The organism is Cellulophaga baltica, assembly GCF_018861125.1.
Taxonomy (GTDB): domain Bacteria; phylum Bacteroidota; class Bacteroidia; order Flavobacteriales; family Flavobacteriaceae; genus Cellulophaga; species Cellulophaga baltica_A.
This window is the reverse complement of sequence record NZ_JAHKQN010000005.1, coordinates 271,216-328,886: the sequence shown is the minus strand read 5'-3', so window position 1 is coordinate 328,886 and position 57,671 is coordinate 271,216. Positions and strand designations below refer to the sequence as shown.

Genomic DNA, 57,671 nt, shown 5'->3' with positions numbered 1-57,671 from the left:
CAGGATTTCTAATATACATGTATTCCACACCAATAGCATCACAATAAATATTTTTTAAATGTGTGATGATGTCAGTTAATGAGCTAGGGCCAATGCCTAATATTTCTCCGGCAGTAAAAATAGTACTTAAGTCACTGTTGTTAAGTCCGAAATTTTCTATTTCTAGTGATGGCGTGTATTGCCTACGTTGCCGAACAGGGTTGGTTTCTGTGAACAAATGCCCACGAGACCTGTAACCATCAATTAATCTAATAACTTGAAACTCTTTCTGTAATGACTGTGGCATTTCAGTGCTAGGAGTAGCTCCTGTTATTGAGTTCTGTGTTGGTAGATCAAGTTCGTCAAGTAAACTATCTTGTCCAAAATCAAATCCTTGAAAAAATGCTCGCCAACTTGGCTCAACACTATCAGGATTAACTAAATACTTGTCATATAAATCGGCAAGAAATGAGGTGTGTGCCGCGTTTAAAAAGGAATAATTATCCATAAAATTTTTTGTCTTCCTTGTGAATAAAGTTTAATCAAAAATACAACTTTTCAAAAATCTAGTCATATATTAACAGCGAATATTAAGGAAAAATAACAATTATGGTCAAAATATGTGGTTTATACTTAAAAAGATGTTGTGTAGTTACAATTTTTGTGGTTTTTGGTCAAACTTTAATGGCGCAAAATAGTACGAGTTCAAATAACTATTGGGACAATGTTCGTTTTGGAGGAGGATTTGGTTTAGGTTTTGGGAATAACTCATTTAATATTGCTGTTGCACCAAGTGCAATTTGTCAAGTAAATCAATATTTTGCTTACGGGGCAAGTTTAAGTTTTAATTATTCGAAATATGAAGATTATAAATTTACTGCCTATGGTGCTAGTGCTCAAACTTTTTTTAATCCAATTCCAGAAATTCAACTTTCAGTAGAATATGAGCAATTAAGGGTTAATAGGAATGTGGTATGTGTTGAGGAAAATTATTGGAGTCCTGCTTTGTATTTAGGTGCGGGTTATGGTACTAAAAATTATACTATTGGTATTAGGTACGATGTTTTGTACGATGATTACAAAAGTATTTATTCCAACTCTTGGATGCCTTTCGTACGTGTTTATTTTTAACCGTATTGTTCTTTAAATAAAACCTTTTGAAATTCTCTTTTTAGAATTAGAAATGACACTTGATCTGAAATTTCAAGTGGTTCTGTTGCTTTTATTTTTTTAATAGCGTGTTCAGGAACATCAATTATGTATAAAAGGTTTAGGTACTCAGAAAAATCTTCCAATATTAAATTGTATATTTTTTGATGCAAAATTGTTTTTAAATTAGTTGGAGATATTTCAAATGGAAGTTCTATTGAAATATTTGACAACGTAAAATCTTTTGCTAGTTGAGAAACTAGCTTTTCAAAAAGCTTTTCTGTAATGGAAGCTTCTAATAATGCTTTAGTATTTACGTAATTTGTAACCATAATTTATTTACGTAGAACTTATTTAAATTAGTCTTTTACTTAGCTAATAATTAAATGTTAAAGAGCGCAAAAAAATAATTTGGCGCTCTTTAGCTTAATTAATAATATAGGGTATTATTTATTTTCTAATTTTCACTTCCCAATCCCAAGCAGATTTCATGGCTTCATCTAAAGTTGAAGCTGCTTTCCAACCTAAAATATTGTTAGCTTTATCCGTACTTGCGTAAGCAGCAGTAATATCACCCGCTCTTCTATCTACTATTTTATAATTTAATTTTTTTTCTGAAACTTTTTCAAAACTTTTAATAGCTTCTAAAACAGAACTACCTGTACCAGTTCCTAAATTAAATACTTCATAGTTGTCATCATTTTTACCTTCTAGTAATCTTTGTAAAGCAATTACGTGTGCTTTTGCTAAATCAACAACATGAATGTAATCTCTAATGCAAGTACCGTCTTCAGTAGGGTAATCGCCACCAAAAACAGATAACTGTTCGCGCATACCTATACCAGTTTGTGTAATGTAAGGTACTAAGTTTTGAGGAACCCCAATTGGTAACTCTCCAATTTCAGTACTAGGGTGAGCACCCATAGGATTAAAATAGCGCAATGCAATAGCATTTAGTGAAGGAGTAACTTTGCAAGTATCTGAGATTATTTCTTCGCCAATTTGTTTGGTGTTGCCATATGGAGATTCCGCTGTTTTCACTGGTGCATCCTCAGTAATCGGCATCTTATCAGCTTGACCGTAAACAGTACAAGAAGAACTAAAGATAAAGCTTGCTTTATCTTTTTTAGATAACTCTTTAAGAATATACACTAGTGTACCTATGTTGTTCTCGTAGTACAACAGCGGGTTTTCCACACTTTCTCCTACAGCTTTTGAAGCTGCAAAATGAATAACTCCTGATATATCAGTATGTTTTTTGAAAAAATCTTCAACTTCAGACTTTTCTTTTAAATCTAATTTTTCAAAAATTGGTTTTTTACCTGTTATAGCAAAAATACCATCTAATACTTTTTCCGATGAATTTGAAAGGTCATCAATAATGATTACTTCTAAACCTTTGTTTTGTAATTCAACTACAGTGTGAGAACCTATAAAGCCTAGTCCACCTGTTACAAGTACTTTCATTTATTTTATTTTAACGGTTAGTATATTTAGCTTAAGTCAAAGCTATAGTATTTATAAAGTTAACCAGTAATAAATCCGATAATTGTCTTTGTAATAAAGTTAATCTGCTCATCATCGAGCTCAGTATGCATTGGTAATGAGATAACTTCGTTAGATAATTGATTCGTTATTTTAAAATCATCATCGTTATATCTATCATCAACATAAGCTTTTTGTTTATGCAATGGTATAGGGTAATATACGCCACACGGAATATCATTGTCATTTAAATGTTTAACTAATGCGTCACGTTTGTCGTTTGTAATCCTTAATGTATATTGATGAAATACATGACATGTACATTTATCACAAATTATTCCGTAACCTTTTCTTGTTGTAGGTAAAATAATATCATTAATATTTTCAAGAGCCTTATTGTACTTACGGGCAGTGTTTCTTCTTTTTATATTGTAAGAATCCAATAATGGAAGCTTAGCTCTAAGTACGGCAGCTTGTAAACTATCCAATCTTGAATTTACGCCAACAACATCATGGTGGTAGCGTTCGTACATACCATGATTAACTATGCCTCGAAGTGTATGAGCAAGTTCATCATCATTTGTAAATATAGCACCACCATCACCATAAGCTCCTAAGTTTTTAGAAGGGAAAAAAGATGTAGCGGCTACATGTCCCATTGTTCCAGCTTTATGTTTATTACCATCCTTATCATAGTAATCAGCGCCAATGGCTTGCGCGTTATCTTCAATTACAAAAAGATTATGTTTTTTAGCAATTTCTAAAATTGCATCCATATCAGCACATTGTCCGAATAAATGAACAGGAACAATTGCTTTAGTTTTAGGTGTAATTGCTTTTTCAATTGCTTCAGGTGTAATATTGAATGTATCAGGGTCAACATCAACTAAAACAGGAGTTAAGTTTAAAAGTGCTATTACTTCAACAGTAGCAGCAAAAGTAAAATCGGCAGTTATAACTTCGTCACCTGGTTGTAGTCCAAGTCCCATCATAGCAATTTGTAACGCATCGGTTCCGTTTGCACAAGGTATTACATGTTTTACATTTAAGTAATCTTCTAATTCTTTTTGAAAACCATGTACTTCTGGTCCGTTAATAAAAGCTGAAGTTTCTAAAATTGTAGAAAATGTTGTGTTTATTTGCTCTTTAATGGCTTCGTATTGACCTTTAAGGTCAACCATTTGAATTTTTCGCATCTTATGAAATTAGGGTTGTAAATTTACAAAAACTAGAGTAAGAACGCAATGTATTTATGTAAAGAAGCGTAATTTAGCAACAAACAAAATCAAGGTGAGTTTTATATATAATTGTTCTGTTTATATAGTATGTTTTTTTTTGAAAATAGTGGCGCTGTTTAATAAAAAGCTAAGCTTATTTGTTAACGGTAGAAAAAATGTGTTTTCATTCTTACAGCAAAATAAATTAACTGATGCTAATGTGATTTGGGTACATACGGCTAGTTTAGGTGAGTATGAACAAGGTTTACCTGTAATTGAAAAACTGAAAAAGGAATATCCGACCTACAAAATTTTAGTTACTTTTTTCTCGCCATCGGGTTATGAGGTTAAAAAAGATTCAAAAATAGCAGATTATATTACTTACCTTCCTTTGGATACTAAAAGCAATGCAAAGAAATTTTTGGCATTAGTAAATCCTAAATTGGTGATTTTTGTAAAGTATGAGATTTGGCCAAACTATTTAAATGAATTACATGAGCTTAAAATTCCTACCTTATTAATAGCATCACTTTTTAAAGAACGACAACTATTTTTTAAAAGTTATGGTGGCTTTATGAAAAAGAGCTTAGAAGCTTTTTCTTATTTTTTTGTTCAAAATGAAAATTCTAAAAAATTATTAGCATCTATAGGTTTTACAAATGTCAGCGTAGGTGGTGATACCCGATTTGATCGTGTTCTTGAAATATTAGAACGTGATAATCAAATAGAATTTATGGATGATTTTAAAGGCCGGCATTCCTGTTTTGTGGCAGGAAGTACTTGGCCTGAAGATGAGGCGATAATTGTAGATTTTATCAATTCATCAAATGTTGAGCTAAAATATGTATTAGCGCCACATACCATTAAAAAAGAAGCAATGTTGAAACTTAAAACTTCAATATCAAAAAAAACAATATTGTATTCTGAATTAAATAAACAAAATATATCAGATTTTGATGTTCTGATATTAGATACTATTGGTATTTTAACTAAAGTATATAGCTATGCTGCAATTGGTTATGTTGGTGGTGCATTTGCTACTGGATTACATAATACTTTAGAGCCTGCGGTATTTGAAATTCCGGTTATAATAGGTCCTGATTATTCTGGTTTTAAAGAAGCTGAAGATTTAGTTGCTAAAAAAGGAGTTATTTCAATAAGTAATAAGCAAGAATTTACTTTAGAGGTATTAAAATTATTAGAAAACCCTTCACATTATAAAACAACTTCTTTGATTAATAAAAATTATATTTCTCAAAATTCAGGAGCTACAAAGAAAGTTATAGATTATATTTCTTTAGAAATTTTAAATTGAAAATATCTAAAAATATAGTGCAATATATTTGTTTTATGTTAAAAATTAAGTTGGTTATTTTTAAAATCACTAAATTTAAGTATAAATAATATAATTATGGAAAATGTTTCAGTCGGTACAAAAGTGCTAAACGGTTTCCTGGTTCTTGTAGTTGGTTTGTTAATCTGTATACTTGCAACAATAGTTGTTTGCTCAATTTTGAAGCTAGTAGGTATTCTGTAGCAAGTGAGATTAATACGAAGCTAATTTGAATTTATTACCTACTTATACTTTTTAGTTATTTAATATTCAAGAAAAAGTCCTTCGCAAAAGGACTTTTTCCTTTTAATAACATTATATAATGTTGTTCTTATAAAGAATACACTTAAATTTGTTTTTTAATTTATTAGAGTTATGAGTAAAGAGTCTAAACGAAGAGAGGCATTAGTTTATCACGCGAAACCACAACCAGGTAAAATTAAAATTGTACCTACTAAACCGTATGCAACACAAAGAGATTTGGCACTTGCTTATTCTCCTGGTGTAGCAGAACCATGTTTAGAGATTGCAAAAGATAAAGACAATGCTTATAAATATACTTCTAAAGGGAATTTAGTAGCAGTAATATCTAACGGAACTGCAGTGTTAGGTTTGGGTAATATTGGACCTGAAGCTTCAAAACCAGTAATGGAAGGTAAAGGTTTGTTGTTTAAAATTTTTGCTGATATTGATGGAATTGATATTGAAGTTGATACTGAAGATGTTGATAAATTTATTGAAACTGTAAAAATGATAGCTCCTACTTTTGGAGGTATTAATTTAGAGGATATTAAAGCACCTGAAGCTTTTGAAATAGAAAGAAGATTAAAAGAAGAATTGGATATTCCGGTAATGCATGATGATCAGCACGGAACAGCAATCATATCTGCGGCAGCTCTTTTAAACGCTTTAGATATTACCAATAAAAAAATTGAAGACGTACGTATTGTAATTAGTGGGGCAGGGGCAGCGGCTGTTTCTTGTACGCGATTATATAAAGCTTTTGGAGCAGTAGATAAAAATATCGTAATGCTTGATAGTAAAGGTGTTATTCGAAAAGATCGTGACACTTTATCGGCAGAAAAAGCTGAGTTTGCTACGGAGAGAAACATTGATACGCTTGATGAAGCAATGCAGGATGCAGATGTGTTTATCGGGCTTTCAATGGCAAATATCGTGTCTCCAGAAATGTTATTATCTATGGCTAAAGATCCTATTGTTTTTGCTATGGCAAATCCAGATCCAGAAATCGATTATCAATTAGCGATTGATACTCGAGATGATATAATAATGGCAACTGGTCGTTCTGACCATTCAAACCAAGTCAATAATGTTTTAGGTTTTCCTTTTATATTTAGAGGTGCTTTAGATGTTAGAGCTACCAAAATTAACGAAGCGATGAAAATGGCGGCAGTTAAAGCTTTGGCTGAATTAGCAAAAGAACCAGTGCCAGAGCAGGTTAATATTGCTTATGGTGAAACACGTTTAGCATTTGGTAAAGAATATATTATTCCAAAACCTTTTGATCCAAGATTAATTGCCGAAATACCACCTGCAGTTGCAAAAGCAGCAATGGATAGTGGTGTTGCTAAAAGTCCTATTGAAGATTGGGGTAAATATAAAGAAGAATTATTGCAACGTTTAGGTAGCGATAACAAACTAGTTCGTTTATTGCACAATAGAGCTAAAATGGACTGTAAGAAAATTGTTTTTGCTGAGGCAGACCATTTAGATGTTTTAAAAGCTGCGCAAATTGCATATGAAGAAGGTATTGCAACTCCTATTTTATTAGGTAAGAAAGAAATAATAGAAGAGCTTAAAAAAGAGTTAGATTTTGATGCTGATTTGGAAATTATTGATCCTAAGGATGAAGAATTTTTAGAGAAAAAAGATTACTATGCAACAAAATATTGGGAAGCTCGTAAAAGAAGTGGTGTTACTTTATATAGTGCAAAAACCAAAATGCGTGAGCGTAATTACTTTGCAGCAATGATGGTTGTTGAAGGTGATGCAGATAGTATGATTTCTGGTTATTCAAGGGCGTATCCAACAGTTGTAAAACCAATTTTTGAAGTTATTGGTCGTGCATCAAATGTTGAAAAGGTTGCAACGGTAAATATAATGAATACTGATCGTGGACCTTTATTTTTAGCAGATACATCTATTAATATTGACCCGTCAGCAGTTGAAATAGCTGAGATTGCAAAAATGACAGCAAATGTAGCTTCTACTTTTGGATTTGATCCGGTTATGGCATTAGTTTCTTATGCAAACTTTGGTTCGTCAACACACCCAAATGCTACAAAGGTTAGAGAGGCTGCTAAATTGTTACATGAATCAAGACCTGATTTAGTGGTTGATGGTGAAGTTCAAATGGATTTTGCTCTAAATAAAGAATTACATGAGAGTAAATTCCCTTTTTCAAAATTAGCAGGTAAAAAAGTAAACACTTTAATCTTTCCTAATTTAGAAGCGGCGAATATTACGTATAAAATGTTGAAAGAATTAAATAATGCAGATAGTATTGGTCCTATTTTATTAGGATTGAAAAAATCTGTTCATATTCTTCAATTAGGTGCTAGTGTTGATGAGATGGTTAATATGGCGGCTATTGCAACTATTGATGTTCAAGAAAGAGAGAAGCGTAAAAAATCAAAATAATAACAAATAATTTAATTCTTAAAAGTCTAACCTTTAAAAACTAACTATTTTTAAAGGTTAGGCTTTTATTTTATAATCAATTAACAATTCAAATTTTAAAATTATGATACACCACCTGAAAGGTAAATTAGCAGAGAAAAACCCAACACACGTGGTAATTGATTGTAATGGCGTGGGTTATTTTGTGAATATCTCATTGCATACATTTTCAAATATTACAGATTCTGAGAGTATACAATTGTTTACGCATCTTCAAATAAAAGAAGATTCTCATAGCTTATTTGGTTTCTTTGAAAAATCAGAAAGAGAAATTTTTAGATTATTATTATCAGTGTCTGGTATAGGGTCGAGTACAGCTAGAACAATGTTATCATCAATGTCTCCATTGCAGGTAAGAGATGCAATTGCAACGGGTAATGTTGCGGCAATACAATCTGTGAAAGGTATTGGGGCAAAAACAGCACAAAGGGTGATTCTTGATTTAAAGGATAAAGTTTTAAAAATATACGATATTGATGAAGTTTCGGCAATTTCAAACAATACAAATAAAGATGAAGCGTTATCTGCTTTAGAGGTTCTTGGTTTTATGCGTAAACAATCTGAAAAGATTGTCGACAAAGTTTTAAGCCAAGATGCTTCACTAAGTGTGGAAGACATCATTAAGCTTTCGCTTAAAAATTTGTAATAAGTTTGAAAAATAGGGCAAAAATTTCACTTAAATACAAAGGGTTTAAGCTACTCGTTGTATTTAGTATTTTATTGGGTTTTACGCAAGTAACAAATGCGCAAGATACTAATGAGCAAGAAACGGATTCTGTGAAAACAGGGTATACTCTTGGTCGTTTGAGAATGAATAACCCAAATAGTATTGTTTCAAAATATACATACGATCCTGCTTTGGATAGTTATGTTTATACAGAAACAGTTGGAGATTTTGATATTAGTTATCCTGTAATTTTAACTCCTGAACAATATCAAGAATTAGTCCGTAAAGAAAATATGAAGTCTTATTTTAAAGATAAGATGGATGCCTACACAGGTAAAAAAGAAGGAAGTGAAGAGGCTAGAAAAAATTTACTTCCTAACTTTTATGTAAATAATAGTTTTTTTGAGTCTATTTTTGGCGGGAACACTATTGAAGTTATTCCACAGGGTTCTGTAGCAATGGATTTAGGTGTTATTTGGCAAAAAAATGACAACCCTTCATTATCACCAAGAAACAGAACTAATTTATCTTTTGATTTTGATCAACGTATTAGTTTGAGTTTGTTAGGTAAAATAGGAGAAAAACTCGAGGTTAATGCCAATTATGATACTGAGGCTACTTTTGATTTTCAGAATATAGTAAAATTAGAATACACGCCTAATGAAGATGATATCCTTCAAAAAATTGAAATAGGTAATGTGAGTATGCCATTGAATAGTTCATTAATTCAAGGTTCACAAAGTTTATTTGGTGTCAAAACAGAATTGCAATTTGGCAAAACTACGGTTACTGCAGTTTATTCAAACCAGCAATCGCAAACTACATCAGTAGTTGCGGAAGGTGGTAGTACTGTAAGTGAATTTTCTTTATCTGCTTTAGATTATGATGATGATAAGCACTTTTTCTTATCACAGTATTTTAGAGATAATTATGATGATGCACTTGAGAATTATCCTTATATAAATAGTAATGTTCAAATTACAGCTATTGAAGTTTGGGTAACTAACAAAATTCAAGAAACAGATAATGTTAGAAATATTGTTGCAATTCAAGATTTAGGTGAAGCAGAGTCTGAAAACACTAGAATTGGGCAAATGAATGGTAATCCGGCGGGTTTTTTCAACACCTCTTCCTCAGGTGATTTACCTGATAATGATGCTAATGATTATTCTCCAGATTTAATTAATAGTGGTGGTGTTTTAACATCTTCAATTAGAGATGTTTCAACGGTTGAAGCTGGTTTTAGTATTTCTTCGGGGTATCAAGTAAATCAAGGTTTTGATTATTCAATTCTTGAAAACGCTAGAAAACTTACTAGTGGTACAGATTATGAATATGACGAGCAATTAGGTTATATATCTTTGAGTCAGCAGTTAGGCAGCGATGAAGTTTTAGCTGTCGCATTTCAATATACATATAGGGGGCAAGTATACCAAGTGGGTGAATTTGCAAATCAAGTAGAAGCAACGTCAACATCTTCAACGAGTAATGCGTTAGTATTAAAGTTGTTAAAAAGTAGTGTTACTACAGTTTCAGATCCTATCTGGGATTTGATGATGAAAAACATATACTCTACTGGAGCATATTCAATGAGTGAAGATGATTTTACATTTAATATTTTATATTCTGATCCTACATCAAGAAACTATATAACTAAAGTAAATGATGTTGGTTGGCCAACAGGGTTAGAAGAACGTATATTATTAGAGGCATTTCATTTTGATAGGTTAAATACTTATGGTGATGTGCAAACTGGTGGTGATGGTTTTTTTGATTTTTATGAAGGCATTACAGTTGATGCTACAAGGGGACGTATAATTTTTACGAAAGTAGAGCCTTTTGGTGAGTATTTATTTGATTTGCTTGGTGGTGGTGTTTATGATTTAGATAATGACCAAGGGTATAATGATAATCAAAAAAAGTATGTGTTTAGAAATATGTATGCTTCTACCCAGGCAGATGCACTTGAAGATACAGAAAAAGATAAATTTGAATTAAGTGGTAGCTATAAATCTGATAGTAGTAGTGGTATATCCATTGGTGCGTTTAATGTTGCTCAAGGTTCTGTTACGGTGTCAACAAATGGTAGAGTTTTAACCGAAGGTATTGATTATACTGTAAATTACACGGCAGGAACGGTGCAGATAATTGACCCTTCATTACAAGCTTCTGATACACCAATTACAATATCTGTAGAAGATTCAGCAACTTTCGGACAACAAACACAGACGTTTGCAGGTGTAAATGTTGAGCACCAAGTGAGTAAAGATTTTTTAATTGGAGCAACATTATTAAACTTTAGCCAAAAACCACAAACACAAAAAACAAATTACGGGTCAGAATCGGTAAATAATACCATGTTTGGTTTAAATACAAACTATTCAACTGAGTTGCCATTTTTAACGCGTTTAGTAAATAAATTACCAAATATTGATACTGATGTTCCTTCTAACTTATCGGTAAGAGGTGAAATTGCTTTCTTGTTGCCAGGTACACCAAGTAGTGATGATTTTGATGGTGAAACTACTACATATATTGATGATTTTGAAGGTTCAGAATCTTCAATAGATATTCAGGCGGCATCTGGTTGGTATTTAGCGAGTACACCACTTGAGTTCGGAAATAATGGTTCGCTTTATGGAGCGTCAACAACAGATCCTGCAAATTTAGAGAATGGGTATGGGAGAGCAAAGATGGCTTGGTATACTATTGATCCAATCTTTTATACTTCGCAAAGACCCTCAGATATCACAGATAGTGATGTATCAACAAATACAACAAGAAGAATATATGTTGATGAGGTTTTTCCTGAGACTGAACTTGCTGTTGGTGAAACAACGGTGCAAACTACATTAGATATCGCATATTATCCTAATGAAAAAGGACCATATAATAATAACCCTACATTTGATTCAGAACAAGCGACTGATAAATGGGGTGGTATTATGCGACCTTTAACTACAACTGATTTTGAGCAATCAAATGTGGAATATATTGAGTTTTGGGTGTTAGACCCTTATTTTGATGGTGAAGCAACAAGTCCTGGAGAATTTGTTATTAATATTGGTAATATATCTGAAGATGTTTTAAAGGATGGAAAAAAGCAATACGAAAACGGTTTACCGGGGACTGATAGTAGTGATTTAGTTACAGAAACTTCATGGGGGCAAGTGCCAACTACATCTGCATTAGTTTATGCTTTTGACGTTGATGAAAACAATAGAGCTTTGCAAGATGTTGGTTATGATGGTTTATCTGATAGTAGTGAAGCTTCAATATTTACAAACAATACAGGTAATGACCCTGCATTAGATAATTATGAGTATTACTTAAATATTGATGGTAGTATTCCTGAGCGTTACTATGACTATAACAACCTTGAAGGTAACTCGCCTGTTGATGTTACTGATACTGATAGAGGTTCTACAACATTGCCAGACGTTGAAGATATTGATAGGGATTTAACAATGAATACGATTAATAGTTATTATGAATACCGTATTCCTATTAGTTCAAATATTACTATTAATGACGAGTATGTTGCCGATATTATAGAGAATGAAATATCAGGAACTACAATTCCTGATGGTAGTATTGTAGGTAGTCGTTGGATTCAATACAAAATTCCGTTATCTGATTTTACAGATGCAATTGGTGGAATTACCGATTTTAGATCAATGAGTTTTATGCGTTTGTACTTAACTGGTTTTACTAGTGATGTAACCTTACGTTTAGCAACCTTAGATTTAATTAGAGGAGATTGGCGTAGTTATTCAAGTTCATTACAACCAGATGTTGATGATAACAATGAAGATGATGGTACTACAGTTGAGATTAGTACGGTAAGTATAGAAGAAAATAGTTCAAAAACACCAATACCTTATGTGTTACCTCCAGGAGTTGAGCGTGAACAAATAAATAGTAACAATACTATTGTAGATCAAAATGAACAGTCATTATCTTTTATTGTTGAGAATTTAGAGCCTGAAGACTCAAGAGCAGTTTATAAAAATGTAAATATTGATATTAGGCAGTATGAAGAGTTAAAAATGTTTATTCATGCTGAGGAGATTTTAGATTCTGATTACTTAGATGGTGAAACGCCATTAGTTGGTTTTATAAGGGTGGGTACTGATTTTTCAGAAAACTTTTATCATATTGAAATTCCATTGCAATTCTCATCTTATGACTCAACTTTAGATGAAGAGGTTTGGCCAGATTTGAATGAGTTAACTATTGCCTTGTCGGATCTAAGTGTGGTGAAATCAGCGGGTATACTAAACGAGTCATTAGGCGATGTTAATTATTATGAAGTTGTGGATGGAGAAGCAGTTTCTGTTGATGAGTTTGCAGATAGAACAGATGGTGTTCCAAGAATAGGAATAAAAGGTAACCCGTCATTGGGTAGTATTGAGAGTTTAATGATTGGTGTAAAAAACATTGATGATGAAAATGCTAGTGGTGAAATTTGGTTTAATGAATTGCGTTTAGCAGGTATTGATCAAACTGGTGGTTGGGCTGCAATTGCAGCGTTAGATTTAAATGTGGCAGATTTTGCAACAGTTTCAGCTTCTGGTTCACATAGTACAGTTGGTTTTGGGTCTATTGATCAGACAACTACTGAAAGATCATTGGAAGATGTCTCTTCTTATAATGTTGTAACTAACCTTAATTTAGGTCAATTACTTCCTAATAAATGGGGAATTGAATTGCCATTTAATTACGAGATTTCAGAAGAAATGGTTACTCCGGAATATGATCCAGTTTATGAAGATCTAAAGTTATCTGATAGAATTGCTGCGGCATCTACTCAAGATGAAAAAGATGAGATTTTAGAACAAGCTCAAGAATACACAAAAAGAACAAGTATTAATTTTATAGGTGTTCGTAAAAATAGGTCAGAAAAAGCTAAGGAGAATTTCTACGATATTGAAAATTTCACGTTTAACTATTCTTACAATGAAACTAATTATCATGATTTTGAGTATGAAGATTTAAAAGAGCAAGATGTTTCAACAGGTTTTGTGTATAATCACAGTTTTAAACCTGTTACGGTAGAACCTTTTGCTAAAAAAGATTCGTTGTTTACAGGTGATTATTGGAGGTGGCTTAAAGAGTTGAATCTAAATTTGCTGCCAACAACAGTGTCTTTAAACTCAACAATAAATAGAAGTTTTAATCAACAACGCTATAGAGATGTTTTAGAGGCAGGTGTTGAGTCTTTAGATTTACCTTTATTGCAACAACGTAATTATTTATTTAACTGGCAATATTCTTTAAACTATACCTTAACAAAATCGTTGACAGCAAATCTTCAAGGTTCGAATAATAATATTATTCGTAATTATTATGAAGAAGATGGTAATACGGCATCAGAAATTAATTCAGAGCTAGGTATTTGGGATGGTTTCTGGGATTTAGGAGAGCCTAATACGTATGCGCAACAATTGCAATTAAATTATGATTTGCCGTTTAAATTAATGCCAGCATTAGAGTTTATTACGGGGCAATATACATATACAAGTAATTTTGATTGGGAAAGAGGTGGAGATGCATTAAACGAGGCGGCAGGAGAAAACCTAAATACGGTTCAGAATGCAAACACGCATACTTTATCTTCAAATATGAACATGCAAAAATTGTATGATTTAATTGGCTTAAAAAAGGTAAAAAGTAATTCTAGGTCAAAATCTAGTAAGGGTAGTGCTTCCAAAAGTGTAACAAATACTAAAGGAAAAGGCAAAGAGGACGTTGAAAGTAAAACGAGCCCTTTATTTAATACATTTGTTGATATTGCGACTATGGTAAAAAGAATAAACTTTACGTATAACCAAAGTGGAGGTATTGTTTTGCCGGGTTATACACAGTCTGTTGGTTTTATTGGTACAACAAAACCATCATCAGCATATGTTTTTGGGTCACAAAATTCAGATATTAGATATGAAGCTGCTAGAAATGGTTGGTTAACAACATTCACAGATTTTAATGATGAGTTTATTAAAAATGTAAATAAACAATTAAATATTACGGCAACATTACAGCCTGTGAAAAACTTAACAATTGATTTATCTGCAGATAGACAATTGTCAAATAGCTATGAAGAGACTTTTACTGTTAATGATTTAGGTGATAATACTTTTGAGTATGAAGAGTTGATTGGTAACGACTATGGTAATTTTAGTATTTCTACGATAATGATTAGTACGGCACTTAAGAAAAGTGATGAAGCTAGATCGGAAACTTTCGAGACTCTAAAAAATAATAGACTTATTATTGCTAATAGACTTTTAGAAGAAAATAATCAAACTTCAGGTACTTTAGATGATGATGGTTTTCCGGAGCAGTATAGTAAATCTAATCAGGCTGTTTTGTTACCAGCATTTTTTGCAGCGTATACAGGACAAAGTGCTGAAAATGTAAATCTTGATGAAATGCGAAGTATTCCACTTCCTAATTGGAGTTTGAAGTATACAGGCTTAATGGATAAAAAGTGGTTTAAGAAAAAGTTTAAACGTTTTTCAGTTTCTCATGGTTATAGAGCGGCTTATAGTATTAACTCATATCAAACTAACTTAACCAAGGTTCAATTAATTAATGAAGGTTTAGATCCTGTTGATTCGGAAACGCTTGATATATTACCAGATAATACTATTAGTAATATCGTATTAACAGATCAATTTAATCCGTTAATAAAGGTTGATTTTGAAATGAAAAACTCACTAAGTGTTTTAGCCGAAATTAGTACGAATAGAACATTGTCATTAAGTTTTGATAATAGCCTTCTCACTGAGATTAACGGTAAAGATTATACCGTAGGGTTAGGGTATCGATTTAAAGATGTTCAAATGGTAACTAATATTGGAGGCCAAAAAACGAGATTAAAAGGTGATTTAAATATTAAGATTGATGGTACGTTACGTAATAATGTAACTTACATTAGAAGTTTAGATATTGAAAATAATGAGATAACTTCTGGTCAAGATTTATTCTCTTTAAAATATAGTATGGATTATGCGTTAAGTAAAAATTTAAGCGCAACATTCTTTTACGATCACTCTTATTCTAAATATGCAGTTTCTACAGCATACCCTCAAACAACAATAAACTCAGGTTTTACAATTATATATAACTTTGGAAATTAATTTTTTTCCTGTAAAAAATAGAATAAAGGTAGCAAACTGTTAAGGTTTAGCTACCTTTTTTATTTTTCTTGAATAGCTAACATTAATATTTTACATTTGTTTTTAACTTATAAGAAAATTAAGCTATGAATATACCATCAGAATTAAAATATACAAAAGATCACGAGTGGGTTAAAATTGAAGGTGATACTGCAACTATTGGTATTACAGATTTTGCACAAAGCGAATTAGGTGATATTGTTTATGTAGAAGTTGAAACTTTAGATGAAACTCTTGATAAAGATGAAGTATTTGGTACTGTTGAAGCAGTAAAAACAGTTTCAGACTTATTTTTGCCTTTGACTGGCGAAATCGTAGCTTTCAATGAAGATTTAGAAGATGCTCCTGAAGATGTTAATTCTGATCCTTATGGTAAAGGTTGGATGATTAAGTTGAAAATTAGCGATACTTCTGAAATAGAAGGTCTGTTAAGCGATGAGGCTTATAAGGAGTTGATTGGTGCTTAAAAACTATAAGTTTGCCATACTGTATTTTTGCTGGATGGTGTTCATTACCTATCTAAGCCTGGGTTCTGTTCCTGATACTACTGGCGGCATTAATATTAATATTCCACATTTTGATAAATTAGTTCATTTCACCTTTTATCTCGTTTCAACAATATTAGGAGGTTTTTTTTTAAATGAATTAAGACGAGAAAAAACAGTATTACTTAAAGCTACATTTATAATGATGATTGTGGCAGTAGTTTATGGTATGGTTGTTGAGGTATTGCAATATAATTTTACAACTGATAGACATGGTGATGTATTAGACTTTTTAGCGAATAGTATTGGTGCAATTAGTGGGTTTGTAGCAATGAAGTACCTTATTTTAGGGGTACTTTCTCAAAAATGAAAAAAATATTACCTTTTTTATAAATAAATAATTAAATTAGCTCACAATAAAATTTGAATCATGGAATTAAAAAAGAATCCGAAAGCGGATATTTCAAGAAATAGTGGTTTGTTTTTTGCTGCAGGTTTAGCTCTAGTTATGTTTTTAACTTGGCGTGCATTAGAATACAAAAAATATGATGATGTTATTGATTATGACATTTCTCAAAGTGTAGATGATTTATTGGACGAAGAAGTTCCAATGACTGAACAAATTAAAACACCACCACCACCACCGCCACCAGTTGCACCGGAGATTATTGAAGTAGTTGAAGATGAAGCGGATGTTCCTGAAACAATTATTGAAGATACAGAATCTAACGAAGATGAAGTAGTTGCTGAAGTTGAAGAAATTGAGGTTGCTGAAGTTGAGGAAGATTTAGATATTCCTTTTTCTGTTATTGAAGATGTTCCAATTTTTCCAGGTTGTGAAAAAGAAAAGAGTAAAGGTTCTAATGCTTTAAGACAGTGTTTTCAGAAAATGATGTATAAGCACATTAGTAAAAACTTTAGATATCCTGAAATTTCTCAAGAAATGGGAGTTCAAGGTAAAGTAAACGTAATGTTCGTTATTCAAAAAGATGGAAGTATCGGAGGAATTAGAATGCGTGGGCCAGATAAAAACTTAGAGGCTGAAGCAAGAAGAATTATTGATAAGCTTCCTAAAATGACACCTGGTAAACAAAGAGGTAGAGCTGTAAGAGTACCTTTTAGTATTCCAATTACATTCAAATTACAGTAAAAAATTTATTTTTTATATATTAAAAATCCCGAACATTGTTCGGGATTTTTTTTTGGTACGTTTCTTGTGTTTTAACAAAATAGTAACAAACATAAAATTTTACTATTATGAAAAAAAGTACCACAAGTACTGCAAATTCTCACGGCAATGAGAATAGCAGTGAAACGTCACACGTTGTTTACTCAAAAGGGAGTAAACACGATGCAAATTTACAAAAAAACAGTTTTATCTATTTTCAAATAGGTTTGATTGTTGCTATGCTACTCGTTTATTTTGGCTTAGAATTGGGTTTTAATTCTTTAAAACCTGCAATAGCAACTAACGATGTTGATCTTACTGAGACCTACGAGATTCATCCAGAAATTTATAATTTTGAAGTAGAGAAAACAGTAGCTGTTGAAAAAGTACAAAAAGCAAAACCAACTGAGACCTTTGAGGTTGTACCTGATGATTTTGTAGAATTAGAAAAGGAGTTTAAAAATGAGCCAAAAGAAGAGGCACATGTCTTGAAAATTAGTGATGTAAAAGTTGCAGAAGATCCTAATGATGAAGTACCAGTTATTCCTTTTATTGCTTTAGAAGATGTTCCAATTTTTCCAGGCTGTGAAAAAGTAAAAAAATCTGAACGAGGCGCATGTTTTGAAGAAAAGATGAAAAAGCATGTGAAAAAGAATTTTCGGTACCCTAGTGCTGCTATTGAAATGCGAGAGCAGGGCAGAGTTTCTGTAATGTTTACCATCGGAACACAAGGGGATATTGAAGATGTGAAATTAAGAGGCCCTTCAAAAATATTAGAAAAAGAAGCTTCTCGTATAATTAGTAAATTGCCAAAAATGAAACCTGGAATGCAACGAATGGAACCAGTGAAAGTTTCATTTAGTTTACCAATTGTTTTTAAATTGCAGTAGATTTCTATTTTAAAAAAAATCCCTTATAGTGACTGAACATTATAAGGGATTTTTTTTATTTTAAACTGGTGTAAAATGTAGTCCTTAATTTTTCAGGGTTTATAAAACCATTGCCATGAGTCGCATCGTATTTGCTTGATATGGTTTTGCTGTTTTGTACTTCTTCTAGTGATTTGCCTTCGGCAATAGCTTTTAAAGTATTTGCTTTTAAATCTTCTAACATTAAAACATATTCTTGAAGTTCTTTTTTGTCAGACGATTTTCCGTGACCTGGTATAATTTTAGTTTCATCATTAATAAGTAACAAGACTTTTTTGTGAGCATCTATATACCCGTCAACGCTACCGCCACTTTTTAAATCAATAAACGGATATCGTTTTGAAAAATAGGTGTCGCCCATATGAAGTACATTGTTGTTCATAAAATAAACAATAGCATCACCATCAGTATGTGCATTATGAACGTGAAAAGCCATTATGGTTTCATCACCATCATAAAAAGTAATGTCATTAGAAAATGTTATTTCAGGTAACATTCTAGTAAAATAATTTGTATCAATTTTCTTTTCTCTTAGTTTTTCAAGATTATTTGTTTTAACTCTTTTTCTTACATTATCATGAGCAACAAGTGTTACTTTATCTGAATTAAAATTAGCGTTTCCTCCAGTGTGATCACCGTGCATATGGGTGTTGAATAGTATTGAAAGTGGTTTGTTGCTCAGTTTACTAATACATTCTTTTAATTGTTCGCTCAAATGATCAAACTGGTCATCAATCATAAATAATTTTTCTTCACCAATAAAAACTCCAATATTGCCACCTTGGCCAGTAATCATATATATATTGTCCGTTAGTTTTTCAGTTTTTATTTCTACTTTTTTATTTTGTCCTTGTAGTTTTAAAAAACCTAAGAATAAAAAGTTTAGTGTCAGTAAAATTTTTAAAAATTTCATATGCATTTTTTAAAGTTTTGTAATTAATTAACTGTATCTTTTTTAGTTATAAAAATAGTATAAACATTCTAATTTCATTGCACAAATAGCATTCTGGGGTTATCTTTGCACTCCAATAAATTTTTTAATGAAAACTGCAGTAAGCACAGCAAAAAGTACTTCGTGGGCTTTGGTTTATGCTGATTTTAAAGAGATTACTAAGGCGAGACTTTCTATAAGTGTTGTTTTCTCTGCTATTGCTGGTTATTTGTTAGGAGCACCTGAAATTCAACTATATCCTATTTTATTGCTTGCGTTTGGTGGTTATTGTATGGTAGGAGCGTCAAATACTTACAATCAAATTATCGAAAAAGATCTTGATGCTTTAATGAATAGAACTAAAAATAGACCTATTCCTGCTGGTAGAGTATCCGTAAATAGAGCCTTGGTAATTGCTGTTTTACTAACAATTTTAGGGATGGTTTCATTATATTTTTTGAATCCAAAAACGGCAATGTTTGGTGCTATTTCAATTTTTTTGTATACAAGTGCATATACACCTTTAAAAACAATTACACCACTTTCTGTTTTTGTTGGTGCAATACCGGGTGCAATACCTTTTATGTTGGGTTGGGTTGCAGCTACAAATGAATTTGGTATTGAGCCAGGAACACTTTTTATGATTCAGTTTTTTTGGCAATTTCCGCATTTTTGGGCTTTAGGTTGGATGCTAGATGATGATTACAAACGTGGAGGTTTTAAAATGTTACCTACAGGTAAAAAAGATAGAAGTACAGCATTACAAATTATTATGTATACAGTTTGGATGATTTTGATTTCAATTATACCAGCTTTTGGTATTACAGGTTCTTTGCAATTATCAATACCTGCGGCGGTTATTGTTTTTGTTATGGGGTTAATAATGTTGCTGTATGCGTTTAAATTGTACGAGAAAAAAGACAATCAGTCCGCAAGAAAATTAATGTTGGCGAGCGTTACTTATATTAGTGTAATGCCAATTGTATATGTTGTAGATAAATTTTTATAATAGAGAAATGGATTTAACACAAGGAACTATAAAAGAAAAGCAAGGAAGGGCAAAAAAAATGATGCTATGGTTTGGTATTGTTAGTTTGCTAATGACTTTTGCTGGCTGGACAAGTGCTTATATTGTAAGTAGTACAAGAGAAGATTGGTTGTCTGACTTCAGTTTGCCTACAGAATTTTACGTTAGTACATCAATACTTATAATAAGTAGTTTAACTTATATTTTAGCAAAAAAAGCAGTTAAGACAGAAAAACATTCCTTAGCGACAATACTATTAAGTGCAACTTTACTAATGGGTTTCGCTTTTATCTTTTTTCAAGTAAAAGGGTTTTCAAGTATTACATCACAAGGTTTTTACTTTACAGGAGAAACAAGTAGTGTTACAACATCATATATATTTCTAATTGCGGCAGTGCATATTCTTCACGTAATTGCAGGAATTATTTCATTAATTGTGGTTTTAATAAATCAATTAAGAGGAAAGTATAAGAATGGAAATACGCTTGGGATTGAATTAGGTGCTACATTTTGGCACTTTTTAGACTTGCTTTGGTTGTATTTAATGCTGTTTTTCTACTTTTTTAAGTAATAAAAACAACTAAAAAAGGTTAGATATTTATTAATTAAGAAATATTTAAAAATAAAGACATTTTTTTAAAAGCAATTATTTTGTTTGGGTAAAAAAAATGTAAATTTGTGTAAAATTTATTAACGCGATAATATATTTATGGATACTACGGTAACAACGGGTGAGAAACAAAATGTATGGGGAGGAGCAAATCAACCTCTTGATGCGTCATATGGAAAAATGATGATGTGGTTTTTCATTCTTTCAGATGCATTAACATTTTCAGGATTTCTATGTGCATATGGCTTTTCAAGGTTTAAATTTATGGAAACATGGCCAATTGCTGATGAAGTTTTTACTCACGTTCCTTTTTTTCATGGTAATTTTCCAATGTATTATGTAGCATTCATGACATTTATATTAATTATGTCATCAGTAACTATGGTTTTGGCTGTTGATGCTGGTCATAAAATGCAAAAGAATAGAGTTATCTGGTATATGTTTATGACTATTATAGGAGGTATTATATTCGTTGGCTCTCAAGCTTGGGAATGGGGTACTTTTATAAAAGGTAGTTACGGTGCTGTTGAAACTAAAGGAGGTAGAATACTACAATTTGTTGACGCAGAATCAGGACATCAAGTGGCAATTGCAGATTTTGCAAAAGAAATTGCATCTGAAAGAACTGCTCATGAAAGAAAAAATGGTATTTGGTTTACTAAAGAAGGTACATTGCCAACATATACTGTAAATGAAGTTGCTGAAGGTTTTAAATCTAATTCTAATTTATTAGTTAGAACTGAGACTATAAATGAGCATGGTCATAAAACAGTTTTATCAAGAGAAGAGTCACTAAAAAAATTAATGAGCGCTTCACAAGTTGTTGAAGGAGCAAACTTAATTCATAATGAATACGGAAGTAGATTGTTTGCTGACTTCTTTTTCTTTATTACTGGTTTTCACGGTTTTCACGTATTTTCTGGTATTGTAATTAATATAGTTATTTTCTTTAATGTTATCGTGGGTACGTATGAAAAAAGACGTAGTTATGAAATGGTTGAGAAAGTTGGTTTATACTGGCACTTTGTAGATTTAGTTTGGGTATTTGTATTTACATTCTTCTACTTAGTATAATAATTAAGCATTACATTTTTCAGAATATCGAAAAGATTAAAAAATAAACACAATGGCACACGAACAAAAATTAGAAATATTCAGAGGTTTATTAAAGTTTAAATCTAACGTTGGCAAAATATGGGGTGTACTTATATTCTTGTCAATTATAACGGCAATTGAAGTTGCTTTAGGTATTGTTAGACCTGCATTTTTAGTTGACTCTATAGTTTTAGGTATGAAACCTTTAAACTGGATATTTATCATATTAACTTTAGTTAAAGCATATTATATCGCTTGGGATTTTATGCACTTACGCGATGAGAATAAATTTTTAAGAAGATCAATAGTATGGACACCAATTTTCTTGGTACTTTACTTGGCATTTATCTTATTAGTAGAAGGAAATTATATTCATGAAGTTTATAAAGTTGGCTTTATGAAGTGGAACTTCTAAATATCAATAATTAAGAGTTAAAAAAGACGGTTTTACGACCGTCTTTTTTTATTTTTGTACTTGAGCAAAATACTGTAAAACAGTATATTATTTTTTAATAAATCATGAAAAAAACCTTTGTACTAGTTGTCTTATTTATATTTCCTGTTGTGGCATATCTTTTTTTTGCTTCAGGAGTTAATAATTTTGGCAAGCTTCCAGTGGTTACCGAAAATGTTCAAGATGTTAGTGCTTATAGTGATGTCGTTACTTTTAAAAATAAAATAACAATTCTAGGTTTTTTAGGTGCTGATGTAGATTTTAAAAAAGGTAACGCTTTAAATCTAAATCAAAAGATTTATAAAGATTTTCATCAGTTCAATGATTTTCAGTTTGTAATGCTAATGCCAAAAGGTACTGAGGCGAATGTTGAAGTTTTAAAAACTGAATTAGCTGGTTTAGCATCTATTGAAAAATGGAAATTTGTTTTTCTTGAACCTGCTGAAATTAATACTGTTTTTGCTAGTTTAAAAACAGACTTAGAACTTGATGCAAATTTAAGTACGCCTTATGTTTTTATTGTAGATAAAGATGTTTCTTTAAGAGGCCGAAATCCTGAAGAAGATCATACAACTGTTTATGGTTTTGATGCCACTTCTGTAGCTGAGCTATCTAATAAAATGATAGACGATGTGAGAATTATTTTGGCGGAGTACCGTATGGCTTTGAAAAAGAATAATGCAGAACGAGATATTTAATGAAGAATAAATACACATACATTTGGGTTTCATTTATCATACTAGTATTCGGTATAATTTTTATTCCAAAAATTATAAAAAGAGTCAATAGTGGTACTGTAGTTGAAAACGATAGAATGAACGTTAAAGATAATTCTGGACACTTATCTTATTTAATTATTGACGGAAAAAAGAGTAGTGTACCTAGTTTTGGTTTCATTAACCAAGATAGTATATTAATTACTAATGCTGATTATAGAAATAAAGTATATGTTGTTGAATTCTTTTTTACAACCTGTCCGTCTATTTGCCCAATAATGAATCAGAATTTAGTCCAAATACAAGAGGAGTTTAAAGACTTTAGTAATTTTGGTGTTGCATCATTTACAATTAACCCTGAATATGATACACCAATGGTTTTAAAGGAGTATGCTGAAAATTATGAGGTTTCAAATCTAAACTGGAATTTGATGACAGGTGATTCAAATGCTATTTATGATTTAGCTAATAAAGGATTTAATATTTTTGCTAGTGTTAACCCTGATGCTCCAGGTGGTTTTGAGCATGCAGGTATGTTCGCATTAGTTGATAAAGATGGTTACTTGCGTTCAAGAGTTGATGCATTTGGTAATCCTATTATTTTTTATCGTGGATATATAACACCTGAAGACGGTGTAGATGCTCAAGGAGAAAAAGAACAGATAACAGAGTTAAAAGAAGATATTAAAAAATTACTTGAAGAATAATTGTAATGAGTGAAGTTGCATTAAAAGAAAAAAAGTTTAATAAAATAATTACTATAGTCTCTATGGTAATACCAATTGCTGTTGCAATATTATTTAGAGTTAAGATTCCGGATGTAGAACCATTAAGTTTTTTACCTCCAATTTATGCTGGTATTAATGGTTTAACTGCAGTTTTATTAATAGTAGCAGTGGTTGCAATTAAAAATGGAAACAGAAAATTACATGAGAATGTAATGAAAATCTGCATTGGTTTATCGTTATTGTTTTTACTAATGTATATTGGTTACCATATGACTTCAGATTCAACTAAATTTGGAGGTGAAGGAGCTATTAAATACATCTACTATTTTATTCTATTTACTCATATTATTTTATCTATAGCTATTATTCCATTAGTGTTAAGAACCTACGCTAAAGCTTATTTAGAAAAATTTAAAGAACATAGAAAACTGGCGAAAATTACATTTCCTATTTGGTTGTATGTTGCAATTACAGGAGTAGTTGTTTATTTTATGATAGCGCCTTATTATAACTACGTTTAGTTTATAAGCTTATGAAGAAAAAAATCATTATTATCGGTCTTATTCTTTTATTATTTCCATTAGTTTCTGATGCGCAATGTGCTATGTGTCGTGCGGTTTTAGAAAGTGAAGAAGGTATGGGTACAGCGAAAGGTATTAATGACGGTATTGTTTATTTAATGGCTGTTCCTTACATATTGGTAGGTGCACTTTTCTTTTTTGTGTATAAAAAAATGAAAAACTAGCTTCAACGTTTTATTTCTTTTTTAAAAGCTTAATAATTTTTATTTCTTATTTGTAGATTGTTAATAAGCTGTCTGCTTGTGCAATTGCTGTTTTTTGGTTATTTTCAATATTTTGAAAATCAGATGTTTAAATATTTAAACATATTTTATTTCTGTTTTTTTGAAATATTTTAGTTTTTACTGTAACATATTTTCTATAAGGTAGTCTAACAGAAAACAAAGCAAACCAAGAACAACTACAATACAACCAAATGATTGAAATAAAAGATCTGCACAAGTCCTATAAAATGGGGAGCAATGCTCTTCATGTTTTAAAAGGAATCAATTTTTCAGTAGAAGAAGGCGAGTTAGTAGCTATAATGGGGTCTTCCGGTTCGGGAAAATCTACATTACTTAATATTTTAGGTATGTTAGATGAATTAGATGAAGGTTCGTATACGTTAGATGGTGTGCCAATCAAAAACCTAAATGAAACTAAAGCTGCGCAATATCGAAATAAGTTCTTGGGGTTCATTTTTCAATCTTTCAATTTAATAAATTATAAAAGTGCGGCAGAGAATGTAGCCTTGCCACTATACTACCAAAAAGTTGGACGAAAAGAACGCCATGACAAAGCTTTAAAATATTTAGAGCAAGTAGGTCTTAAACAATGGTCTTCTCATTTGCCTAGTGAATTATCTGGTGGACAAAAACAACGTGTTGCTATTGCAAGAGCAATGGCTGCAGAACCTAAAGTGTTATTAGCTGATGAGCCTACAGGAGCATTAGATAGTAAAACTTCGTATGAGGTTATGGATTTGATTCAGAAAATTAACGATGCAGGAAATACAATTTTAATTGTAACTCACGAACCTGATATTGCTGATATGTGTAAACGTATTGTGCATTTAAAAGATGGTGTTATTGTTGAAGATAAAGTAATTGATCAGGTAAGAGCGCAACAATATGTTTGATAGAGACATTTGGCAAGAAATTATTTATAGTATAAAGAATAATAAGCTTAGAACTTTCTTGACAGGGTTTTCTGTTGGCTGGGGAATATTTATTCTTGTATTATTGTTGGCATCTGTAAATGGGATGCAAAATGGTTTTTACTTGCAATTTAATGATGATGCTACAAACTCAATTTTCGTAAGATCTGGGAGTACAACAAAAGCTTACGGTGGTTTTGAAGCAAACCGTAAAATTCAATTTAAGAATAATGATATTGATTATATTAGAAAAAGCTTTCCTGAAGATTTAGAGTATATAAGTGCAAGGTATTATGCAAATACAACTGCAAGATATAAGAGTGAAACCGGTTCGTATAGTGTGCAGGCAGTTGAGCCAGAATATCAAATTATTGAAAAAACTATTGTAACTGATGGGCGCTATATTAATATAAATGACCTTGTCTCAAAGGCTAAAGTAGCGGTAATAGGTAGAAAAGTAAAAGAAGATTTATTTGATACGGAAGATGCAATAGGAAAGTTTGTAGAATTCAATGGATTGCCATTTCGGGTAATCGGTATTTTTACTGATGATGGAGACGATAATGCTGAGCGTAGTATATATGCACCACTTAGTACTTACCAAAGTATTTATGGTAATACGGATTATATTGACAATATTGCATTGACTTACAACCCCAATTATGACTTAACTAAAGCGCTTTCTTTTTCAAACCGTTTAGAAAACCTTTTTAAACGCAGATATAAGGTTTCTCCTGAAGATCAATCTGGAATTAGAGTATGGAATTATGCTGAAGCTTTTTCAGATATCAGTAGTTTTACTAGTGTATTAAATGCAATAGGTATTGTAGTTGGTCTACTAATATTAATTGCTGGTATTGTGGGTATTGGTAATATTATGGTGTTTACCGTAAAAGAACGAACCAAAGAAATAGGAATACGTAAGGCGCTTGGGGCAGAACCAGGACAGATTATAAAGCTAGTAATACTTGAATCAGTATTTATAACAGCAATGTCGGGTTTTATAGGTCTTTTTTTTGCGTGGATTATTTTAGCAATTGTAGGACCTAATATACAATCACCAGCATTTGCAAACCCATCAGTAGATTTTTCAACTGTATTTACGGCGACAATTATATTAGTTGTTGCAGGTGTATTCGCAGGATTAATTCCGGCAATGAAAGCGGCGAATATTAAACCAATTGTAGCACTAAGAGATAAATAATATGTGGTTATTTGATAGAGATTTGTGGCTAGAGATTTTCAATACATTAGGTAAAAACATGTTTCGTACATTTTTGACCATGTTAGGGGTAATATTTGCTATGGTAATTTTAATGTTACTATTAGGTTCAGCAAACGGAATGAGTAATGGTTTTAATAAAATTTTTGCAGGTACGGCATCAAACAGTCTTTTTGTATGGAGTCAAAGTACATCTGAACCTTATAAAGGTTTTGAGCGTGGTAGACGAATAAATTTCAGGTTAGAGGATGCTGAAATTTTAAAAAAACAAATTCCGGAAATTGAAGTTCTAGCACCACGTATAGAATTAGGTAGTCATAGAGGTGTGGTGACTGTATATAGAAATGGTAGAACTAGTGGTTCGTCAGTTTATGGTGATTATCCTGAGATTGATAATATTACCAAAAAATCACTTGTTTTGGGGCGTTTTATCAATCAGAATGATATTAATGAGAATAAAAAAATCTGTGTGATTGGAGAAGAAACTTTTAAGCTTCTTTTTGATAAAAATGAAAATGCTATAGGCGAAAATGTACGAATTAATGGAGTGTTTTTTACTGTCGTAGGTATTTATAAGCCAAGTAAAAATATAAATATTGATGGTGAAAATGCAGTGTTTATTCCTTTTTCAACATTTCAAAAAGCATACGGTTCTGGTGACCGAATGGGTTGGATGGCAATTTCTGTCGAGGCAGGAAAAAAAGTTCCGGTTATAGAGCAGAAAATAAAGAAAATATTAAAAGCTAAATACGATATAGCACCTCATGATGAACGTGGTATTGGTAGTTTTGATATGTCTGAAATATTCAATAATATCACAGGATTTACAACGGTATTAAAAGGATTTTCATTCTTTATTGGGATTTTTACTTTATTAGCAGGTGTTATTGCGATAAGTAATATTCTGTTAATAACAGTAAAAGAACGGACAAAAGAAATTGGTGTTAGGCGGGCATTAGGGGCAACTCCAAAAGTTGTAAAAAGACAAATTGTACTAGAGGCTATTGTGCTTACAGGTTTTGCAGGATTAATTGGTTTTGCAATTTCAGTAGGAATTTTGGGAGTATTAGATAACATTTTTGGTAGTGGTGAAGAGTTTCCGTTTCAAAACCCAATGGTGAGTATACCACAGTTTTTAATATCGTTTTTCTTGATGGTGGGCTTGAGTGTCTTAATCGGATTGATTCCAGCAAATAGAGCTATCAGAATAAAACCAATTGACGCATTAAGAGAAGAATAAAATAGTAAATAATAAGAACCAACAATCAAATTACATAAAATGAATAAGTACTTAAAATTCGGACTAATAGGACTTGTGTGTATAGCAATTTTAGCGGCTATTGTCTTTTTTATGAAAAAAAATAGCACGCCCACAAAATTGTATGAGACTGCTACTTTAGAGCAAAAAAACATTACGAATAAAGTGGTGGTTACAGGAAAAGTAATTCCTGAAGATGAAATTGAAATTAAGCCTCAGATTTCAGGGATAATTGAAAAAATCTATCTTGAAGAAGGAGCGAAGGTTAATGCAGGTGATTTAATTGCTTTAATAAAAGTTGTGCCAAATGAACAGTCTTTAAACAATGCTCGTGGTCGTATTTCAAATGCAAATTTAGCATTGAATAACGTGAAAACAGAGTATGACAGAAATAAAAAGTTGTTTGATAAAGGTGTGATTTCTAGTCAAGATTTTAACAGCATTCAACTACAATATGATCAAGCAAAACAAGAGCTAAGTAATGCAAATACAGATTATCAAATTATTAGAGTAGGTTCAGCAAGTGGTTCGGCGAGTGCAAATACAAATATTAGAGCCACAGTATCAGGTACAATACTTGAAATTCCGGTAGAAGAAGGTGATCAAGTTATAGAGAGTAACAACTTTAATGATGGTACTACAATTGCTACAATTGCCGATATGAATAAAATGATTTTTGAAGGAGAAGTTGACGAGGCTGAAGTTGGAAAATTAAAATTAGGAATGCCTTTAAAAATTAATTTGGGAGCTTTAGATAAAACTACTTTTTCAGCTTTATTAAAGTTTATTGCTCCAAAAGGTGTTGAAGAAGATGGTGCCGTACAATTTAGAATTGAAGGTGATCTTGAAAAAAAGGATAGTGTTAATGTTCGTGCAGGGTATAGTGCAAACGCATCAATAGTTTTAGAAGAGAAAAAAGACGTGTTAGCTATTAAAGAGGCATTGTTGCAATTTGATAAAGAAACACAAGAACCTTATGTTGAAATTGAGAAATCTGAAAATGAGTTTGAACGTAAAAATTTAGTTTTAGGAGTAAGTGATGGTATTGATGTTGAAGTAGTTTCAGGACTTGATAAAGAAATGAAAATTAAGGTATGGAATGAGCTTGATTCAGAAAGCGAAATAAACAATGATTAATAATTTTTAAGTCATCAAATTAAAATAATATGAAATTTAAAATAACATCATTATTACTATTACTTGTTTTCATTTCAGGTTTTTCTCAAGAGAAAAGATGGACATTAGCAGAATGTGTTGAATATGCTGTAGAAAATAATTTATCAATAGCTCAGTATGAATTAGATTTAGAAGGTGTGGTAATTGATAAATCAGATGCACTTGGTAATTTTTTACCAAGTGTAAACGGTTCGGTTACAGCATCAGGAAATACAGGTTTGTCATTTGACCCTACGACTAATCAAGCGGTTACAACAACAATTTTTACAGCATCAGGAAGTGTAACATCCTCATTGACTCTTTTTGACGGTTTACAAAATCTACACACTTATAATAGAGCAAAGTTAAGTGCTATTGCAAGTCAGTATAGGTTAGATGATTTAAAAGATGATATTCGTTTAAATGTTGCCAATGCATATTTAAATGTTTTATCAAATAAAGAATCGTTACGAACTTTTCAAGCACAATACAATGTTACACAACAAGATATTAATAAAACAAAAGAACTTGTAGATGCTGGTGTAGTGCCACGTGGCGATTTATTAGAAGTTGAAGCGACCTTAGCAACACAAGAACAGCAAATAGTAAATGCCGAGAACTTAATTCTAATTTCAAAAATTAATTTAGCACAACTTTTGCAGATTACAGAATATCAAAGTTTTGATATTGCTGACGAAGTTTTTGAAGTGCCACCATCAAATATTCTAGGAAACTCTCCTAAAGCTATTTTTCAAAAAGCATTGACCTTCAGAAATGATATTAAAAACTCTGAATTGAATGTAAATGTTGCAGAGAAAGATTTGCAAATTGCAAAAGGAGCTTTGTATCCAACTTTAAATGCTTTTTTTCAATACAATACCGCATATTCTGGGCAACAGCAATTTGATACTGATGTGATGGAGTTTTATAGAGAATCTTTTAAAAATCAATTGTGGATGAATGATGGTATTTCTTACGGTGCACAATTGAATATTCCAGTATTTAACGGTTTTGGTGTGAAGAATACTATTAAACGTTCAAAAATAAATATAGAAAAAGCTAAAGTACAGTTAGAGCAAGATAAGTTGGCTTTAGAAACCAATATTAATCAAGCTTATGTTGATGTGAAAAGCTTTTCAAAAGCTTATGAAGCTGCAGAAAAAACGTTAGAAGCAAGACGGTTGGCTTATGAGTATTCTAAAGATCGTTTTGAGGTTGGTTTGATGAACTCTTTTGATTATAGTCAAGCACAAGCAAGAGTTGATGATGCTGAAGCACAATTGATAAAATCTAAATATGACTATATTTTTCGTTTAAAAGTTTTAGAATTTTATTTTGGATTACCACTAGTTCTTAATTAAAATTCATCAAATAAAAAGCTCTTTTTTCTTCAGTAAGTAGCATGTATCTTTGCAAAGATTATGGGAGTTATTTTAAATATAGAAACGGCTACAACTAACTGTTCGGTTAGTATTGCTAAAGATGAGAATTTATTAGCTATTAAAGAGTTTGATAGTGCTAGTTATTCTCATGCAGAACAATTGCATTTATTTATTGAAGAAGTGGTTAAAAACGCTTCTTTGGAGTTAAATGATTTAAATGCAATTGCTGTTAGTAAAGGACCAGGTTCGTACACTGGTTTAAGAATTGGAGTTTCTGCTGCAAAGGGTTTGTGTTTTGCATTAGATATTCCTTTAATTTCAATTCCTACATTAGAAAGTATAGCAAATAAAGAGAAAGAGTTTACTGTTGACTACATTATTCCTGTGCTTGATGCGCGTAGAATGGAAGTGTATTCAGCAGTTTATAATGACGCTTTAGTTGAGATAAGAGAAACCAGAGCAGAAATAATTGAAGAGAATTCTTTTGAAGAATATGCCGCTAAAGGAATTGTTTTAATAGTTGGTAGTGGAGCTGAAAAATGTAAAGAGATTTTAAAATCTATTAATTTTAAGTTTCAAACAACAGCTGTGCCTTCAGCAAAAGAAATGGTGTTGTTATCAAATAAAAAGTTCAAAGAAAACAACTTTGAAAATGTTGCTTACTTTGAACCTTATTATTTAAAAGACTTTATTGCTTTAAAGAAAAAAAGTTAAAATCTGTTTTATTTATTGTATTGAACAACTTGAGGGAAAGGTATTTCGATTCCTTCAGCGTCAAATCTTAATTTTGTTTGTTCCATTACGAAAAAGTGAGCATCCCAAAAATCAGAATTTTTAGCCCAAAAACGTAATGTTAAGTTTACTGAACTTTCAGCTAATTCATCTACATATACTGCTGGAGCAGGATCAGTAAATATATTTTCATTATCAGCACAAATTTTTAATAAAACTTCTTGGGCTTTCTTTAAATCTGAATTATAGCCAATACCAACGATAATTTTATCTCTACGTGTATCTTGAGCGTTATAATTTGTTATGTTGTTGTTTGATAACTGTCCGTTAGGTATTATTACAATTTGATTACCAAAAGTGCTAAGCTTAGTTGTAAAAATTGATATTTCTTTTACGGTACCATTCACACCTTGAGCTTCAATAAAATCTCCAACTTTAAAAGGTTTGAATAATAATATTAAAACACCACCAGCAAAATTAGCTAAGGATCCTTGTAATGCTAAACCAATTGCCAAACCAGCAGCACCAATAATTGCTACTAATGATGAAGATTGAACCCCTAATTGTGTTATAACAAGTACAAATAGCATAATTTTTAATGCCATACTTATTAAACTTTGTAAAAAAGATTCTAATGATTCATCGTAATCATGTTTTTCAAAAAACTTGCGAACCAATTTGTTGATGAATTTTATTAGCCATAAGCCAACAAAAAATATTATAATTGCTATTAGTAAATTAGGTAGAAAGGCAATTACCCATTCCATTGCTTCGTCAAAATATTTTTGATAATCCTCTGCGTTTAAATCCATTTCAATATTCTTATTTATATTAACAATCAAATGCAAAGGAAGTTAATCTAAAAGCACTATCAAACATAAAATATCGTTAAAGTCAAGACTTGAATTGTTTGTGTTAAGAATTGAGTTTAACGTGCTTAAAATAAAAAAAAGGACTGCCTATATTAAACAGTCCTTTTTTGTGTGATTTGAAATTTATTTGAAATTAATTAATCTCAAATGTAATTTTCACGTTTACTCTATATTGAGAAATTTCACCATTTTCTACACTAGCACTTTGCTCATTAATATATACAGAACGAATGTTTTGTACACTTTTAGATGCCTGTGCTAACGCTTTTTTAGTTGCGTCTTCCCAACTTGTTTCTGAATTTGCTAATACTTCTATTACTTTTAAAATTGCCATTTTATATTATTTTTAGTGTTTAGCTAAAAGTATAAAACATTATTTTAAATAATTGAAGTTGTATTGATTAGCGTTAATATTTTAACCATTTACTGCAATTACGCTTTTAACCTTGTCACCTAGCATTTCCTTTAACATGTTTTCAATACCATTTTTAAGTGTAAAGGTTGATGACGGGCAACCACTACAAGCACCTTGCAAAATTACATTTACAACTTTACTTTCTTTGTCATACGATTGAAACATAATATTACCGCCATCACTAGCAACAGCTGGTTTAATATATTCTTCAAGAATATCAATAATTTTTTTAGAAGTATCATCTAAATTAACATCTTGTAATTGTGTCTTTGGTGCTTCAGCTTTGTTTTTCACAACACTCTCTGCACTAACAACCTCATGTCCTTCAGCAATAAAATTGCGAATTAGTTCACGAATTTCAAAAGTCACTTCATTCCAATCTGCAACATCATATTTAGTAATAGAAACATAATTTTCATCAAAAAATACTTCTTTTACAAAAGGGAAGTGAAAAAGTTTTTGAGCTAAAGCAGAATCTTTAGCTTCATCAATATTTTTAAACTCGAATATTGTAGGTACAATTGTTTTGTTTGAAACGAATTTCATAACCGATGGGTTAGGAGTACTTTCAGCATAAACAGTAGCGGCAACTTTCTTAGGGCTGTTATCTTCAATAACAACTGGTTCACCTGTATTTAAATAAGCTACTAATTGTAGAGCAACTTCATCTTTAACATCATTCCACTCTACAATATCATAACGCTCTAAAGCAATAAAACTAGCGGCAATATAAACTGTTTTTACAAATGGTAAATAGAATAATTGCTTGGCTAAAGGTGAGTTTTTAGCTTCGTCAATATTTTTATATTCATAGTTATTACTATTCGTAATAAAATGATTAGTATCAAATTTTAGTATGGCTGGGTTATTGGTTTCAACGATAGTAACTGAATACTCTTTCATAGTAATTTTAATTTACAGCAAAAGTACAAAGTTATTACAACTAAAAGACTATATAATAATGTTACGTTAAAGTCGTTATAGTTTATATTTGAAGAACTCGAAAGCACTATCTCAACAATTAATTAACTAAATGAAAAAATTATATTTTTCTTTACTACTAGTTTCTTTTTTCAATTTAACGTCTTGGGCACAAGAAGGTATTCCTGTTTATTTTGATTATTTATCTGATAATTATTATTTAGTTCACCCGTCAATGGCAGGTATTGGACAAGGTGGTAAAGTTAGGCTTACTGCTAGAAAACAGTGGTTTGATGTTAATGACGCTCCAAATTTACAAACCTTAAATGCGCACATGCGTGTAGGTGAAAAAAGTGGCTTAGGTGTTATTTTTTTTAATGATGAAAATGGATATCATTCTCAAACAGGGGCAAAATTTACATATGCGCACCATTTGAAATTAGGTGGTGATGGTCGTTTTTTAAATCAATTGTCATTTGGTTTGAGCGGTACTATTTTACAAAGTAATTTAGACGAAACTGAATTTAGATCTGCAACACCTGATCCTGCTATTGTAGGTTCAAAAATTAGTGCTTCATATTTCAATACTGATTTGGGTGTTTCTTATAATTATTTAGAATTTTATGCTCATGCATCAATTTTAAACTTATTGAGTACAAGAAGAGATTTGTATTACCAAGATAGAGCAGATGATGCGAATGTGTTAGAGGTTGATAATTTGAGAAGATATTTACTTACCGTTGGTTATGTTTTTGGTAGAGGTGATGTGCAAATAGAACCGTCAGCAATGCTTCAAATATCTGATTATACTGGTGAAAAATATATTGATTTAAATGCGAAAGTTTATAAAGATGTAGATTTTGGAAAAATCTGGGGAGGGTTATCATACCGTCGTAGTTTTGATGGTGCACAATATGCAACATCTGATTCAGTTGGAGAGCAACGTTTGCAATTGATTACTCCTATTGTAGGTTTAAATTATAAAAACTTTATGGTTTCATACAATTACTCATACCAAACTGGAGATATTCGTTTTGATAATGGTGGTTTTCATCAAATTACTTTAGGGTTTGATTTTTTACAACCTGAAAAGCGTTACGATTGTAATTGTCCGGCAGTAAATTATTAATAACAAAGTGTTTGCTGTAAATTACAACAAACACTTTGTAGATTCTTATTACTCATCCCACTTGTAATTTTTGCTCTCAGCTTGTTTTTTAATGGCATTTAGCATGGCACTTTCAAGTTCGCCAGAAGCTTCCTTTTTATTTGCAATAATATACTCTTGTCGTTTTTTATTTAATGTTTGAATTTCTTTTTGAATCGCTTTTCTTTCAGATTTTTTCTCAGCAATTTTGGTTTCAATTTCTTTATTGGTTTTATTTTTTAATGAATCTGGTAATTGTTCTTTTTTGATTTTTGATACATCAAAATTACTATCATCAGAGGCATCAACTAAATCCCATTTAGAATTTTTATACAATTTAGAACTTTTACTAACGGCTCTTTTAACAGCTACTTCAGCTTCAACTTCCATAGCATTTTCATCCTGTATCGCTTGGTTTTGATATTTAGCTTTTCCTAAAGCACCATAACTGATGTAAGTTTTGTTCAGTTTAGTGTTCATTTTTACAATATCATCATCGTAAGGTGTGTCAACATAAGTAACTTGTTTATTGTGATCTATAGCTATATAATCACCACCAGTTAGGTTGGCTCCGTTTTTCCATTGCGTTGTAACACCTTGCTCATAATTGCCACAAAAAATGGTATTTACAATAACATCTTTTTCTTTTGCATTCGTAACCGCATCTTTATAATTCAGCCTACCTTGAGTAAAAGATTCATTACCTGCTATAAATATCATTTTTAAATTATCAGGATTTTCACCCCAATCTAATTGTTTTAATGAGGTTTGTATTACAGTTCCGCAATATTCTTCACCTCCATTTGTAGTTAATGAAAAGAGTTTTTCTGAAATTTCATCTAAATCACCACTAAAACCCAAAACTTGTTGAATGTATCCTTCATGTGATGATAGATTATCATTTCCATATTGATATAAAGCAATTTCTAAATTGGGACTTATATAATCAGGATCGTTACCGCATTTAACTTTTACGTATGCAAATTTATTTACAATATCCCACAGTTGTGACTTTGCTTGATCAATAAGTCCATCCATACTATTACTAGTATCTAACAGTAGTGCAATTTTCACGGTGTTGTTGGCATGTTTATGCGTTTCATTATTTGCTTGAGCAATGATGGGTTCAATTTTCTTTTCTTCAGTTTTAAAATTACATGCTTGCATAGTAGTGCATGATATTGCAATTAAACCAAGTCCGATAGTTTTTTTAATAGTCATCATAATTGTAGTTTTCTGTTTTGTTGGAATAAAACTACAGGTAAACTTTTTTGATTAAAACAACTATTGAGTGAACGCTACTTATGAATGAGTGTGCAAGCGAGGTTAATTTGTAAAGCGGAAAAACATCTTAGGATAACATTCAAATGACAGAATTTGCATTTTTTAATACCGTTTAAAACAAGTAAGTTTATCTTTTATTAAATTAAAGCATGAATAAAGTTCAGAACATACTTATAGTAATTCTCTTATTTTGTTTTGTGGGTTTTTCACAGGGTCAAAATAGAGGCTATAGCTTTATGGTAAAAGGTTCTGTAAAAGGAAAGGAGAATCTGGAGCCAATCTCAGGTGTAATTGTAACTACAAGTAGTGGTGGCTATACAGTGACAAATGGTTTAGGTGAATTTAAGATAGAAGCAATTGTTGGTGATGATATTCGTTTTGAGAGTAATGAATTTATTAGTGTTTCTCATAGAATAGCGAGTGATGAAGATGTTGATGTTTTAGTAGAAGATTATACGGCTTCAGGTAAGAAAAAAAGCAAATTTTCTAGCAATAGTTGGCAACTACATACAGAACAATACCTTGATTCTGCTATTCATTATAGAAAAATTAATATTGAAAAAAGTATCGATTTTGTTACAAAGGCTATTTCGCAATTAGGTCGTAATGGTGATAAAACAGATTTAGCAAAATCATATACAGTTTTAGGTGAAACCTATCAATATTATAAGCAATACGATTTAGCAATTGATAGCTATAAAAATGCACTTGTCTCATCAAAAAATACGAAAGCAGAATTATTATTAGCGGAGTGTTATATTTTAGAAAAAGAGTATGCTAGTGCGGTGGTTATATTAAAAACCTCGTTAAATTCTAAAAACATTTCTACAGAGCAAAAAGCACATGTTTATGAAAGTTTGGGTGATGCTTACAAAGGTTTAGGGCAATCAGAAAAATCTCTTGAAAACTATAATATAGGCCTACGTTATGCAAATTCAAAATCGAGATTATCAAAACAGGCAGATTTAAATTCTAAAATTGCAGATGTTTATGTTGAAAGTGATGAAATAGCTGTTGCGGAGGAATATTACGATAATTCTTTATTACTATCAGAACAGGAAGCACCAAAGAGAGCCGTTCAAGAAAAAGAAAAAGTAGCAGATTTTTATAATAGACAGAACGAGTATGATAAAGAGGTTGATTTGCGTAAAAAAAGTTTAGAAGACCTTGAGCGAATTAATGAAAGTAAAAGCGAGGTTTTAAAAGTAGCAAAAGAACCTTCAAGTCCTGATTCGATATCAACACAGCGTATAAAATATAAAATTGGAAATGCTTTATTGTCACAGCAAAAGTACGATGAAGCTATTCCGTATTTAGAAGAAAGTATTGTAGAAGCTGGTGAAGATGATGATTTAATTGTACAGAAAGATGCTACAAGGCGGTTGTCAGAACTTTATGAATACAAAGGAGACTTTTCAAAAGCTTATGAAACATATCGTAAATATGTTACTATGGTTGATACCTTATATATTCGTAAGGAGCAAGAAATAGCACGTGCATCGAAACTAAATAGAGATATTGCGGTAAAACAGAATAGAATATCTGGTCTAGAAAAAGATCGTGAGTTGTACCAAAGCAAATATGATTTAGCTTTAACCAGCGAGCAGTTAATGAAAGGTCAAAGGTGGCTTATTTATTCCTTAATTTTCGGGATGTTGTTATTTGGGTTAACAACGTATTTTTTTTATAGAAGTAATAAGCAACAAAAATTAGCAAATAATTTATTGGCCTTAAAATCATTAAGATCACAAATGAATCCGCACTTTATATTTAATGCTTTAAACTCAGTAAACAATTATATAGCTAAAAGTGATGAGCGTAGTGCGAATAGATATTTGAGTGATTTTTCAACCTTAATGCGAGCAGTATTAGAAAACTCAGAAGAAGATTTTATTTCGCTAGTGAAAGAGATTGAGTTGTTAACCTTGTATACAAAACTTGAGCATTCTCGTTTTCCTGATAAGTTTGAATATGAAATTAAGATAGATGCTAATATAGATGTTTCTTCATATCAAATTCCGCCAATGTTATTGCAACCTTATATCGAGAATGCCATTTGGCACGGCTTAAGATATAAAGAGGAAAAGGGTTTTTTGAAAATAAACATTGAAGCTCATTCTAAGAATGAAATTCAGATAATTATAGTTGATAATGGAGTTGGTAGATCAAAATCAATTGCATTAAAAACTAACAATCAAAAGAAGCAAAAATCTAAAGGAATGAAAAATATCAAAAAGAGAATTGATATTTTAAATGATATGTATAAGGATAAGCTTGCGGTTGATATTTCAGATTACAAATCAGACGGAACAGGAACTAAAGTTGTTTTTACTTTAAAAAAAGATGAATAGGTTATGAAACTAAATGCAATTTTGGTAGAAGATGAAGCTAATAGTAGAGAAATACTACGGAATTATTTAGCCAAATATTGTCCTGATGTAAATTTGTTGGGGGAGGCTTCAACTATAAAAGAAGGCTTAACTTTAATAGAATCTCATACGCTAGATTTGGTTTTTTTAGATGTCGAAATGCCATTTGGAAATGCCTTTGATTTGTTAGAGCAAGTACCAAACCGTTCGTTTGAAACCGTTTTTGTTACTGCGTATAATAATTATGCAATGGATGCTTTAAATAATCATGCTGCATATTACTTAATGAAACCAATTAGTATTGATGAGCTGATAAAAGCTGTTGATTATGTAAAAGAAATTCGACAAAAAGAAAATGCTTTAGAGGATCAAATTTTAAAACCTAAACTTAAAAATGTAGAAGGTAAAATTACTATTCCGCAACAAGATGGTTTTCAAGTTTTAGAAGTTACATCAATTTTATATTGTAAAGCTGATGATAACTATACCGAAATTTATTTAGCGGATAAGAAAATAGTAGTGAGTAAAACTCTTAAATATTTTGAAGGTATCCTAAGTGATTATTCTTTTGCTAGAATACATAAATCGTATGTGGTTAATGTAAATGAAGTAGTGAAGTATGTAAAAGGTAAAGGAGGAAGTGTTATAATTTCCAGTGGAAAAGAGCTTTTGGTTTCAGCCTCTAAAAAGAAAGATTTGTTAGCTTATTTTGAGTAGTTTTTTAATTTTAAGAGGTATAAAAAAGAGAAATATATGATTATTAAAACAATAAAGGGGAATACACCAAAAATGGGTGAAGATTGTTTTATTGCTGAAAATGCCACAATAGTTGGTGAAGTAACAATGGGTGATCAATGTAGTGTTTGGTATAATGCTGTTATTAGAGGTGATGTTCATTTTATTAAAATGGGTAATAAGGTAAACATACAAGATGGTGCAGTAATTCATGCAACTTATAAAAAATCACCAACAACTATTGGTAATAATGTGTCAGTGGGGCATAATGCAATTGTTCACGGTTGCACATTACACGATAATGTTTTAGTGGGCATGGGGAGTATTATTATGGACGATTGTGTGGTGGAAAGTAATAGTATAATTGCAGCAGGTGCTGTTTTAACAAAAGGGACGCATGTACCAGCGGGTAGTATTTTTGCAGGTATGCCTGCAAAAAAAATAAAAGATATTAGTCCTGAATTAAGTCATGGGGAAATAAATAGAATAGCAGATAATTATATTCTATATTCAAGTTGGTTTAAGGAATAAAAACGAGTAAAAGGTAGAATAAATTTTATTACTATTTTTGTTGCAAATTTAAAGATTGAAAACGATGAACGCATATATTTTTCCAGGTCAAGGGGCACAATTTGTAGGTATGGGCTTAGACCTTTACGAAAATTATCCAATAGCACAAGAGCTGTTTGAAAAAGCAAATGAAATACTAGGTTTTAGTATTACTGATATTATGTTTGAAGGTACTCCTGAAGAGTTAAAACAAACGAAAGTGACACAACCTGCAATATTTTTACACTCTGTAATTTTAAGTAAAGTATTAGGTGATTCGTTTAAACCAGATATGGTTGCAGGTCACTCTTTAGGTGAGTTTTCAGCATTGGTTGCAAATGGTGTTTTAAATTTTGAAGACGGATTAAAGTTGGTTTCTCAAAGAGCTTTAGCAATGCAAAAAGCATGTGAGGTGCAACCAAGTACGATGGCAGCAGTTTTAGCATTAGCTGATGACGTTGTTGAAAAAATTTGTAAAGAAACACCAGGTATTGTTGTAGCTGCAAACTATAATTGTCCAGGTCAGTTAGTAATTTCTGGTGAAGTTGAAGCTATCAATACAGCTTGTGAAAAAATGAAAGAAGCCGGTGCACGTAGAGCATTAGTTTTGCCTGTTGGTGGTGCTTTTCATTCTCCGTTGATGGAACCAGCAAGAGAAGAGTTAGCTGCAGCTATTGAGAATACAGAGTTTAGTACACCTTCTTGTCCTATTTATCAAAATGTAACAACTACAGCAGTTGTTGATCCTGAAGAAATAAAAAAGAACTTAATCTCTCAACTTACTGCACCAGTAAAATGGACGCAAAGTGTTCAAAATATGGTGAAAGATGGTGCTACATTATTTACTGAAGTTGGCCCAGGGAAAGTATTACAAGGGTTGGTTAAAAAGATAGACTCAAGCGCTCAGGCTACTGCTGCAACACTTGAATAGTAGTTATTGTTAATTTTATTGCATTTTATCCCTGATATCAGTATTTGCTCGATTTTTTAACTTAATATTAAGTCGAAATTCGATTAAGATAAAGTGTTTCGTTTTTTTTGTACCATAAAGAGTAACACAATGAAAAACAATATGCTAGATATTCCATCTGCAAAAAAACAAACAATATTTAATGGGGCAAGTTTCTTTGTTTTCATTGTATTGTTGTTTTTACCATTTATTGGAATAGCGCAATCTACAATTGTTGTTGAGGCGACAGATTCTTCTGCAACAGAAGGTGATGCTACAGATACAGGTATTTTTAATATTGATTTGGGAGCTACCAACACTACGGATGGTGATATAACAGTTTCATTTACATTAAGTGGAACAGCCACAGAGGGAACAGATTATACAAGTGATTTAAATTCGGTCGTAATTCCTGGTGGAGAAAGAACAGCTATTGTTACAATTACGCCTTTAAATGATTCTGTTTTTGAAGGAAATGAGGAAATAACGATACGTTTAACAAGTTCAAGTAATACTGCATCATTTGCAATTGTAGACAATACAAGTAGTAGAGCAGCTATAACTTTGGTTGATGATGATGGTTGTAGTGCAGGGCCAAATGCTCCGCAAGCTATTTCTTCAATTACTACAGGGTATTGCTCTGATGAGGTTGTCGATTTAGCAAGTTTCATTTCTAGTACAACCCCACCGGGTACAACATTGGAATTTACAGAAGGAAATGATAGTCCTAATCCTAATTTTCCGAATTCATTTTTAGATTCTTCAGTAATTGATGAAAGTGGTACATACTACGCATTCTATTATGGTACCCAAACGGATGGAAGTACTTGTATTAGTCCGGTTCTTGAATTACCAGAAATCACATTTAATGAAACTCCTTCTGTAGGAGAAACAAATAATGCTAATGTAACTTGTAATAGTGGTGGTTTTTTTGGTTTACAATATGAAACTACAATTGACTTAGATGATACACTTACTGGTGAAACTCCAGGAGGTGATTGGGAGTTTTCTAGTGGTCCTACTGGTCAAGCATCCTCAATAGATACAGATGATAATAGTGTAAATTATGACGGACAACCTGCTGGTGAGTATGAGTATAGGTATACACCAGATTATGATGATGCACTTTTTTGTACAATTGAAACAATAACAGTTACGATATATGTAAATGATTGTACAGAAGATTGTGATGCAGGAAATTCACCACCAGAATTGGCAGATGGTGTTACGGTTGAACCTTTTTGTGTGATAGATGGAGAAAACTTTGGTCAAGATTTAAGTGTTTATTTATCTGATGATAGTGATGCTCCAAATGGTTCAGAACTAATCTGGAGTAGAAGTAATGATTATACAAGAGATGAACTTTATTTAACTGGCTCAACGGTTACTACTGAAGGAACTTATTATGCTTTTTACTTTGATGAAAGCAATGACTGTGCTAGTCCAGTTTTGGAAATAGATGTTGTTTTAAATGAACAACCTGAGATACTTTCGGTTACGGATAATGCATTATGTACGGAAGGTATTATGACTTTAGAAGCTACCGCAACTGATGGTAGTACTATTAATTGGTATGATGCGGATGGCGCTTTACTTGAAGAAGCTACGGAAATTTATACTACTGAAAACTTAACTGAAACTACTAGCTTTTTTGTAGAAGCAGTATTAAATGATTGTGTATCTGAACAACAAGAGGTTATAGCAACGATAAACAATGAGCCAGTATTAGAAGCTGTTGAAGAATCAATTGATGCTTGTAATATAGGTGATTCTACATACCCTGAAATTATAGACTTGAATGACGGACTTGTGACTTCTGTTTCTGGTACTTGGGAGATTACTTCTGATCCTTCGAATTCTTTAGAAATAATAAGTCAAAGTATTGTTGACTTTGAAGGAATTCCTGAAGGTAATTATACGTTTACTTTTACTACAGATACTGCTGTTGCTCCATGTTCTGAACAAACTGCAACAATCACTGTAGTGGTTAATGAGTGTATTTTAGATACGGATAATGATGGGCTTAGTGATGATGATGAAACAGCTATTGGAACTGACCCTACAAATAATGATTCTGACGGAGATGGTATTTTAGATGCAGAAGAAGTTGGTGATGATATTGAAAATCCTATTGATTCAGATGCTGATGGTATTATCGATGCCTTAGAATCTGATACTGAAGATGAGGATTTAGATGGTGTTGCAAATCAGTCAGATCCAGGAAATTCAAATCCTTGCGTTCCTGATAATACTATTGGTTTGTGTGATACAGATGGTGATGGTATTAGTGATGGTGATGAAATCGCTACAGGTACTGATGAGTTAGATGCATGTGATCCTTTCTTAACACCAGATTGTGAGCCTGATCCAATTGATCTTGAGATAACAAAAACAGTTGATAATGAACAACCAAGTGAAGGTGATATTATTGAATTTACTGTAACACTTACTAATTTAAGTTCTGATCCGGTTACGGCAATATCAATAGATGAATTAATAACAAGCGATAGTGGGTTTAGTTATAATTCACATGTAGAATCTACTGGAACATATAGTCCAACAACTGGTCTTTGGGATATTCAAGAAATAGCTGGTGGTGAAGTAAATACGCTTAATATTACGGTTACAGTTTTAGAAGATGGTAATTATACTAATATAGCGGAATTAATGTCTTCTTTCCCTGATGATAATAATGCAACCAACGATATTGCAACAGTAGTTATTGGTGTAGAGAGTGTATTGACGGAAGCTGATTGCGGATTTGTATTTAATCAGTTTTCGCCAAATGGTGATGGTATAAATGACTTATTGGTGATTAACTGTATAGAAGAATTTCAGAATGTTTCATTAGAAATATTTGACCGTTACGGAAATCAAGTTTATAGTAATAGCAATTATGATAATACTTGGGATGGTACTGGTAATAATGGTAATGTGCCTAAAGGAACCTATTATTATATTTTAGATTTAGGAGATGATTTTTCTTCGGTAAAAGGTTGGATTCAAATAATTAGGTAATAGTTAGTACGATTATAATGAATAAAATAAATAAACAAATATATTGGTTATTAGTACTTATTTTAAGCAGTTTAACAACTGTTTATGGCCAAAGAGAACCACAATATACACAGTACATGTACAATATAGGCAGCTTTAATCCTGCTTATGTAGGCTCTGTTGAAAATACAGAAATAACAAGCTCATATCGCGCGCAATGGATTTCTGTTGAGGGTGCGCCAAGAACATTACGTTTAGGGGCTAATATTCCTTTTAGTAATGAAAAAAATGGATTAGGTTTCAATATTATTCACGATGAATTAGGACCTTCTACACAAACATATTTTGATGTAGCATATTCATTTCAAGTGAAATTATCAGACGAAACAAAACTATCTTTTGGTATTGATGCCGGAGGATCATTATTAAATGTTGATTATTCAAAAGGAAGTTTTGAGGTAATAAATGAGCCTTTGATTAATTCTAATACATTAAATAAATTTTACCCAACGGTAGGTGCCGGAGCTTTTTTGTATGGGGAAAATTGGTACACTGGGGTTTCAGTTCCTAATTTTTTAACTGATGTTGTTTACAATGATGAGGTGTCTGTTTATATAGAAGATAAACCACAATTTAATTTTATTGGAGGTTATGTTTTTGATATTTCTGATGGGTTAAAGTTTAAACCTGCGTTCTTATTAAACTATTTAGAAGGTTTGCCTTTAAATGCGAATATATCTACTAATTTTTTAATAAGTGATATTGTTACTTTGGGAGCTTCATACCGTTTTGATAATGCGGTTAGCGCTTTGGCAGGCTTACAGCTATCAAACAGTCTTTTTGTTGGGTATTCATATGATTATAATGTCAATGGTTATTCTTCAAGTTACAACGATGGTTCACATGAGTTGGTGCTTAAATTTTATTTCGGAAGAAAAAATAATTCAAGAAATAATTCTAACAAGAAACTAAAAGGAAAACCAAAACAAATTGATACTCCAAGATTCTTCTAATAAAACGAGATAAAAATGAAATTGAGATTTATAACATTGTTGTTTTGTTTGTTGCTTAATGTATTTGCATTTGCTCAGGAAAACTCTAAAGCAGATAATTATTTTTTTGAGTACGCATATAATGATGCTATAAAGCAGTATAATGTAGAGAAGAGTAAAAAACCACTTACCAATCAACAGTATTTAAACCTTGCAGATTCTTATTTAAAAACTAGAGAATATGATAAGGCAAGTGAAATATATGCTACAATTTATGAAAAAGATACCACTTTGTCTAGCGCATATATTAGTAAACTATTAGTTGCATTTTCTAAAACAGAAAACGATAAGGATAAGGTGAAATATTACTTGTCAGAAGCTAAAGACAGGTTGCCAAAAGAGTTGCTTGAAAACTCAGATTTTAATGCTGAAATTTTGGCAAAGAATAAAGATATGGAGTTTGAAGCCTACATATTTAATTGCTCTATAAATAGTGCGCAGGCAGATTTTTCTCCTGCATTTTATAATGATCAAGTTATTTTTACAAGTGGCAGGCCAAAAGATGAAAAAGAAATTTATAAGCCATCAGGTGAGGCATATTTAGATATTTATTCTGGTAAAATACAATTAGATGGTGATATTACGGTGCCTAAAGTTTTTTCTAAAATCCCGAGTTCTAATTTTCATAAAGCAACTCCTTTTTACATTTCGCAATTAGATGATTTTGTCTATATGTTATCAAATGCAGATGGTGAAGATTTGCTTTTTGATAAAAACGGGAAAAACACTTTAGCTATTGGAGCAGTTAATAATAAAGGCAAGTTTAGGTATTTACTTAGAGATTTAAGTACGTCATTTTACTATCCATTTTATCAAAGTGAAAGTAATAAACTTTATTTTGCGGCCGACTTTGAACATGGGTACGGAGGTACAGATATTTATTATGTTTATACCAATAATGGACAAATTATGTCAGCTCCTATAAATTTAGGACCACGTATTAATACTCCAGGAAATGAAATTGCACCTTACATATATGAAGGTCATTTGTACTTTTCTTCTGATATATTTTATGGCTTAGGCGGTATGGATATTTATACTTCATCAATTCAATTAGATGATAGTTTTAGTATTCCTGTAAATCTAGGAAATGGTATAAATAGTGAAAAAGATGACTTTGGTTTTATTATAAGAAACAATAGTCGTGATGGTGGTTTAATTGGGTATTTTTCTTCAAATAGAGAAAAAGGAAAAGGAAACGATGATATATATGGTTTTAAACTAGATCAAAAACCGGGTTTAAAAACTTTATCTGTGAAAGGTGAAGTCGTTAATGCTAAATCAAATAAAGGTGTTGAGAATTTCAATATGTCACTTTATGATAAGAATGGTAATGTATTACGAAAAACTAAAACGGATAAAGAAGGTAAATATCAATTTGAAATTCCTTTTACGAACTCTTATGCTGTTAAAGCTACTAAAGAAGGTTTTGGGTCTTATAAACAATCTTTTGTTGTTTCAAAAGATCAATCAGAACAAGTACAACTCCTAAACATTCAATTATCTTCAGTTGATGATTTAATTGAGCAAAAAGAAGGTAAGAATGTTTTAAAAATGAGAAAGCTTTATTTTGATAAAAAATCTAGCAATATTAATGAAAGTATAGCAACTGAATTAGATAAAGTTGCTACTACAGTTTTAAGCTTTCCTAATATGAAACTTAAAATAGAATCTCATACTACTAGTAAAGGTAGTGATACTTACAATGTAGCGCTTTCTCAAAATAGAGCGGAAGCAATAAAATCCTATTTGATGAGTAAAGGTGTTTCAAGTGTTAATTTCTCTGAAGTTATTGGTTATGGTGAAACGCAATTATTAAATCAATGTAAAAACGGTGTTTATTGTTTAGAGTTCTTGCACAATCAAAATGAACGCTCAATTATTTCAGTAGTTAATTTTAATGATTTAAAAAATTAAGAACAGTAAAATTATTCTTATTTAATTTCAATTTTATCACCATAAAACTTCGGTTGTTTATTGGTAGCAATATCTATAAATACTTTAACGCGAGCAAAATATTCTCTTAGTTGAACTTTAAATCCGTTAGCGCCTGATAAATCAGTAGCGTTAAAGCCAATTGCAGTAAGTCCTTTTTTTTGAGCTATATAAATAGCTCTATCATTATGGAATTTTTGAGAAATAACTGTAACACTATCTAAATTAAAAATATGTTTGGCTCTTACCATAGAGTCTAGAGTTCTAAAACCAGCATAATCTAAAAATATTTTTTCTTTAGGGATTCCTGCTTCAATTAAGTCTTTTTTTATTGCAGTAGGTTCATTGTAATAAATGCTTCCATTATCACCACTAACTAACACAAAGTCAATTTTTTTTGCATTAAATAATTCAACAGTTGCGTTTATTCTATTTGTGTAATAAGGGTTAGCTTTTCCTGTGGTTAGTTTTTTTGCAGTTCCTAAAATGAGACCGACTCTATTTTTAGGAATATTTTCAACTTCACTAAACGTTTTTCCATTTGAAGAATTTTCAATGATAGCATAGCAAACAAATAATGTTATGCAAAATAGCAATAAGAGAGATACAAGAGTAAAAAGAATTTTTTTGACCATAAAATGAATCCTGTTAACTAAAGGTAATTAAATTATAGTAGTAGACTTAATATTAAATGGTATTTTCAGGTTTTAAAATAGAAGGTTAGTCCTTATTGGTGGATTTTATGAATAGATTTTTTTGCTTTTTTATGTTGACTGTGTTTTTTAGCTCTTGTGTGAGTGTTAAAAAGTATAATGAAGATATAGCAGCTACCCATTCTGTAAGTGACTTAAGAAATGATATAGATATAGCCTACACTAAATTAAAAAAGCTTCATCCTAAACTATATCAATTTATAAATAAAGAAAAATTAAATTTTAAATTTGATAGTTTAAAACAGACAATTAATGCACCATTAACTAGTCGTGAGTTTTATAAAAAGATAGCTCCAGTTATATCGGAAGTTAGACAAGGACATATATCTGTTTTCAATCCTTCAAAAAAATACACAAAAAAAGAATATAAAGCACTTAGAGAAAAGAAATTTGAATTCTATGAGTTTGATTTTGAAAATGTGGGTGATGCATTTTTGGTAAAACAAAACCGAGGATTAGATTCTACTTTGGTTGGTGCTCAGATTTTAAAAATTAACAATGAACCCATAACCAATTTAATTGCGGATTATCAAAATTTTTTTTCTTCTGATGGTTATAATCAATCCTTTAAAGATAGGTTTGTGGCACTTCGGTTTTCTTCTTTTTATTTTAAAGACAAAGGGTATTTAGATAGTTTGTCAATAACATTTAAACAACATGATTCTGTTTTCTCACGAATGTTTCGCAGAATACCTAAAGATTCTGTATTAAGTAAAATTGATAGTTTGAAAAATGAAGAAATTGTAAAACTTTCACGAGATCAAAAACGAGCAAAAAAGCATGCATCTAAATACAAAAGAAAATACAATTTAAAACACGGATATATTCCTTTAAAAAAAACATATACTCGTAATTTTAGATTTATTGGTATAGATAGTAGTGTGGCTTATATCAAAATTAGCAATTTCAATAACGGACCTTATGAGAAGTTTTATAAAGAAACTTTTCAAAAAATTAAAGCTTCAAATACTCAAAATTTAATTCTTGATTTGCGAGATAACACTGGAGGAAGACTTGATGAAATAGTGAGTTTGTATAGGTATTTGACTACTGATACGAATAAGTTTGTGGAAAAAGCCCAAACAAAAACACGAATACCATTTAACAAGTCTTTTATTTCAAAAGGGAAACCTGCCTTCATGAATTTTATGGCTGTATTAGCATCACCAATTTCAATACCAATTGAATGGTTGAAAACTAGTAAAAAAGACGGGGTAATATATTATAAGGTTTCAGGCACTAAAAAGGCTAAAAAAGTAAATCCACTACATTATTCAGGTGCTATTTATGTATTGATTAATGGGAATTCTTTTTCTGCGTCAGCAATATTGGCAACTAATTTAAAAGCAACAGAGAGAGCTTTTTTTGTAGGTGAAGAAACTGGCGGACATTACAATGGTACTGTTGCAGGCGTGCAAAAATATATTTTATTACCAGAATCAAAGGTTAGTTTTCATTTTGGTTTAATGCAAATAGAAACACCTTACCAAAAGCCCGAAAATGGCTATGGTGTATTTCCAGATGTTCAAATTATTCCAACTAAAAAGGATAGAGAACAAGGGGTTGACCCAGAATTAAAATGGGTTTTAGATCATATTGAAAAATAATAATCCCACCTTTTTTAGTTTTAAAATACAAGGTTAAAGTATTGTTATTTTATTACTTTTTTTTAATCTCAAATTGTTCAGTTATTACATTTGCTCTATAATATTATACATTATTAAAATACAATAGTTCGCAGTTTAACAATGATTAATTTTTCTATTGTATGTTTTTTAATAATGCTTTTATTAAGATGAAAACAAAATTAATTGTAAAAAGAATTTAGTATGGATGTAATGGAAAGAGCATTGGAATTTGAAAGCCGAAAAATGTCCGGAATGACTACCAGTAATAGGGTAGAGGCTTCAAGAGAGGTAAAAGCATTAATTTTAGAGCTTAATGATATTTATAAGGTTGATAAAGATGCTGGAATTATGGATGTCATGAAACGTTTAACATTAATTAAACGTAAAATTGAAAAACGCTTGAATGGAAACCTTACAGTTTAAGAATAATTAAAATTCTTAATAAAAAAAGGAGTTGTAATTTATTACAGGTCCTTTTTGTATTAAAAAATAAAATATAAAGCCTTTTTATTTTTTAATATGAAACATGAATTAGAACTTTCTGTCTTACTTTTTATATTTTTAAGTATCTATAATTATAACCCTTTTTGTATATGAAAAATTTCTTGTGGCTTAGTTGTTTTGCTTTTATATTCTCACTTAATGCACAACCGGTAAAAAAAGCGCCTGTGTATGCAGGGCAAGGCCCAGCAGTAATTGTGTTAACAGAATCAAAACCTACGCAAAAACAATGGAAGGGAAATTTTACTTTTGAAGAAAGTGACGTTGTATTTTCTAATGATTTTGAGGGAGCAAGATTAAATGGGGTTATACAAATTAATGATAGTACTTTTACAGCCTTAATTACTTCAGAAAATACACCTATAAATACAAGTCCGTGGTATGCTTTCAGGGTATCGGCTAAAAAGCCAAAAACTATTAATGTAGTACTTACTTATCAAGATGGGATTAAAAGTAGGTATTATCCTAAATTGAGTAAAGATGGCGAACATTGGACGCCTTTAGATAGTCTCAATTACACTCCTTTTGAGAAAGGTAATGAAGCTTTTGGCATGGGGTCACTACCGCTGAAAGTAAGTATGAAACTTGAGATAGGTAATGAGCCTTTGTGGATTGCGGGCCAAGAGTTAGAAACTTCAAGTATTGTGCGTAAATGGGCCACTAAATTAGCAACTGAAAAAGATATTTCATACTCAAGTATAGGTAAAAGTAAAGAAGGTCGAGATATGGGGCTTCTGTCTATTGGTAAATCAGAATCAAAAAATATGATTATGATTATCTCAAGGCAGCACCCGCCAGAAATAACGGGGTATTTGTCAATGAAAGCTTTTGTTGAAACTATAGCTTCTGATTCTAAATTGGCAAAAAAGTTTAGAAAAAAGTTTGGCGTGTTTGTTGTACCATTGATGAACCCTGATGGAGTTGATAATGGCCATTGGAGGCATAATATGGGAGGTGTTGATTTAAATAGAGATTGGGAAAATTTTAATCAACCAGAAACCAGTGCTGTCAGAGATTTTATGGTGGCAAAAGAAAAAGAAACAAATGGAAAATTTTACTTCGGAATAGATTTTCACTCTACCTGGGATGATATTTATTATACTATTGATGCCAAGTTTGAGGGGAATATGCCAGGGTTAGTACCTGATTGGTTAGATGCTGTAAAATTAGATTTATCTGGTTATGATCCAAATATTAAACCGAGTGATAAAGTGAAACCTACAGCGGTATCTAAAAACTATTTTTATGTGGCTCATGGTGCGGAAGCTTTAGTTTTTGAGATAGGGGATAATACACCAAGAGATTTTATAAAAGAAAAAGCAACTGTGAGTGCAAATAAATTAATGATGCTAATGCTTAAAAAACTATAAAAATATAGTTACCATCTTTTAGCCTGAGTAGCAAATAACCAGCCAAAACTAACCCCAAAAAATAAACCTGTAATAACATCTAAAGGAAAATGAACTCCAAGATATATTCTGCTATAACTTACAAGTAAAGCCCATAGAGTTAGAAATACGGTAATATACTTATTTTTTTTGTAGAGTAAAATTCCAAAATAACTAGCAAATGCTGATGAGTTTGCTGCATGTGCTGAAAAATATCCATATTTACCACCACAGTGATTTCGTACGCTCCTGAAAACTTGTTTAATGGCTTCTGTGTGGCATGGCCTTAGTCTTAAAAAACTATTTTTAAAAGCAATAGAAAGCTGTTCAGTGCTTAAGATTAGTAATGTGGCTAGAATTAATATGAAAATTGCTTTTTTTAGACTAAATTTTTTAAAAATATAGAATAATATAAAAGAGTAAATAGGAATTGTAATAAAACTCAAAGTACGTGATAAATAATTCCAAAATCCATCCCATAATGGCGATCCAAGGCCATTTAAGAAAATAAAAAGGTCATGATCAATCTGTATTAATTCTTCAAGCATACCAACTGGGAGATTTATACCAATACTAAGTTAAAATTCAGCAACAAAACCAAGTTTTCCGGGGCTGAATTGCAAGTTCCAACTTAATTTCTTTTGTTGATTGTTATATTTTTCATCATAGCGACTATCAAGATATCTATCTATAGATTCTACTGTAAATATACTCATGGCAACTCCTAATGCAACATCTGAGAGCCAATGTTGTCCATCCCACAATCTCGAAACACCAGGAATTAAACCTACAACATAGATGCCAGATTTAACCCAAGGGTTTTTAAATTGTTTGGCTATTGCATAAGCGTTAGTAAAAGCAAGCATAGTGTGCCCAGAAGGAAAAGAATGATAACTTCTGTCGGCATTAAAAGGATCAAAAGTGTCTTTAGATTTTCCGCTTTCAGGACGAGCTCTACCAATAATAGATTTTGTAACTTGTTGTAATAATCCAGCTGAAGAAGCTGATGCTATTAATAGAACACCAGTACGTCTTAATTTTTTATCTTTTGTAAATAGCCCCGTTAAATATACTCCACCTGTAAACATGTAATTATATTGTGGGCTTCCAAATTTACTGCCGTAATCTCTAATGAAATCAGGTATTCCTTGTTGTTGATTAGTAGCAAATTCAGAGGTTTCATCGTCTACAAGATATAATAATCCAGTACCTATAGTTGTAAGTCCAAATGTACTCCACTGTTTTCCTTTCCAATGTAAAGGTCTGGTGTATGAGTAGCCCATACCTCTAAAAACGTTTCCTAAATCGTATTTGAAATATTGCCAAGTGGTTTTAGAATCGTCAAAACTATACGTCTTTTCAGGTAGGTTTAGACTCTGTGCAACTATACTAGTTGATGTTCCTAAGGTGAAGAATACAGCAATTATTAATTGAGATATTTTTTTAGTATACATATGATTATAACGAAATGTTTTAAAAATTAATATTTTATATACTCAAATTTATTAGCCGTTAGAAATTCATAATTATATATAAAATAAAAAACCCTTGAAAATCGTAAGATTAACAAGGGTTTTTGTACTCGAGATGGGACTTGAACCCATACGGACTAATGTCCATTGGATTTTAAGTCCAACGTGTCTACCAATTCCACCACTCGAGCCTATAGCCTCTAAGGCTAGGATCGTAAATATAAAACTTTATATTGAGCGAAAAAAGGGATTCGAACCCTCGACCTCCACCTTGGCAAGGTGATGCTCTACCCCTGAGCTACTTTCGCAAAGTATGTTTTTTATTTTTAAAGAACATTCGCATTGTTTCCTAATGCGGGTGCAAATTTAATACATTTTTTCAAATCTCAAAGCTCTTTTTGAAAAAAAGAATCAAAAAAAATAAATTATTTTCTTTCTACTTTATTTTAAGCCTATAATACAGTTGGTTACGATAAATAATTAAGCTTTATTTTTTTGTGTTAATAAGCGTTTAATTTCATTTAACTTCATTAAAGCCTCAACTGGTGTTAAAGTGTCAATGTCTAAATGGGTTATTTCGTCCTTTACTTGCACTAACAACGGATCGTCTAAATTAAAGAAGCTCAATTGCATTTCATCTTGTGCAGCTTGCAAATTATCGGTTAGCTCTTCACTAGAATGTGATTTCTCTAATTTCTTTAATATTTTATTCGCTTTGCTAATTACTTGTTGTGGCATTCCAGCCATTTTTGCAACATGTATACCAAAACTATGTTCACTACCGCCAGGTGTTAGTTTGCGTAAAAATAGTACATTGTCTTTTAATTCTTTAACAGATACATTGTAATTTTTTATACGATCAAAAGTATTCGCCATTTCATTAATTTCATGGTAATGAGTAGCAAATAGTGTTTTAGCTTTGGCAGGATGCTCGTGTAAATATTCTGAAATTGCCCAAGCAATTGAAATACCATCATAAGTACTTGTGCCACGGCCAATTTCATCAAGTAATACCAAACTGCGTTCTGATAAGTTATTTAAGATAGATGCAGTTTCGTTCATTTCAACCATAAATGTTGATTCACCCATTGAAATATTATCGCTGGCACCAACTCTAGTAAATATTTTATCTACAAAACCTATTTTAGCTGATTTTGCAGGAACAAAACTTCCCATTTGAGCGAGTAGAACAATAAGCGCTGTTTGTCGTAATATGGCGGATTTACCACTCATATTGGGACCTGTAATCATTATAATCTGTTGTTCATCTCTATTTAAAATTACATCATTACTAATATAAGCTTCACCAAGTGGTAATTGTTTTTCAATTACAGGGTGTCTGCCATCAATAATTTCAATTTCAGTGCCATCGTTTATTTCAGGAGCTGCATAATTATTCTCTTTTGCTAATTGTGTAAATCCGCAAAGGCAATCAAGCTGACTTATTTGGTGGGCATTATTTTGAACTGGAGCAATATATTCTTGCATCCAAACGACAAGTTGTGTGAAGAGTTGCTGTTCTAAAGCTATTATTTTTTCTTCGGCACCTAAAATTTTACTTTCGTACTCTTTTAGTTCCTCTGTAATATAACGTTCTGCATTAACTAATGTCTGTTTCCTAATCCACTCTTCGGGTACTTTGTCTTTATGAGTATTTCTAACTTCAATATAATACCCAAAAACGTTGTTTGATGCTATTTTTAGAGATGAAATACCAGTACGTTCCGTTTCACGTTCTAACATTTTATTCAGGTAGTCTTTGCCAGAGTATGCTAAACCACGTAATTCATCAAGCTCTTCTGAGTGCCCTTCGGCAATAGTAATGCCTTTTAAGATATTTACAGGAGCTTCTTCATTAATCATTTCTTTTATTTTTGAACGAAGCATATCACAGGTATGCAATTGGTCGCCAATAAGTTTTACGGCATCATTGTTAGATTGTATGGTAAGTTGTTTTATAGGAACTACCGCCTCAAGAGAGTTTTTTAGTTGAATAACCTCTTTAGGGTTTATTTTTCCGGTAGCTACTTTTGAAATTAACCGTTCTAAATCTCCAATTTGTTTTATGTGATTTTGTAATTTTTGGAGGGTGATTTCTTCAGAAGTTAGATAACTAATTACTTGATGTCTTCTATTTATTTTCTCAACATTTTTTAGAGGTAACGCAAGCCACCTTTTAAGCATACGCCCACCCATGGGTGAAATGGTTTTGTCAATAACATCAAGTAATGTAACTGCATTTACATTATTGGCGTGGTAAAGTTCAAGATTTCGGATGGTAAAACGATCCATCCAAATATATTCTTCTTCTGCAATTCGCTCAAGTTTGCTTATGTGTTGTAATTGGTTGTGTTGCGTTTCTGAAAGATAATGTAGTGCAACACCCGATGCTATGATTCCTTGGCTTAAATGATCAACGCCAAAACCTTTTAAATTATTTGTTTTAAAATGGTTGGTAAGTGTTTCAAGAGTATAATCTTCTTGAAACACCCAATCTTCCATAAAAAAAGTATGGAACTGCTTGCCAAAAACAGCAATAAATTCTTTCTTATTTTTTTTAGAAACTAATATTTCATTAGGAGCAAAATTCTGTAAAAGCTTATCAATTTGATCTTCACTACCTTCGGAGGTTAAAAATTCACCTGTCGAAATATCTAAGAATGAAACCCCAATTTTTTTTCTGCCAAAGTGAACAGAACATAAAAAATTATTGCTTTTGGCGGTTAAAATATCATCATTGAAAGCAACACCAGGTGTAACTAATTCGGTAACACCTCGTTTTACAATACTCTTAGTTTGTTTTGGATCTTCTAATTGATCACAAATAGCAACACGTTGACCAGCTTTAACTAGTTTAGGTAAATACGTGTTTACGGAATGATGTGGGAAACCAGCAAGTTCTGTTTTTTCACCTCCATTATTCCGGTGCGTAAGTGTAATGCCTAATATTTGTGATGCTTTAATGGCATCATCACCAAAAGTTTCATAAAAATCACCAACTCTGAAAAGTAACATGGCATCAGGATATTTTTTCTTGATGGTGTTGTATTGATTCATTAAAGGTGTCACCTTCTTTTTTACTGTCTTTGCCAAATGCTATATAATTAACCTATTTTTGCATAAAATAATGTGAACGAAAATACTATTTTCCTAAGGGTTTAAAGAGTATTGTTGATATTTTGAAATAAGTTTTTTGAATTAAGGATAATGCGAAAATTAAAGAATAGCGAATTAGACCGTTTAAATATAGACGAATTTAAAAATGCAGAAAAAACACCTATAATTATTGTTTTAGATAATATTAGAAGTTTGAACAATATTGGTTCTGTTTTTAGAACTTCAGATGCTTTTTTGGTTGAAAAAATTTACTTGTGTGGTATTACTGCAAGGCCACCACATAAAGATATTCATAAAACAGCTTTAGGTGCAACTGAAAGTGTTGCTTGGGAGTATATTGAACATACTATGGATTTAGTGAATACTTTAAAAAGTGATGGAGTTGAGATTGTGTCTATTGAACAGGCTGAGAAAGCAGTTTTTTTAAATGATTTTAAAGTTGAGACTGATAAAAAATACGCTTTAGTTTTTGGTAATGAGGTAAAAGGTGTAGCTCAAGATGTGGTGAGTGCTAGTGATATTGTTTTAGAAATTCCTCAATATGGCACCAAACATTCTTTAAACATATCAGTAAGTGCTGGTGTTGTTGTGTGGGATTTATGGTCTAAAATGAAGAAATAAAATAAGTTTTAAATAAAAAAAGACCGTCTATTGAGTGAGTAGACGGTCTTATATAGTTTGAGTTAGTTAGTTTTAAAAGAATTGTTTTGAATAAACAGAAATAATACTTTTAACGATTGCAATTAAATAAAAGCTTATCGTTTCTGCAAGTAAAATGTGAAAATTGTCTTAATTTTTTACAGATAATGTATGTTTTATGATTTTATCGAGAATAATACAATAGTCTTCTGAATTTTTCACAAAATCTAAATTGCTAATATCAATTATTAGCGTGTTATGATCAGGTGCACTTTTAATAAAATCTAAATAACCACGATTAATTTTTTCTAAATAATCTGGTGGAATATTTTGCTCATACTCACGATCACGCTTTTTAATATTTTCAAGTAAACGCTCTGTGTTTTGGTACAGATAAACGTATAAACCAGGTTTTTTCACCTCTTTGTGCATAAAATTAAACACTTTTCGGTAAATTTTAAATTCATCTTCTTGCAAAGTAACCTTCGCAAAAATTAATGATTTAAATATGTCGTAATCACCAACCATAAAACTTTTAAACAAGTCGAACTGTGAGGTGTCATCGGAAAACTGTTGGTATCGTTCTGCTAAAAAGGACATTTCTAACGGAAAAGCAAACCTAACTGGGTCTTTGTAAAATTTTGGCAAAAATGGATTGTCAGCAAAACGTTCTAAAATTAATTTTGCATTAAAATCTTCTGATATTTTTTCAGCTAAAGTTGTTTTTCCTGCACCAATATTACCCTCAATAGCAATGAAGTTTAGCTTAGATAAAAGTAGTTCTCTCGTTTTGTATATTCTAAAAGAGGTACGTTTTACGCCACTTTTATCACGACTCATTTGTATTAAATTGCGAGTGTCTTTATTTAATATTGGGTGGTAAAATTGAGGTGCAATATCACTCAATGGTTTTAATACAAACAAACGTTCTTGTAATGTAGGGTGTGGTATGGTTAATGTTTCAGTGTCGATAATTTCATAGTCATAATATAGAATGTCAATATCAATACTTCTCGGTAAATAGCCATTAATAACTTCGCCTCTAATACGTCCTAAGTTTTGTTCAATTGTATGAATTTCTTTTAAAACTTCAGTAGGGGATAAGTTTGATTTTATAGCAATACAAATATTTAAAAAATCGTCAGACTCAAAGCCCCACGAAACACTTTCGTAAACATTTGAAATAGCAAGTACCTTACCTATGCTTTCTGATATTTTGAAAACGGCACTTTGCAGGTTGTACATCTTATTTCCAAGATTACTACCTAATGATAAATAAATTGTTTTGGGGTTGCTCATAATAACATGGCAAAATAAATAAAACAAATTAACAATAGTTATCTTTGTGGATAACTTATAACGAAATTTTAATGAAATTCTTAAGAAATCTTCTGGCAGCTATAATTGGTTGTCTTATCGCATTCGGAGTCCTTTTTGGAATGTTTATAATATTTGCAGCTTTATTAGGTAGTGGAGATGATGCTAAAATTGTGAAAAGTAATTCAATTTTAGAAGTGCAAATTCCAAATGCTGTAGTTGATTACGTAGGTGGGGATGATACAGATCCTTTTAGTGGTTTATTTGAACAGTCACAAGGGTTAGATGAAATTTTACATGCGATTAAAGTAGCTAAGAATGACGATAAAATAAAAGGAATAAGTATTCTTAA

50 protein-coding genes and 2 tRNA genes (2 of these 52 only partly in view) are annotated in these 57,671 nt (G+C 31.4%); 36 read left to right on the top strand and 16 right to left on the bottom strand.

Going from position 1 to position 57,671, the window contains the following annotated elements; genetic code table 11:
- Window positions 1-487, bottom strand: the beginning of a protein-coding gene (locus tag KO500_RS02180; RefSeq protein WP_215954856.1) for a 2-oxoglutarate dehydrogenase E1 component. It extends 2,306 nt beyond the left edge of the window; 487 of the gene's 2,793 nt are visible here — the first part of the coding sequence; it begins with the start codon at window positions 485-487; the stop codon falls past the left edge of the window.
- Window positions 488-588: 101 nt separating this feature from the next.
- On the opposite strand from KO500_RS02180, the gene KO500_RS02175 reads away from it, so the two are divergent.
- Complete coding sequence (locus tag KO500_RS02175) at window positions 589-1,110, top strand: alpha-ketoglutarate decarboxylase (protein WP_215954855.1); 522 nt, start codon at window positions 589-591, stop codon at window positions 1,108-1,110.
- Here the strand turns inward: KO500_RS02175 and KO500_RS02170 are convergent.
- From KO500_RS02170 to KO500_RS02160, 3 genes are all read right to left on the bottom strand, one after another.
- Window positions 1,107-1,460, bottom strand: a complete 354-nt coding sequence (locus KO500_RS02170; protein ID WP_215954854.1) for a hypothetical protein — start codon at window positions 1,458-1,460, stop codon at window positions 1,107-1,109. The two genes, KO500_RS02175 and KO500_RS02170, sit on opposite strands and share 4 nt — an antisense overlap.
- 118 nt (window positions 1,461-1,578) lie before the next feature.
- Window positions 1,579-2,595 carry a UDP-glucose 4-epimerase GalE gene (gene galE / locus KO500_RS02165; protein WP_215954853.1) on the bottom strand — a complete coding sequence of 339 codons (1,017 nt, stop codon included), beginning with the start codon at window positions 2,593-2,595 and terminating at the stop codon, window positions 1,579-1,581.
- 59 nt (window positions 2,596-2,654) lie between these two features.
- Complete coding sequence (locus KO500_RS02160) at window positions 2,655-3,809, bottom strand: DegT/DnrJ/EryC1/StrS family aminotransferase (protein WP_215954852.1); 1,155 nt, start codon at window positions 3,807-3,809, stop codon at window positions 2,655-2,657.
- Between the two features lie 148 nt (window positions 3,810-3,957).
- On the opposite strand from KO500_RS02160, the gene KO500_RS02155 reads away from it, so the two are divergent.
- From KO500_RS02155 to KO500_RS02120, 8 genes are all read left to right on the top strand, one after another.
- Window positions 3,958-5,145 (top strand): 3-deoxy-D-manno-octulosonic acid transferase, encoded by a 1,188-nt coding sequence (locus KO500_RS02155; RefSeq protein WP_354668428.1) that lies wholly within the window; start codon window positions 3,958-3,960, stop codon window positions 5,143-5,145.
- A 393-nt stretch (window positions 5,146-5,538) separates the two neighbouring features.
- Window positions 5,539-7,824, top strand: a complete 2,286-nt coding sequence (locus KO500_RS02150; RefSeq protein ID WP_215954850.1) for an NADP-dependent malic enzyme — start codon at window positions 5,539-5,541, stop codon at window positions 7,822-7,824.
- Window positions 7,825-7,927: 103 nt separating this feature from the next.
- Entirely contained in the window at window positions 7,928-8,509 is a 582-nt protein-coding gene (gene ruvA, locus KO500_RS02145) for a Holliday junction branch migration protein RuvA (RefSeq protein WP_215954849.1), read from the top strand.
- Window positions 8,510-8,514: 5 nt separating this feature from the next.
- The gene (gene sprA / locus KO500_RS02140; RefSeq protein WP_215954848.1) at window positions 8,515-15,672 is read left to right on the top strand and encodes a cell surface protein SprA; all 7,158 of its coding nucleotides are present in this window, start codon (window positions 8,515-8,517) and stop codon (window positions 15,670-15,672) included.
- Between the two features lie 125 nt (window positions 15,673-15,797).
- Window positions 15,798-16,178 (top strand): glycine cleavage system protein GcvH, encoded by a 381-nt coding sequence (gene gcvH, locus KO500_RS02135; protein ID WP_215954847.1) that lies wholly within the window; start codon window positions 15,798-15,800, stop codon window positions 16,176-16,178.
- Window positions 16,171-16,566 (top strand): VanZ family protein, encoded by a 396-nt coding sequence (locus tag KO500_RS02130; protein ID WP_303487372.1) that lies wholly within the window; start codon window positions 16,171-16,173, stop codon window positions 16,564-16,566. The genes gcvH and KO500_RS02130 overlap by 8 nt, the downstream gene beginning before the upstream one ends.
- Window positions 16,567-16,626: 60 nt before the next feature.
- On the top strand, window positions 16,627-17,346 hold the full coding sequence (locus KO500_RS02125) for an energy transducer TonB (RefSeq protein WP_215954845.1): 720 nt from the start codon (window positions 16,627-16,629) through the stop codon (window positions 17,344-17,346).
- Window positions 17,347-17,453: 107 nt separating this feature from the next.
- On the top strand, window positions 17,454-18,254 hold the full coding sequence (locus KO500_RS02120) for an energy transducer TonB (RefSeq protein WP_215954844.1): 801 nt from the start codon (window positions 17,454-17,456) through the stop codon (window positions 18,252-18,254).
- A gap of 55 nt (window positions 18,255-18,309) precedes the next feature.
- Here KO500_RS02120 and KO500_RS02115 read toward each other — a convergent pair whose 3' ends face one another.
- Entirely contained in the window at window positions 18,310-19,206 is an 897-nt protein-coding gene (locus KO500_RS02115) for an MBL fold metallo-hydrolase (protein ID WP_215954843.1), read from the bottom strand.
- A 127-nt stretch (window positions 19,207-19,333) separates the two neighbouring features.
- Between KO500_RS02115 and cyoE the strand changes: the two genes are divergently transcribed.
- From cyoE to tsaB, 14 genes are all read left to right on the top strand, one after another.
- The gene (gene cyoE, locus KO500_RS02110) at window positions 19,334-20,233 is read left to right on the top strand and encodes a heme o synthase (RefSeq protein ID WP_215954842.1); all 900 of its coding nucleotides are present in this window, start codon (window positions 19,334-19,336) and stop codon (window positions 20,231-20,233) included.
- 7 nt (window positions 20,234-20,240) lie between these two features.
- Window positions 20,241-20,822, top strand: coding sequence for a cytochrome c oxidase subunit 3 (locus tag KO500_RS02105; RefSeq protein ID WP_215954841.1), 582 nt, complete (start codon window positions 20,241-20,243; stop codon window positions 20,820-20,822).
- 138 nt (window positions 20,823-20,960) lie between these two features.
- Window positions 20,961-21,935, top strand: a complete 975-nt coding sequence (locus KO500_RS02100; RefSeq protein ID WP_215954840.1) for a cytochrome c oxidase subunit 3 — start codon at window positions 20,961-20,963, stop codon at window positions 21,933-21,935.
- A 52-nt stretch (window positions 21,936-21,987) separates the two neighbouring features.
- Window positions 21,988-22,371, top strand: coding sequence for a cytochrome C oxidase subunit IV family protein (locus tag KO500_RS02095; RefSeq protein WP_215954839.1), 384 nt, complete (start codon window positions 21,988-21,990; stop codon window positions 22,369-22,371).
- Window positions 22,372-22,475: 104 nt separating this feature from the next.
- Window positions 22,476-23,108, top strand: a complete 633-nt coding sequence (locus tag KO500_RS02090) for a hypothetical protein (protein WP_215954838.1) — start codon at window positions 22,476-22,478, stop codon at window positions 23,106-23,108.
- Entirely contained in the window at window positions 23,108-23,833 is a 726-nt protein-coding gene (locus KO500_RS02085; protein ID WP_215954837.1) for an SCO family protein, read from the top strand. Before KO500_RS02090 ends, KO500_RS02085 begins: the two co-directional genes overlap by 1 nt.
- 5 nt (window positions 23,834-23,838) lie before the next feature.
- The gene (locus KO500_RS02080) at window positions 23,839-24,375 is read left to right on the top strand and encodes a DUF420 domain-containing protein (RefSeq protein WP_215954836.1); all 537 of its coding nucleotides are present in this window, start codon (window positions 23,839-23,841) and stop codon (window positions 24,373-24,375) included.
- Window positions 24,376-24,386: 11 nt separating this feature from the next.
- Complete coding sequence (locus tag KO500_RS02075) at window positions 24,387-24,599, top strand: hypothetical protein (protein WP_215954835.1); 213 nt, start codon at window positions 24,387-24,389, stop codon at window positions 24,597-24,599.
- Between the two features lie 251 nt (window positions 24,600-24,850).
- Complete coding sequence (locus KO500_RS02070) at window positions 24,851-25,552, top strand: ABC transporter ATP-binding protein (protein ID WP_215954834.1); 702 nt, start codon at window positions 24,851-24,853, stop codon at window positions 25,550-25,552.
- Entirely contained in the window at window positions 25,545-26,774 is a 1,230-nt protein-coding gene (locus tag KO500_RS02065) for an ABC transporter permease (protein WP_215954833.1), read from the top strand. Before KO500_RS02070 ends, KO500_RS02065 begins: the two co-directional genes overlap by 8 nt.
- Before the next feature lies 1 nt (window position 26,775).
- On the top strand, window positions 26,776-28,032 hold the full coding sequence (locus KO500_RS02060; RefSeq protein ID WP_215954832.1) for an ABC transporter permease: 1,257 nt from the start codon (window positions 26,776-26,778) through the stop codon (window positions 28,030-28,032).
- A 39-nt stretch (window positions 28,033-28,071) separates the two neighbouring features.
- Window positions 28,072-29,187 (top strand): efflux RND transporter periplasmic adaptor subunit, encoded by a 1,116-nt coding sequence (locus tag KO500_RS02055; RefSeq protein WP_215954831.1) that lies wholly within the window; start codon window positions 28,072-28,074, stop codon window positions 29,185-29,187.
- A 29-nt stretch (window positions 29,188-29,216) separates the two neighbouring features.
- Complete coding sequence (locus KO500_RS02050) at window positions 29,217-30,566, top strand: TolC family protein (protein ID WP_215954830.1); 1,350 nt, start codon at window positions 29,217-29,219, stop codon at window positions 30,564-30,566.
- Window positions 30,567-30,626: 60 nt separating this feature from the next.
- Complete coding sequence (gene tsaB / locus KO500_RS02045; protein WP_215954829.1) at window positions 30,627-31,301, top strand: tRNA (adenosine(37)-N6)-threonylcarbamoyltransferase complex dimerization subunit type 1 TsaB; 675 nt, start codon at window positions 30,627-30,629, stop codon at window positions 31,299-31,301.
- Window positions 31,302-31,309: 8 nt separating this feature from the next.
- Here the strand turns inward: tsaB and KO500_RS02040 are convergent, their stop codons facing one another.
- The 3 genes from KO500_RS02040 to KO500_RS02030 form a co-directional block, all read right to left on the bottom strand.
- Window positions 31,310-32,131, bottom strand: a complete 822-nt coding sequence (locus KO500_RS02040) for a mechanosensitive ion channel family protein (protein WP_215954828.1) — start codon at window positions 32,129-32,131, stop codon at window positions 31,310-31,312.
- 193 nt (window positions 32,132-32,324) lie between these two features.
- The gene (locus KO500_RS02035; protein ID WP_215954827.1) at window positions 32,325-32,525 is read right to left on the bottom strand and encodes a dodecin family protein; all 201 of its coding nucleotides are present in this window, start codon (window positions 32,523-32,525) and stop codon (window positions 32,325-32,327) included.
- Between the two features lie 81 nt (window positions 32,526-32,606).
- Window positions 32,607-33,509: a NifU family protein gene (locus tag KO500_RS02030; protein ID WP_215954826.1), complete on the bottom strand. Its 903-nt coding sequence runs from the start codon at window positions 33,507-33,509 to the stop codon at window positions 32,607-32,609.
- Window positions 33,510-33,639: 130 nt separating this feature from the next.
- Here KO500_RS02030 and KO500_RS02025 point away from each other — a divergent pair, with 130 nt between their 5' ends.
- On the top strand, window positions 33,640-34,656 hold the full coding sequence (locus KO500_RS02025) for a PorP/SprF family type IX secretion system membrane protein (protein WP_215954825.1): 1,017 nt from the start codon (window positions 33,640-33,642) through the stop codon (window positions 34,654-34,656).
- Window positions 34,657-34,704: 48 nt separating this feature from the next.
- Here the strand turns inward: KO500_RS02025 and KO500_RS02020 are convergent, their stop codons facing one another.
- Window positions 34,705-35,898 carry a vWA domain-containing protein gene (locus KO500_RS02020; RefSeq protein WP_215954824.1) on the bottom strand — a complete coding sequence of 398 codons (1,194 nt, stop codon included), beginning with the start codon at window positions 35,896-35,898 and terminating at the stop codon, window positions 34,705-34,707.
- 209 nt (window positions 35,899-36,107) lie between these two features.
- On the opposite strand from KO500_RS02020, the gene KO500_RS02015 reads away from it, so the two are divergent.
- The 7 genes from KO500_RS02015 (at window position 36,108) to KO500_RS01985 (ending at window position 46,526) form a co-directional block, all read left to right on the top strand.
- Window positions 36,108-38,309, top strand: a complete 2,202-nt coding sequence (locus KO500_RS02015; RefSeq protein WP_215954823.1) for a tetratricopeptide repeat-containing sensor histidine kinase — start codon at window positions 36,108-36,110, stop codon at window positions 38,307-38,309.
- A gap of 3 nt (window positions 38,310-38,312) precedes the next feature.
- Entirely contained in the window at window positions 38,313-39,044 is a 732-nt protein-coding gene (locus KO500_RS02010) for a LytR/AlgR family response regulator transcription factor (protein WP_215954822.1), read from the top strand.
- A gap of 36 nt (window positions 39,045-39,080) precedes the next feature.
- Window positions 39,081-39,593: a gamma carbonic anhydrase family protein gene (locus tag KO500_RS02005; protein ID WP_215954821.1), complete on the top strand. Its 513-nt coding sequence runs from the start codon at window positions 39,081-39,083 to the stop codon at window positions 39,591-39,593.
- A 64-nt stretch (window positions 39,594-39,657) separates the two neighbouring features.
- On the top strand, window positions 39,658-40,542 hold the full coding sequence (fabD, locus tag KO500_RS02000; protein ID WP_215954820.1) for an ACP S-malonyltransferase: 885 nt from the start codon (window positions 39,658-39,660) through the stop codon (window positions 40,540-40,542).
- A 129-nt stretch (window positions 40,543-40,671) separates the two neighbouring features.
- Window positions 40,672-43,578 (top strand): gliding motility-associated C-terminal domain-containing protein, encoded by a 2,907-nt coding sequence (locus KO500_RS01995; RefSeq protein WP_215954819.1) that lies wholly within the window; start codon window positions 40,672-40,674, stop codon window positions 43,576-43,578.
- Between the two features lie 17 nt (window positions 43,579-43,595).
- Window positions 43,596-44,570 (top strand): PorP/SprF family type IX secretion system membrane protein, encoded by a 975-nt coding sequence (locus KO500_RS01990; protein WP_215954818.1) that lies wholly within the window; start codon window positions 43,596-43,598, stop codon window positions 44,568-44,570.
- Between the two features lie 15 nt (window positions 44,571-44,585).
- Window positions 44,586-46,526, top strand: a complete 1,941-nt coding sequence (locus KO500_RS01985) for an OmpA family protein (protein WP_215954817.1) — start codon at window positions 44,586-44,588, stop codon at window positions 46,524-46,526.
- A 17-nt stretch (window positions 46,527-46,543) separates the two neighbouring features.
- On the opposite strand, the gene KO500_RS01980 is transcribed toward KO500_RS01985, so the two are convergent.
- Window positions 46,544-47,179 (bottom strand): SanA/YdcF family protein, encoded by a 636-nt coding sequence (locus KO500_RS01980; RefSeq protein ID WP_215954816.1) that lies wholly within the window; start codon window positions 47,177-47,179, stop codon window positions 46,544-46,546.
- 107 nt (window positions 47,180-47,286) lie between these two features.
- On the opposite strand from KO500_RS01980, the gene KO500_RS01975 reads away from it, so the two are divergent.
- From KO500_RS01975 to KO500_RS01965, 3 genes are all read left to right on the top strand, one after another.
- Entirely contained in the window at window positions 47,287-48,864 is a 1,578-nt protein-coding gene (locus tag KO500_RS01975) for a S41 family peptidase (protein WP_215954815.1), read from the top strand.
- Window positions 48,865-49,086: 222 nt separating this feature from the next.
- On the top strand, window positions 49,087-49,308 hold the full coding sequence (locus tag KO500_RS01970; RefSeq protein WP_215954814.1) for a hypothetical protein: 222 nt from the start codon (window positions 49,087-49,089) through the stop codon (window positions 49,306-49,308).
- Window positions 49,309-49,478: 170 nt separating this feature from the next.
- The gene (locus tag KO500_RS01965; protein ID WP_215954813.1) at window positions 49,479-50,756 is read left to right on the top strand and encodes a M14 family metallopeptidase; all 1,278 of its coding nucleotides are present in this window, start codon (window positions 49,479-49,481) and stop codon (window positions 50,754-50,756) included.
- Window positions 50,757-50,764: 8 nt separating this feature from the next.
- Here KO500_RS01965 and KO500_RS01960 read toward each other — a convergent pair whose 3' ends face one another.
- The 5 genes from KO500_RS01960 to mutS form a co-directional block, all read right to left on the bottom strand.
- Window positions 50,765-51,322 (bottom strand): phosphatase PAP2 family protein, encoded by a 558-nt coding sequence (locus tag KO500_RS01960; RefSeq protein ID WP_215954812.1) that lies wholly within the window; start codon window positions 51,320-51,322, stop codon window positions 50,765-50,767.
- Between the two features lie 30 nt (window positions 51,323-51,352).
- Entirely contained in the window at window positions 51,353-52,228 is an 876-nt protein-coding gene (locus tag KO500_RS01955) for a phosphatase PAP2 family protein (protein ID WP_215954811.1), read from the bottom strand.
- A 125-nt stretch (window positions 52,229-52,353) separates the two neighbouring features.
- Window positions 52,354-52,437, bottom strand: a tRNA-Leu gene (locus KO500_RS01950).
- Between the two features lie 45 nt (window positions 52,438-52,482).
- Window positions 52,483-52,554 (bottom strand) — tRNA-Gly (locus tag KO500_RS01945).
- Window positions 52,555-52,726: 172 nt separating this feature from the next.
- Window positions 52,727-55,339, bottom strand: coding sequence for a DNA mismatch repair protein MutS (gene mutS, locus KO500_RS01940; protein ID WP_215954810.1), 2,613 nt, complete (start codon window positions 55,337-55,339; stop codon window positions 52,727-52,729).
- Between the two features lie 114 nt (window positions 55,340-55,453).
- On the opposite strand from mutS, the gene KO500_RS01935 reads away from it, so the two are divergent.
- Window positions 55,454-55,984 (top strand): RNA methyltransferase, encoded by a 531-nt coding sequence (locus KO500_RS01935; RefSeq protein WP_215954809.1) that lies wholly within the window; start codon window positions 55,454-55,456, stop codon window positions 55,982-55,984.
- A gap of 168 nt (window positions 55,985-56,152) precedes the next feature.
- On the opposite strand, the gene folK is transcribed toward KO500_RS01935, so the two are convergent.
- On the bottom strand, window positions 56,153-57,301 hold the full coding sequence (folK, locus tag KO500_RS01930) for a 2-amino-4-hydroxy-6-hydroxymethyldihydropteridine diphosphokinase (protein WP_215954808.1): 1,149 nt from the start codon (window positions 57,299-57,301) through the stop codon (window positions 56,153-56,155).
- A 71-nt stretch (window positions 57,302-57,372) separates the two neighbouring features.
- Between folK and sppA the strand changes: the two genes are divergently transcribed.
- On the top strand, window positions 57,373-57,671 hold the beginning of the coding sequence (sppA, locus tag KO500_RS01925) for a signal peptide peptidase SppA (RefSeq protein WP_215954807.1). The gene runs 1,462 nt beyond the window's last position; only the first 299 of its 1,761 coding nucleotides appear in the window; its start codon is at window positions 57,373-57,375; its stop codon lies off the right edge, out of view.

Coding starts and splice junctions, on each gene's coding strand:
- KO500_RS02040 (WP_215954828.1), bottom strand. CDS start 32,131: ATGGATTTAAACGCAGAGGATTATCAAAAATATTTTGACGAAGCAATG.
- KO500_RS02060 (WP_215954832.1), top strand. CDS start 26,776: ATGTGGTTATTTGATAGAGATTTGTGGCTAGAGATTTTCAATACATTA.
- KO500_RS02105 (WP_215954841.1), top strand. CDS start 20,241: ATGGATTTAACACAAGGAACTATAAAAGAAAAGCAAGGAAGGGCAAAA.
- KO500_RS02065 (WP_215954833.1), top strand. CDS start 25,545: ATGTTTGATAGAGACATTTGGCAAGAAATTATTTATAGTATAAAGAAT.
- KO500_RS02055 (WP_215954831.1), top strand. CDS start 28,072: ATGAATAAGTACTTAAAATTCGGACTAATAGGACTTGTGTGTATAGCA.
- KO500_RS02175 (WP_215954855.1), top strand. CDS start 589: ATGGTCAAAATATGTGGTTTATACTTAAAAAGATGTTGTGTAGTTACA.
- KO500_RS02120 (WP_215954844.1), top strand. CDS start 17,454: ATGAAAAAAAGTACCACAAGTACTGCAAATTCTCACGGCAATGAGAAT.
- KO500_RS02095 (WP_215954839.1), top strand. CDS start 21,988: ATGGCACACGAACAAAAATTAGAAATATTCAGAGGTTTATTAAAGTTT.
- KO500_RS02005 (WP_215954821.1), top strand. CDS start 39,081: ATGATTATTAAAACAATAAAGGGGAATACACCAAAAATGGGTGAAGAT.
- gcvH (WP_215954847.1), top strand. CDS start 15,798: ATGAATATACCATCAGAATTAAAATATACAAAAGATCACGAGTGGGTT.
- KO500_RS02010 (WP_215954822.1), top strand. CDS start 38,313: ATGAAACTAAATGCAATTTTGGTAGAAGATGAAGCTAATAGTAGAGAA.
- tsaB (WP_215954829.1), top strand. CDS start 30,627: ATGGGAGTTATTTTAAATATAGAAACGGCTACAACTAACTGTTCGGTT.
- KO500_RS02115 (WP_215954843.1), bottom strand. CDS start 19,206: ATGAAATTTTTAAAAATTTTACTGACACTAAACTTTTTATTCTTAGGT.
- KO500_RS01975 (WP_215954815.1), top strand. CDS start 47,287: ATGAATAGATTTTTTTGCTTTTTTATGTTGACTGTGTTTTTTAGCTCT.
- KO500_RS02170 (WP_215954854.1), bottom strand. CDS start 1,460: ATGGTTACAAATTACGTAAATACTAAAGCATTATTAGAAGCTTCCATT.
- KO500_RS01960 (WP_215954812.1), bottom strand. CDS start 51,322: ATGCTTGAAGAATTAATACAGATTGATCATGACCTTTTTATTTTCTTA.
- KO500_RS02090 (WP_215954838.1), top strand. CDS start 22,476: ATGAAAAAAACCTTTGTACTAGTTGTCTTATTTATATTTCCTGTTGTG.
- KO500_RS01985 (WP_215954817.1), top strand. CDS start 44,586: ATGAAATTGAGATTTATAACATTGTTGTTTTGTTTGTTGCTTAATGTA.
- KO500_RS01965 (WP_215954813.1), top strand. CDS start 49,479: ATGAAAAATTTCTTGTGGCTTAGTTGTTTTGCTTTTATATTCTCACTT.
- KO500_RS02160 (WP_215954852.1), bottom strand. CDS start 3,809: ATGCGAAAAATTCAAATGGTTGACCTTAAAGGTCAATACGAAGCCATT.
- KO500_RS02100 (WP_215954840.1), top strand. CDS start 20,961: ATGGATACTACGGTAACAACGGGTGAGAAACAAAATGTATGGGGAGGA.
- KO500_RS02150 (WP_215954850.1), top strand. CDS start 5,539: ATGAGTAAAGAGTCTAAACGAAGAGAGGCATTAGTTTATCACGCGAAA.
- KO500_RS02080 (WP_215954836.1), top strand. CDS start 23,839: ATGAGTGAAGTTGCATTAAAAGAAAAAAAGTTTAATAAAATAATTACT.
- KO500_RS02070 (WP_215954834.1), top strand. CDS start 24,851: ATGATTGAAATAAAAGATCTGCACAAGTCCTATAAAATGGGGAGCAAT.
- KO500_RS01955 (WP_215954811.1), bottom strand. CDS start 52,228: ATGTATACTAAAAAAATATCTCAATTAATAATTGCTGTATTCTTCACC.
- fabD (WP_215954820.1), top strand. CDS start 39,658: ATGAACGCATATATTTTTCCAGGTCAAGGGGCACAATTTGTAGGTATG.
- KO500_RS01970 (WP_215954814.1), top strand. CDS start 49,087: ATGGATGTAATGGAAAGAGCATTGGAATTTGAAAGCCGAAAAATGTCC.
- KO500_RS02125 (WP_215954845.1), top strand. CDS start 16,627: ATGGAATTAAAAAAGAATCCGAAAGCGGATATTTCAAGAAATAGTGGT.
- KO500_RS01990 (WP_215954818.1), top strand. CDS start 43,596: ATGAATAAAATAAATAAACAAATATATTGGTTATTAGTACTTATTTTA.
- KO500_RS02035 (WP_215954827.1), bottom strand. CDS start 32,525: ATGGCAATTTTAAAAGTAATAGAAGTATTAGCAAATTCAGAAACAAGT.
- KO500_RS01995 (WP_215954819.1), top strand. CDS start 40,672: ATGAAAAACAATATGCTAGATATTCCATCTGCAAAAAAACAAACAATA.
- KO500_RS02020 (WP_215954824.1), bottom strand. CDS start 35,898: ATGATGACTATTAAAAAAACTATCGGACTTGGTTTAATTGCAATATCA.
- folK (WP_215954808.1), bottom strand. CDS start 57,301: ATGAGCAACCCCAAAACAATTTATTTATCATTAGGTAGTAATCTTGGA.
- KO500_RS02015 (WP_215954823.1), top strand. CDS start 36,108: ATGAATAAAGTTCAGAACATACTTATAGTAATTCTCTTATTTTGTTTT.
- KO500_RS02075 (WP_215954835.1), top strand. CDS start 24,387: ATGAAGAAAAAAATCATTATTATCGGTCTTATTCTTTTATTATTTCCA.
- KO500_RS01935 (WP_215954809.1), top strand. CDS start 55,454: ATGCGAAAATTAAAGAATAGCGAATTAGACCGTTTAAATATAGACGAA.
- KO500_RS02030 (WP_215954826.1), bottom strand. CDS start 33,509: ATGAAAGAGTATTCAGTTACTATCGTTGAAACCAATAACCCAGCCATA.
- KO500_RS02050 (WP_215954830.1), top strand. CDS start 29,217: ATGAAATTTAAAATAACATCATTATTACTATTACTTGTTTTCATTTCA.
- cyoE (WP_215954842.1), top strand. CDS start 19,334: ATGAAAACTGCAGTAAGCACAGCAAAAAGTACTTCGTGGGCTTTGGTT.
- ruvA (WP_215954849.1), top strand. CDS start 7,928: ATGATACACCACCTGAAAGGTAAATTAGCAGAGAAAAACCCAACACAC.
- KO500_RS02025 (WP_215954825.1), top strand. CDS start 33,640: ATGAAAAAATTATATTTTTCTTTACTACTAGTTTCTTTTTTCAATTTA.
- KO500_RS01980 (WP_215954816.1), bottom strand. CDS start 47,179: ATGGTCAAAAAAATTCTTTTTACTCTTGTATCTCTCTTATTGCTATTT.
- KO500_RS02085 (WP_215954837.1), top strand. CDS start 23,108: ATGAAGAATAAATACACATACATTTGGGTTTCATTTATCATACTAGTA.
- galE (WP_215954853.1), bottom strand. CDS start 2,595: ATGAAAGTACTTGTAACAGGTGGACTAGGCTTTATAGGTTCTCACACT.